General features: G+C 69.7%; 62 protein-coding genes (2 of these 62 cut by a window edge). 35 read left to right on the top strand and 27 right to left on the bottom strand.

All coding sequences use genetic code 11. From position 1 onward, the window contains the following. Together ACIRG5_RS22745 and ACIRG5_RS22740 are read left to right on the top strand one after the other, a co-directional pair. Positions 1-1,920, top strand: the 3' portion of a protein-coding gene (locus tag ACIRG5_RS22745; protein WP_402907582.1) for a putative bifunctional diguanylate cyclase/phosphodiesterase. The gene continues 81 nt to the left of window position 1, outside the view; 1,920 of the gene's 2,001 nt are visible here — the last part of the coding sequence; its start codon lies off the left edge, out of view; its stop codon occupies positions 1,918-1,920. Between the two features lie 51 nt (positions 1,921-1,971). Further along, on the top strand, positions 1,972-2,580 hold the full coding sequence (locus tag ACIRG5_RS22740) for a VOC family protein (protein WP_402907579.1): 609 nt from the start codon (positions 1,972-1,974) through the stop codon (positions 2,578-2,580). Here the strand turns inward: ACIRG5_RS22740 and ACIRG5_RS22735 are convergent. Continuing rightward, positions 2,573-2,962, bottom strand: coding sequence for a hypothetical protein (locus tag ACIRG5_RS22735; RefSeq protein WP_402907576.1), 390 nt, complete (start codon positions 2,960-2,962; stop codon positions 2,573-2,575). The genes ACIRG5_RS22740 and ACIRG5_RS22735 overlap by 8 nt on opposite strands. A gap of 19 nt (positions 2,963-2,981) precedes the next feature. Continuing rightward, entirely contained in the window at positions 2,982-3,446 is a 465-nt protein-coding gene (locus tag ACIRG5_RS22730) for a PPOX class F420-dependent oxidoreductase (RefSeq protein ID WP_402908172.1), read from the bottom strand. A 10-nt stretch (positions 3,447-3,456) separates the two neighbouring features. Between ACIRG5_RS22730 and ACIRG5_RS22725 the strand changes: the two genes are divergently transcribed. Next, positions 3,457-4,299: an alpha/beta fold hydrolase gene (locus ACIRG5_RS22725; RefSeq protein ID WP_402907573.1), complete on the top strand. Its 843-nt coding sequence runs from the start codon at positions 3,457-3,459 to the stop codon at positions 4,297-4,299. 153 nt (positions 4,300-4,452) lie between these two features. Here ACIRG5_RS22725 and ACIRG5_RS22720 read toward each other — a convergent pair whose 3' ends face one another. Next, positions 4,453-5,658, bottom strand: a complete 1,206-nt coding sequence (locus ACIRG5_RS22720; RefSeq protein WP_402907570.1) for a diguanylate cyclase — start codon at positions 5,656-5,658, stop codon at positions 4,453-4,455. 202 nt (positions 5,659-5,860) lie between these two features. Here ACIRG5_RS22720 and ACIRG5_RS22715 point away from each other — a divergent pair, with 202 nt between their 5' ends. Beyond that, entirely contained in the window at positions 5,861-6,016 is a 156-nt protein-coding gene (locus tag ACIRG5_RS22715; protein WP_330275642.1) for a hypothetical protein, read from the top strand. 53 nt (positions 6,017-6,069) lie between these two features. Here ACIRG5_RS22715 and ACIRG5_RS22710 read toward each other — a convergent pair whose 3' ends face one another. Together ACIRG5_RS22710 and ACIRG5_RS22705 are read right to left on the bottom strand one after the other, a co-directional pair. Continuing rightward, entirely contained in the window at positions 6,070-7,278 is a 1,209-nt protein-coding gene (locus tag ACIRG5_RS22710; RefSeq protein WP_402907566.1) for an MFS transporter, read from the bottom strand. 3 nt (positions 7,279-7,281) lie between these two features. Then, a complete protein-coding gene (locus ACIRG5_RS22705) occupies positions 7,282-8,778 on the bottom strand; it encodes a carboxylesterase/lipase family protein (protein WP_402907563.1) in 1,497 nt (498 codons plus the stop codon). A gap of 138 nt (positions 8,779-8,916) precedes the next feature. On the opposite strand from ACIRG5_RS22705, the gene ACIRG5_RS22700 reads away from it, so the two are divergent. Genes ACIRG5_RS22700 through ACIRG5_RS22685 form a run of 4 tightly spaced genes read left to right on the top strand, consistent with a single transcriptional unit; the run spans position 8,917 to position 12,311 of the window. Then, positions 8,917-9,573, top strand: a complete 657-nt coding sequence (locus ACIRG5_RS22700) for an HAD family hydrolase (RefSeq protein WP_402907560.1) — start codon at positions 8,917-8,919, stop codon at positions 9,571-9,573. Next, positions 9,570-10,574 carry a phosphotransferase family protein gene (locus ACIRG5_RS22695; protein WP_402907557.1) on the top strand — a complete coding sequence of 335 codons (1,005 nt, stop codon included), beginning with the start codon at positions 9,570-9,572 and terminating at the stop codon, positions 10,572-10,574. The genes ACIRG5_RS22700 and ACIRG5_RS22695 overlap by 4 nt, the downstream gene beginning before the upstream one ends. Next, positions 10,574-11,800, top strand: a complete 1,227-nt coding sequence (locus ACIRG5_RS22690; RefSeq protein WP_402907554.1) for an acyl-CoA dehydrogenase family protein — start codon at positions 10,574-10,576, stop codon at positions 11,798-11,800. Before ACIRG5_RS22695 ends, ACIRG5_RS22690 begins: the two co-directional genes overlap by 1 nt. A 4-nt stretch (positions 11,801-11,804) precedes the next feature. After that, on the top strand, positions 11,805-12,311 hold the full coding sequence (locus tag ACIRG5_RS22685; protein ID WP_402907551.1) for a GNAT family N-acetyltransferase: 507 nt from the start codon (positions 11,805-11,807) through the stop codon (positions 12,309-12,311). Here the strand turns inward: ACIRG5_RS22685 and ACIRG5_RS22680 are convergent. Genes ACIRG5_RS22680 through ACIRG5_RS22665 form a run of 4 tightly spaced genes read right to left on the bottom strand, consistent with a single transcriptional unit; the run spans position 12,308 to position 16,176 of the window. After that, positions 12,308-12,661, bottom strand: coding sequence for a VOC family protein (locus ACIRG5_RS22680; protein ID WP_402907549.1), 354 nt, complete (start codon positions 12,659-12,661; stop codon positions 12,308-12,310). The genes ACIRG5_RS22685 and ACIRG5_RS22680 overlap by 4 nt on opposite strands. A 9-nt stretch (positions 12,662-12,670) precedes the next feature. Further along, positions 12,671-13,384 carry a poly-gamma-glutamate hydrolase family protein gene (locus ACIRG5_RS22675; protein WP_402907547.1) on the bottom strand — a complete coding sequence of 238 codons (714 nt, stop codon included), beginning with the start codon at positions 13,382-13,384 and terminating at the stop codon, positions 12,671-12,673. Positions 13,385-13,444: 60 nt separating this feature from the next. Then, entirely contained in the window at positions 13,445-14,293 is an 849-nt protein-coding gene (locus ACIRG5_RS22670) for an LD-carboxypeptidase (protein ID WP_402907544.1), read from the bottom strand. Beyond that, complete coding sequence (locus ACIRG5_RS22665) at positions 14,290-16,176, bottom strand: prolyl oligopeptidase family serine peptidase (protein WP_402907541.1); 1,887 nt, start codon at positions 16,174-16,176, stop codon at positions 14,290-14,292. The genes ACIRG5_RS22670 and ACIRG5_RS22665 overlap by 4 nt, the downstream gene beginning before the upstream one ends. Before the next feature lie 78 nt (positions 16,177-16,254). Between ACIRG5_RS22665 and ACIRG5_RS22660 the strand changes: the two genes are divergently transcribed. Further along, complete coding sequence (locus ACIRG5_RS22660; protein WP_319980627.1) at positions 16,255-16,821, top strand: DUF3090 domain-containing protein; 567 nt, start codon at positions 16,255-16,257, stop codon at positions 16,819-16,821. A gap of 1 nt (position 16,822) precedes the next feature. After that, positions 16,823-17,608 carry an SCO1664 family protein gene (locus ACIRG5_RS22655; protein WP_402907538.1) on the top strand — a complete coding sequence of 262 codons (786 nt, stop codon included), beginning with the start codon at positions 16,823-16,825 and terminating at the stop codon, positions 17,606-17,608. A gap of 9 nt (positions 17,609-17,617) precedes the next feature. Here ACIRG5_RS22655 and ACIRG5_RS22650 read toward each other — a convergent pair whose 3' ends face one another. After that, the gene (locus tag ACIRG5_RS22650; protein WP_402907535.1) at positions 17,618-17,809 is read right to left on the bottom strand and encodes a hypothetical protein; all 192 of its coding nucleotides are present in this window, start codon (positions 17,807-17,809) and stop codon (positions 17,618-17,620) included. A 402-nt stretch (positions 17,810-18,211) separates the two neighbouring features. On the opposite strand from ACIRG5_RS22650, the gene ACIRG5_RS22645 reads away from it, so the two are divergent. The 3 genes from ACIRG5_RS22645 to ACIRG5_RS22635 are packed head-to-tail and all read left to right on the top strand — an operon-like array spanning position 18,212 to position 20,163. Continuing rightward, positions 18,212-18,640: a hypothetical protein gene (locus tag ACIRG5_RS22645; protein ID WP_402907532.1), complete on the top strand. Its 429-nt coding sequence runs from the start codon at positions 18,212-18,214 to the stop codon at positions 18,638-18,640. 5 nt (positions 18,641-18,645) lie between these two features. After that, complete coding sequence (locus tag ACIRG5_RS22640) at positions 18,646-19,347, top strand: fructosamine kinase family protein (protein ID WP_402907529.1); 702 nt, start codon at positions 18,646-18,648, stop codon at positions 19,345-19,347. A gap of 9 nt (positions 19,348-19,356) precedes the next feature. Further along, the gene (locus ACIRG5_RS22635; RefSeq protein ID WP_402907526.1) at positions 19,357-20,163 is read left to right on the top strand and encodes a DUF3097 domain-containing protein; all 807 of its coding nucleotides are present in this window, start codon (positions 19,357-19,359) and stop codon (positions 20,161-20,163) included. On the opposite strand, the gene ACIRG5_RS22630 is transcribed toward ACIRG5_RS22635, so the two are convergent. Then, on the bottom strand, positions 20,164-20,580 hold the full coding sequence (locus ACIRG5_RS22630; protein ID WP_402907523.1) for a DUF3592 domain-containing protein: 417 nt from the start codon (positions 20,578-20,580) through the stop codon (positions 20,164-20,166). A gap of 110 nt (positions 20,581-20,690) precedes the next feature. Between ACIRG5_RS22630 and ACIRG5_RS22625 the strand changes: the two genes are divergently transcribed. The 5 genes from ACIRG5_RS22625 to ACIRG5_RS22605 all read left to right on the top strand — a co-directional run bounded on the left by ACIRG5_RS22625 (position 20,691) and on the right by ACIRG5_RS22605 (position 25,437). Continuing rightward, positions 20,691-21,116 carry an NfeD family protein gene (locus ACIRG5_RS22625; protein WP_402907521.1) on the top strand — a complete coding sequence of 142 codons (426 nt, stop codon included), beginning with the start codon at positions 20,691-20,693 and terminating at the stop codon, positions 21,114-21,116. A 35-nt stretch (positions 21,117-21,151) separates the two neighbouring features. Next, the gene (locus ACIRG5_RS22620) at positions 21,152-22,366 is read left to right on the top strand and encodes an SPFH domain-containing protein (protein ID WP_402908170.1); all 1,215 of its coding nucleotides are present in this window, start codon (positions 21,152-21,154) and stop codon (positions 22,364-22,366) included. A gap of 185 nt (positions 22,367-22,551) precedes the next feature. Beyond that, positions 22,552-22,974: a YciI family protein gene (locus tag ACIRG5_RS22615; protein WP_402907519.1), complete on the top strand. Its 423-nt coding sequence runs from the start codon at positions 22,552-22,554 to the stop codon at positions 22,972-22,974. 28 nt (positions 22,975-23,002) lie between these two features. Continuing rightward, positions 23,003-24,277, top strand: coding sequence for an RNA polymerase sigma factor (locus ACIRG5_RS22610; RefSeq protein ID WP_402907516.1), 1,275 nt, complete (start codon positions 23,003-23,005; stop codon positions 24,275-24,277). 68 nt (positions 24,278-24,345) lie between these two features. Continuing rightward, positions 24,346-25,437: a hypothetical protein gene (locus tag ACIRG5_RS22605; protein WP_402907513.1), complete on the top strand. Its 1,092-nt coding sequence runs from the start codon at positions 24,346-24,348 to the stop codon at positions 25,435-25,437. 36 nt (positions 25,438-25,473) lie between these two features. Here the strand turns inward: ACIRG5_RS22605 and ACIRG5_RS22600 are convergent, their stop codons facing one another. Then, positions 25,474-26,898 carry an amidase gene (locus ACIRG5_RS22600; protein WP_402907511.1) on the bottom strand — a complete coding sequence of 475 codons (1,425 nt, stop codon included), beginning with the start codon at positions 26,896-26,898 and terminating at the stop codon, positions 25,474-25,476. A gap of 50 nt (positions 26,899-26,948) precedes the next feature. Here ACIRG5_RS22600 and ACIRG5_RS22595 point away from each other — a divergent pair, with 50 nt between their 5' ends. Together ACIRG5_RS22595 and ACIRG5_RS22590 are read left to right on the top strand one after the other, a co-directional pair. Further along, positions 26,949-27,446, top strand: a complete 498-nt coding sequence (locus tag ACIRG5_RS22595; protein ID WP_402907508.1) for a hypothetical protein — start codon at positions 26,949-26,951, stop codon at positions 27,444-27,446. Positions 27,447-27,543: 97 nt separating this feature from the next. Further along, positions 27,544-28,407 (top strand): pentapeptide repeat-containing protein, encoded by an 864-nt coding sequence (locus ACIRG5_RS22590; RefSeq protein ID WP_402907505.1) that lies wholly within the window; start codon positions 27,544-27,546, stop codon positions 28,405-28,407. Here the strand turns inward: ACIRG5_RS22590 and ACIRG5_RS22585 are convergent. Beyond that, entirely contained in the window at positions 28,395-28,895 is a 501-nt protein-coding gene (locus ACIRG5_RS22585) for a CGNR zinc finger domain-containing protein (protein WP_319980613.1), read from the bottom strand. The genes ACIRG5_RS22590 and ACIRG5_RS22585 overlap by 13 nt on opposite strands. Positions 28,896-28,920: 25 nt before the next feature. Here ACIRG5_RS22585 and ACIRG5_RS22580 point away from each other — a divergent pair, with 25 nt between their 5' ends. Continuing rightward, the gene (locus ACIRG5_RS22580; protein WP_402907501.1) at positions 28,921-29,127 is read left to right on the top strand and encodes a hypothetical protein; all 207 of its coding nucleotides are present in this window, start codon (positions 28,921-28,923) and stop codon (positions 29,125-29,127) included. Beyond that, a complete protein-coding gene (locus tag ACIRG5_RS22575; RefSeq protein WP_402907498.1) occupies positions 29,114-29,728 on the top strand; it encodes a TetR/AcrR family transcriptional regulator in 615 nt (204 codons plus the stop codon). The genes ACIRG5_RS22580 and ACIRG5_RS22575 overlap by 14 nt, the downstream gene beginning before the upstream one ends. Here ACIRG5_RS22575 and ACIRG5_RS22570 read toward each other — a convergent pair. The 3 genes from ACIRG5_RS22570 to ACIRG5_RS22560 are packed head-to-tail and all read right to left on the bottom strand — an operon-like array spanning position 29,682 to position 31,765. After that, complete coding sequence (locus ACIRG5_RS22570; RefSeq protein ID WP_402907495.1) at positions 29,682-30,359, bottom strand: hypothetical protein; 678 nt, start codon at positions 30,357-30,359, stop codon at positions 29,682-29,684. The two genes, ACIRG5_RS22575 and ACIRG5_RS22570, sit on opposite strands and share 47 nt — an antisense overlap. 4 nt (positions 30,360-30,363) lie before the next feature. Then, entirely contained in the window at positions 30,364-30,891 is a 528-nt protein-coding gene (locus tag ACIRG5_RS22565) for an AAA family ATPase (RefSeq protein ID WP_402907492.1), read from the bottom strand. Positions 30,892-30,901: 10 nt separating this feature from the next. Then, complete coding sequence (locus ACIRG5_RS22560; protein ID WP_402907489.1) at positions 30,902-31,765, bottom strand: sucrase ferredoxin; 864 nt, start codon at positions 31,763-31,765, stop codon at positions 30,902-30,904. Between the two features lie 110 nt (positions 31,766-31,875). Between ACIRG5_RS22560 and ACIRG5_RS22555 the strand changes: the two genes are divergently transcribed. Next, positions 31,876-32,247, top strand: a complete 372-nt coding sequence (locus tag ACIRG5_RS22555) for a DoxX family protein (RefSeq protein WP_402907487.1) — start codon at positions 31,876-31,878, stop codon at positions 32,245-32,247. 12 nt (positions 32,248-32,259) lie between these two features. On the opposite strand, the gene ACIRG5_RS22550 is transcribed toward ACIRG5_RS22555, so the two are convergent. Together ACIRG5_RS22550 and ACIRG5_RS22545 are read right to left on the bottom strand one after the other, a co-directional pair. Beyond that, positions 32,260-32,583 (bottom strand): hypothetical protein, encoded by a 324-nt coding sequence (locus ACIRG5_RS22550; RefSeq protein ID WP_402907484.1) that lies wholly within the window; start codon positions 32,581-32,583, stop codon positions 32,260-32,262. After that, positions 32,580-33,167 (bottom strand): PadR family transcriptional regulator, encoded by a 588-nt coding sequence (locus tag ACIRG5_RS22545; RefSeq protein WP_402907481.1) that lies wholly within the window; start codon positions 33,165-33,167, stop codon positions 32,580-32,582. The genes ACIRG5_RS22550 and ACIRG5_RS22545 overlap by 4 nt, the downstream gene beginning before the upstream one ends. Before the next feature lie 49 nt (positions 33,168-33,216). On the opposite strand from ACIRG5_RS22545, the gene ACIRG5_RS22540 reads away from it, so the two are divergent. Together ACIRG5_RS22540 and ACIRG5_RS22535 are read left to right on the top strand one after the other, a co-directional pair. Beyond that, the gene (locus ACIRG5_RS22540; protein ID WP_402907478.1) at positions 33,217-33,915 is read left to right on the top strand and encodes an SDR family oxidoreductase; all 699 of its coding nucleotides are present in this window, start codon (positions 33,217-33,219) and stop codon (positions 33,913-33,915) included. Between the two features lie 64 nt (positions 33,916-33,979). After that, a complete protein-coding gene (locus ACIRG5_RS22535) occupies positions 33,980-34,609 on the top strand; it encodes a class I SAM-dependent methyltransferase (RefSeq protein WP_402907476.1) in 630 nt (209 codons plus the stop codon). 7 nt (positions 34,610-34,616) lie between these two features. Here ACIRG5_RS22535 and ACIRG5_RS22530 read toward each other — a convergent pair whose 3' ends face one another. Further along, entirely contained in the window at positions 34,617-35,366 is a 750-nt protein-coding gene (locus tag ACIRG5_RS22530; RefSeq protein WP_402907473.1) for a ZIP family metal transporter, read from the bottom strand. Positions 35,367-35,368: 2 nt separating this feature from the next. Next, positions 35,369-36,454, bottom strand: coding sequence for an epoxide hydrolase family protein (locus ACIRG5_RS22525; protein WP_402907470.1), 1,086 nt, complete (start codon positions 36,452-36,454; stop codon positions 35,369-35,371). Between the two features lie 52 nt (positions 36,455-36,506). Here ACIRG5_RS22525 and ACIRG5_RS22520 point away from each other — a divergent pair, with 52 nt between their 5' ends. Together ACIRG5_RS22520 and ACIRG5_RS22515 are read left to right on the top strand one after the other, a co-directional pair. Continuing rightward, complete coding sequence (locus ACIRG5_RS22520) at positions 36,507-37,451, top strand: helix-turn-helix transcriptional regulator (RefSeq protein ID WP_402907467.1); 945 nt, start codon at positions 36,507-36,509, stop codon at positions 37,449-37,451. A gap of 2 nt (positions 37,452-37,453) precedes the next feature. Next, positions 37,454-37,720 carry a hypothetical protein gene (locus ACIRG5_RS22515; RefSeq protein WP_402907464.1) on the top strand — a complete coding sequence of 89 codons (267 nt, stop codon included), beginning with the start codon at positions 37,454-37,456 and terminating at the stop codon, positions 37,718-37,720. Here the strand turns inward: ACIRG5_RS22515 and ACIRG5_RS22510 are convergent. Both ACIRG5_RS22510 and ACIRG5_RS22505 read right to left on the bottom strand, forming a co-directional pair. After that, the gene (locus ACIRG5_RS22510; RefSeq protein ID WP_402907461.1) at positions 37,668-40,568 is read right to left on the bottom strand and encodes an NACHT domain-containing protein; all 2,901 of its coding nucleotides are present in this window, start codon (positions 40,566-40,568) and stop codon (positions 37,668-37,670) included. The genes ACIRG5_RS22515 and ACIRG5_RS22510 overlap by 53 nt on opposite strands. A gap of 29 nt (positions 40,569-40,597) precedes the next feature. Beyond that, entirely contained in the window at positions 40,598-41,149 is a 552-nt protein-coding gene (locus tag ACIRG5_RS22505) for a cadmium resistance transporter (protein ID WP_402907459.1), read from the bottom strand. 94 nt (positions 41,150-41,243) lie between these two features. Between ACIRG5_RS22505 and ACIRG5_RS22500 the strand changes: the two genes are divergently transcribed. Next, positions 41,244-42,110 carry an SDR family NAD(P)-dependent oxidoreductase gene (locus ACIRG5_RS22500; RefSeq protein ID WP_402907457.1) on the top strand — a complete coding sequence of 289 codons (867 nt, stop codon included), beginning with the start codon at positions 41,244-41,246 and terminating at the stop codon, positions 42,108-42,110. Positions 42,111-42,119: 9 nt separating this feature from the next. Continuing rightward, a complete protein-coding gene (locus ACIRG5_RS22495) occupies positions 42,120-42,680 on the top strand; it encodes a TetR/AcrR family transcriptional regulator (RefSeq protein ID WP_402907455.1) in 561 nt (186 codons plus the stop codon). Here the strand turns inward: ACIRG5_RS22495 and ACIRG5_RS22490 are convergent. The 3 genes from ACIRG5_RS22490 to ACIRG5_RS22480 are packed head-to-tail and all read right to left on the bottom strand — an operon-like array spanning position 42,669 to position 44,814. Further along, entirely contained in the window at positions 42,669-43,466 is a 798-nt protein-coding gene (locus tag ACIRG5_RS22490) for an LLM class flavin-dependent oxidoreductase (RefSeq protein WP_402907452.1), read from the bottom strand. The two genes, ACIRG5_RS22495 and ACIRG5_RS22490, sit on opposite strands and share 12 nt — an antisense overlap. Positions 43,467-43,503: 37 nt before the next feature. Beyond that, positions 43,504-44,304 carry an LLM class flavin-dependent oxidoreductase gene (locus ACIRG5_RS22485; RefSeq protein WP_402907450.1) on the bottom strand — a complete coding sequence of 267 codons (801 nt, stop codon included), beginning with the start codon at positions 44,302-44,304 and terminating at the stop codon, positions 43,504-43,506. 15 nt (positions 44,305-44,319) lie between these two features. Next, complete coding sequence (locus ACIRG5_RS22480; RefSeq protein ID WP_402907447.1) at positions 44,320-44,814, bottom strand: DinB family protein; 495 nt, start codon at positions 44,812-44,814, stop codon at positions 44,320-44,322. Positions 44,815-45,524: 710 nt separating this feature from the next. On the opposite strand from ACIRG5_RS22480, the gene ACIRG5_RS22475 reads away from it, so the two are divergent. The 5 genes from ACIRG5_RS22475 to ACIRG5_RS22455 all read left to right on the top strand — a co-directional run bounded on the left by ACIRG5_RS22475 (position 45,525) and on the right by ACIRG5_RS22455 (position 50,832). Beyond that, the gene (locus ACIRG5_RS22475) at positions 45,525-46,502 is read left to right on the top strand and encodes a tyrosine-type recombinase/integrase (protein ID WP_402907444.1); all 978 of its coding nucleotides are present in this window, start codon (positions 45,525-45,527) and stop codon (positions 46,500-46,502) included. 123 nt (positions 46,503-46,625) lie between these two features. Continuing rightward, the gene (locus ACIRG5_RS22470; protein WP_330275689.1) at positions 46,626-47,453 is read left to right on the top strand and encodes a Ku protein; all 828 of its coding nucleotides are present in this window, start codon (positions 46,626-46,628) and stop codon (positions 47,451-47,453) included. Next, the gene (gene ligD / locus ACIRG5_RS22465) at positions 47,454-48,899 is read left to right on the top strand and encodes a non-homologous end-joining DNA ligase (RefSeq protein ID WP_402907441.1); all 1,446 of its coding nucleotides are present in this window, start codon (positions 47,454-47,456) and stop codon (positions 48,897-48,899) included. It abuts the gene before it with no gap. Continuing rightward, on the top strand, positions 48,886-49,761 hold the full coding sequence (gene ligD, locus ACIRG5_RS22460) for a non-homologous end-joining DNA ligase (protein WP_402907438.1): 876 nt from the start codon (positions 48,886-48,888) through the stop codon (positions 49,759-49,761). Before ligD (ACIRG5_RS22465) ends, ligD (ACIRG5_RS22460) begins: the two co-directional genes overlap by 14 nt. 33 nt (positions 49,762-49,794) lie before the next feature. Further along, on the top strand, positions 49,795-50,832 hold the full coding sequence (locus ACIRG5_RS22455; RefSeq protein ID WP_402907435.1) for a GrpB family protein: 1,038 nt from the start codon (positions 49,795-49,797) through the stop codon (positions 50,830-50,832). On the opposite strand, the gene ACIRG5_RS22450 is transcribed toward ACIRG5_RS22455, so the two are convergent. Further along, complete coding sequence (locus ACIRG5_RS22450) at positions 50,810-51,781, bottom strand: GlxA family transcriptional regulator (RefSeq protein ID WP_402907432.1); 972 nt, start codon at positions 51,779-51,781, stop codon at positions 50,810-50,812. The genes ACIRG5_RS22455 and ACIRG5_RS22450 overlap by 23 nt on opposite strands. A gap of 53 nt (positions 51,782-51,834) precedes the next feature. Between ACIRG5_RS22450 and ACIRG5_RS22445 the strand changes: the two genes are divergently transcribed. Next, complete coding sequence (locus ACIRG5_RS22445; protein WP_402907429.1) at positions 51,835-52,224, top strand: cupin domain-containing protein; 390 nt, start codon at positions 51,835-51,837, stop codon at positions 52,222-52,224. 27 nt (positions 52,225-52,251) lie between these two features. On the opposite strand, the gene ACIRG5_RS22440 is transcribed toward ACIRG5_RS22445, so the two are convergent. Further along, positions 52,252-54,370, bottom strand: partial view of a choice-of-anchor P family protein gene (locus tag ACIRG5_RS22440; RefSeq protein WP_402907426.1) — the 3' portion only. The gene runs 5 nt beyond the window's last position; only the last 2,119 of its 2,124 coding nucleotides appear in the window; its start codon lies off the right edge, out of view; it ends in the stop codon at positions 52,252-52,254.

Here is a 54,370-nt window from a genome sequence, read left to right as displayed (position 1 = left end):
TGCAACCGCGCGTTGGGTGCTGTGCTGGGGGTTCCGGTCGAGCAGGCGTACGGCCGGTCGTTGCCCGCGTTGCTTCCCGGGGTGCCCGAGGTGCCGGCGCCTGTTCGTGAGGTGCTGGTGCCGGGTCCGAAGTGGCTCGAGGTGCGGTGCTCGCGGCTGGGTGACGACCTGATGTACGAGGTCGTGGACGTGTCGGCGTGGCGTGATCGTGAGTTGACGGTGACGCAGGAGGCGGACGCGTTGCGCCGGGCTCAGGCTCTGGGGCGCATGGGGACGTGGGAGTGGTCGATCCGCGAGGATCGGGTGACGTGGTCGGACACTCTGCTGGAGATGTTCGGGTTCGCGGCGGGGACGGCGTTCGACTTCGAGCTGTATTCGCAGCTGGTGCATCCGGACGATCTGCCGATGATCGAGGAGACGCTGGACGCGGCGTTGAAGACGGGTTCGGTGTTCACGTACACGCATCGGATGTTGCGGCCGGACGGCAAGGAGCGGGTGTTCGAGTGCTTCGGTGAGGTCGTCGTCGGTGATGACGGGACTCCGTTGCGGGCGTTGGGTACGGCGCACGACGTGACGCAGTCGTCGCGGGTGCATGACGAGCTCGTGAGGATGGCCGAGCAGGATCCGTTGACGGGTCTGCCGAACCGCAGGGCGCTCACGCGTGCTTTGGAGCAGGAGCTGGCGAACAACGGTTCGGGTGCGCTTCTGGTGCTGGATCTGGACAACTTCAAGGACGTCAACGATCTGCGCGGGCACGCGGTGGGTGACCGGGTGATGCGGATGCTGGCGTCGGCGTTGCAGTCCCGTTTGGGTGACAGGTTGATCGCTCGTCTGGGTGGTGACGAGTTCGCGGTGGTGTTGCCGGGTGCGTCGCCGAAGGACGCGTCCGAGGTGGCGGATGGGTTGCGGGACGCGGTGGCGGGTTTTCCGCTGGCGGGGATCGGGACGCCGGCGCGGATCACGGTGAGCACGGGGCTGGCGGAGTTCGGTCCGGGGGATTCGTGGGAGCTGGTGCTGGCGAACGCTGATCTGGCGTTGTACGCGTCGAAGGCGGCGGGCCGGGACCGGGTGACGGTGTACGAGCCGAACCACTACGCGGACACGGTGAAGCGGGTCAGTGTGCTGGACCGGTTGCGGGCGGCGCTGGCGGGTGACGGTCTGGCGCTATACGGCATGCCGATGGTGGAGCTGGCGACGGGTCAGGTGCTCGGTCACGAGTTGTTGCTGCGGCTGGAGGATCAGCAGGAGCCGTATCTGGGTCCGGCGGACTTCCTGCCGGTGGCGGAGCGGTCGAACCTGATCCTCGAGGTGGACCGGTGGGTGCTGACGACGGCGATCGACGCGCTGGTGGCGCAGCCGGATCCGCGGTTGCGGTTCAACGTCAACGTCTCCGGCCGGACTCTCGAGGATCCTGACTTCGGGAACTTCGTGCTGGACAAGCTGGGTTCGGCCGGTGTCGCACCGGGACGGCTGGGTCTGGAGATCACGGAGACGGCGGCGGTGACGAATCTGGACGCCGCGGTGACGCTGGCGACGCAGCTGCGCAGTTTCGGGTGCCGGATCACGCTGGACGACTTCGGTTCGGGGTTCGGGTCGTTCGTGCATCTGAAGCACCTGCCGATCACGGGCATCAAGATCGACGGTGAGTTCGTGAAGGGCATCGAGACCAACGAGGCCGACGCGGTGCTGGTGTCGGGGATCGTGCAGATCGCCAACGGGCTGGGGCTGTCGGCGGTCGCGGAGTGGGTGGAGCGTCCGTCGCAGGTGGACGCTCTGAAGCGGCTGGGCGTGCGGGTGGGGCAGGGTTTCCACCTCGGCAGGCCGATCCCGTTGCGTGACGTGGTGAGTGCGGAGCGCATGCCGCCGAATGGCGCATTGTCGTCTCAGGTGGTCGGAGCAGAGGATGGGGCGCGCTCCTGATCCGCGCCCGATGGGATTTCCGTGTCGTCTTGTGGTCTTCGTCGTCTTGAGTTGAGCGTTGCCGAGCCCGAGTTGTCGGTGGATTTCTTCGCCGGTGTTCTCGGGTGGACGGTGATCGCGGAGCCTGGTGGGTCGTTCTCGGGGTGGGTGGGGGACAGACTCGCCGCTCAGGTCGTTGCGGGAGAACAGGGTTGGCGCGTGGTCTTCGGTGGTGACGAGACACGTGAGCTGGTCGGGAACTCCTCTGCGGACACCGGCCGGGTGCTGCACGGTCCGTGGGCGCCGCCGCCTCGGCAGGGTGAGCCGTGCTGGGTCGAGTTGATGGTCGAAGCGCCGGACGACGAGTTCTGGACGGGGGCGCTGGGTTGGGAGACCAGGCCGGTGACGGAGGACTTCGTGCTGTTCACGTCCTCGCGTCATGGTGATCCGCGTGCGGTGGCGGGCCGGCTCACGACCACGCGTGCGCAGGGGTGGCAGACGTACTTCGCCGTGGACGATCTCGCGGCGGCCTGCGCGAAGGTGTCCGAGTTGGACGGTCGTGTGCTGCTGGAGCCCACGACCGTGCCGACCGGGGTGATCGCGTCGATCGAGGGCCCGCACGGCGGCTCGTGTGTGTTGCTGGAGAAGCCGGCGGGCTGGGGCGGGACGTGGTCTAGCTAGCCGGTTCGCGGTCGAACCAGGCCACCGCGAGCAGGATGAGGCCGGTGGCGATGCTGACGCCGGAGTTGATCAGCAGGTCGGAGGTGGCCATGCCGATCTCGCGGCCCCAGTAGGCGAGTTGTGAGCCCGCGTCCCAGATCAGGTACATGAGCGCGTTGACGACGATGATCTTGCGTCGGTCGGCCGCGCGCCGCAGGCCCATGGCGATGAGGGTGACGGCGATGATGAGGACGTGGTAGCCGGCGACGGCGTACCACTGGAAGTGGCGGGTGGGGGTCATCTCGCCGCCGAGGTAGGCGCGGTCGGTGAGTTCGGGTTTGAGGGTGAGTACGACGGCCTGGAGCAGGTTGAAGGCGATGTAGACCCACAGGACGATCTTCATCCAGAGCTTCACGGCGTGCTCAGCCGTCGAGTTCGGGTGGGAAGCCGCCGGTGGCGATGGGTCCCCAGCGGTCGATGGTGATGCGGATGAGGGACTTGCCCTGGCGGAGCATGGCGGCGCGGTACTCGTCCCAGTCGGGGTGCTCGCCCGCGATGCAGCGGTAGTACTCGACGAAGTCCTCCAGTGCTTCGGGCAGGTCGAGGACCTCGGCGGTGCCGTCGATCTGGACGTAGGCGCCGTCCCAGTCGTCGGAGAGCACGCAGATGGTGACGTCGGGGTTGCGGCGGGCGTTGCGGACCTTGGCGCGTTGCGGGTAGGTCGCGACGACGATGCGGCCCTGCGTGTCGACGCCGCAGGAGACGGGCGAGACCTGCAGTCCGCCGGTGCTGGTGCGGTGGGTGATGAGGACGCCGTGGTGGCGGGTGGAGAGGAACTCGAGCAGCTGCGGCCGGTCGACGAGGTCGGCCGTGGCGATCTTCGGCATGATGTGCAGCATGGCACGCTTCACCTCGTTCGACGGCACGGAACTCGCCTATCGAGAAGCAGGGGACGGCGTCCCGCTGGTGGTGCTGGCGGGTGGTCCCGGGCGGGCGTCGGAGTATCTGGAGACGCTCGGAGGGCTGGACGCGTCGCGGCGGCTGGTCGTGCTGGACAACCGGGGCACGGGGGCGTCGGACGAGCCGGCGGATCCGTTCACCTACCGGCGGGACATGCTGGTGCGGGACGTGGAGATGCTGCGCCGTCACCTGGGGCTGGACGTGGTGGACGTGCTGGGTCACTCGGCGGGTGCCGGGATCGCGATGGGGTATGCGGCGGACTACCCGGACCGCGTCGGGAAGCTGGTGCTGCTCACCCCCGCGTTGCGCAGCGTCGGGTTGTCGCCGGAGCAGAGCGACTGGGACACGTTCCTGGCCACCCGCGCCGATGAGCCGTGGTTCGAGACGGCGACGGCGGCCCTGGAACGCAACGCCGCCGGTGACGACTCGGTGCAGAACCGGGTGGCGGCGTCGCCGTTGCTGTACGCGCGGTGGGACGAGCGGACCCGGGCTCACGCGGACGCGGAGCTGGGCCAGTGGAAGTACGAGGTGGCGCTGGGCTACAACGCCGAGGGCGCGTTCGTGCCGGGTGTGCTGCGGCGGGCCATCGCGGACTTCGAGCATCCGGTGCTGGTGTACGCGTGCGAGGTGGATCCGATCTCGCCGGTGCGGCGCTGCGTGGAGCTGGCAGGGCTGTTCCCGGACGCGACGTTGTTCGTGCACGAGGGTGTGGGGCACTACCCGTGGGTGGAGGACCCGGAGACGGTGTCGTCGCGCATCGAGGAGTTCCTGGCGGGCTAGCAGGTCTCTGGAGCCGTGCTCAGGCTTGCGCGAAGGACTCGCGTGGGTCGCCGAGCGGCGCCTGCGTGGACCGGGTTGTCGCGTGACCGGCCATGCCCCGCTGGTGAAGGTCGGGCCGGCGTGGTCGCGTGGTACGCGCTGACCGGATGCGACCTAGCGGGCGGCGGCGGTGGCGACGCGGTCGCGGCCGTTGTTCTTGGCCTGGTAGAGGGCCTCGTCGGCGGCCAGTAGCAGCGGGCTGAGGTCGGTGGCGGTGTCGGGGAACACCGAGGCGCCCACGGAGCCGGTGAGGCCGGTGATGACGCGGGTGTTGCCGAGGCGGTCGATGACCTCGACCTCGAGGCGGGCGATGTCGAAGCGGATGCGTTCGGCGGTGGCGCGGACCTCGGTGGTGCCGACGCCGGGCAGCAGGACCGCGAACTCCTCGCCGCCGAAGCGGCCGACGAGGTCGTAGGAGCGCACGGCGTGTCTGAGGGCGTCGGCGACGGCGCGCAGCACCCGGTCTCCTGCGAGGTGGCCGTAGGTGTCGTTGATCTGTTTGAAGTGGTCCAGGTCCAGTATCAGGATGCCGACGGTGGAGACGAGGCGGCGGGCTCGGGCGATCTCGCGTTCGGCGACGTCGTGCCAGAAGGTGGCGTCGACCAGGCCGGTCTTGCTGTCGGTGCGGGCGGCGACGCGGAACTGCGGCAGCAGCAGGCCCATGTGCAGGGCCAGGACGGTGAGCAGCAGGATCGGCGAGAGCCACGGGCGGGCGGTGGCGATGATCGCGATGCCGGAGCCGAGGCCGACCGACGCGGTGACGATGAGGACGTCGGAGGCGTGGCCGAGCGCGGTCTTGAGCGGGTTCTCGGGGTTGGTCATGATGATCGCGCCCACGACCAGGGCGTAGTTGACGAACCAGTAGAGGAATCCCGCGATCACGAGTGCTATGAGGCCGCGTGGTCCGTCCAGGTCGGACGGGGTTGAGGCGGAGAACATGGCCAGGACCCATTGCGCTGCGGCACAGCCAAGTACGACAGTGGCCGCGGAGAACAGTTTCCGGTAGAGAACGGCCCGGCGCTCGTACACCCGCAGCCACGCGTGCAGGTAGATGGTCACGACCATCAGGACGACCAGTGGCATCGGGAGAACGAGCACGCCCGCGAATTGCCACACCGATTGCATCTGCGCGTGAGGGACGCCCTCAGAGGAGATTTCGCGGATGCGTTCGATTCCGCGCGCCGCTTCCAGGTGAATGAGCGCTGCCGCGGTGAGGGCCGCGAACCAGGCCCAGTGGCGCACCTCGACAGGGGTAAGCCGTGCGGTCGCGAGCGTGACGAGTGCCGCGAGCACGGCAATCGTCACGACGTAGGTCAGCACGACAGGAGGAAGGGACCATAACTTCCACCGGCGCGGGTCGAGCCTAGGCACGCTGCCACCCCCACCGAAAACCATCAGGAACAAACCACTGTAGCTACCGGGTCACGCGAAGTCGTGGCTCCATGTGGGGGACCTCACCCCCGAGCAGCCCTCGTGTTTTCACCCCTCATTGCACACCCCGCATTCCCACAAGGAGACGGTCATGATGAACCGCGCGCTGTCCACCGACTGGACTTTCACCTCCACTGACTGGACCTTCGCGAAGTCGACGGACTGGACCTTCAGTTCCGGTTCGACCGACTGGACGTTCGCGGCGTCGACGGACTGGACGTTCGCGTCGACCGACTGGACCGTCTGAGCCCTTGTGAGATCGTGGTGGCGCAGGAGGGTGCTCGCCGGCGCCCTCCACCGTCACGGTGACGTTTGTGGTTGTCCGGCCTGGGCGTGGGCCTGTTTCCACTCCCACGCCGCGCCCGCCGCCGCGAGCACCCCGAACCCCGCGATGACCGCGACGACGTGCGGTACCGGCCACCAGTGCGCCGCCGCCCCGGCCGCCGCGATCCCGAGTCCCTGCGACACCCGCAACGCCGTGACGGCCAGGCCGAACGCCTGGCCGCGCGTCGCGTCGGGCACCGACCGCACGAACGTCGCGTTGGCGAGCAGCTGATACCCGCTCGCCGCGCCTGACAGCCCGAGCAGCACCAACGTCCACGCCAGCCCTGGAGACAACGCCATCGGCAGTAGCACCGCGCACGACACGACCGACAGCACCGGCATCCACCGAAGCCCACGCCCGGACGGCACGCGCGCGAGCACCACCATGCCCAGCGCGGTCCCGGCCGACACCACGCCGAAGATCGCCCCCACGGCCGCGGGACCCGCGCCGAGCTGGGACGCCAGCGGCGCGGCGAGGGCCTCGGCAGGGATGTAGAAGCCGGACACGCAGGCGAGCGCGACCAGCGCCCGCAGCCGCCGATCACCCCACACCAGCCGCGCCCCGCCGAGCAGGTCGGCCGGCCACGCCCGCACGTGCGGATGGCCCGGCGCGGGCCGATCGAGCAGGAACACCCCCACCAGCAGCGCCGACACCGCGAACGTCACGCCGTCCGCGAGCAGCACCGGCCCCGGCCCCAGCGACGCCACGAGCACGCCGCCGCCGAGGAACCCGGCCACCTGCGCGGCCTGTGTGACGGTGTTCAGCACGGCCTGGGCCAGCGGATACCGCTCGTCAGGCAGGATGTTGGGCAGCAACGCCGCCCGCGCCGCCCCGTGTGGCGCGCCCGCGAGCTGCACCGTCACCAGCAGTGCCGCCAGCACCCACAGCGGCAGCCCCGGCACCGCCATCGACACCAGCAAGACGGCGCGCACGAGATCCGCGGCCACCATGACCTTTTTGCGGGCGAACCGGTCGGCGAGCCCCGAGAGCAGAGGCCCGCCGAGCAGGTCCGGCAGGAACGTCAACGCGTACGTCAGCGCCGTGAGGCCCGCGCTGGCGGTGCGGTCGTAGACGTGCACCGTCAGCGCGACCCTGGCGAACTGGTCCCCGGCCACCGACACCACGTGCGCCACGAACAGGGCACGGAACTCGCGATCGCGGGCGAGTCCGCGGTAACCGGGCATGAGCTACAGAATGGACGACCAGAACCCGCACTGGTGATCCAGGGCGAAATCGGTGCCGCCGATCGCTCCGGGCGCCAGCGACTGCACCTGCGAACGCCAGCCCGGATCACCGGTCCGTGCGAACCGGCCCCACGCCGCGATCATGTAGTCCGACAGCTCCCGCTGCCCCGCCGTCAACGGCACCCCGAAGTCGAACAGGAACGGCAGCTCCGAGGCGTGAAAAGCCCTGTAGCCGCCGGGGAACGGCGGCAGGCCGGGAAAGAACACCGGCAAGTTCTGATCCGCGAACTCATACCCCGACACCCGCGCGTGCCGGTCCAGGGCCGTGCGCGTCACCGCCGACTGGCACGACCACGACTTGTCGGTCAGCAGCCGCGCGATCTCGTCCCGTGCGTCGCCGTTGCCGTTGACCGGGTACCGCGCCGCCACCTTGTCCGCGTCCGTACCGAACAGCGCGCCCAACGTCGCTGCGTACGCCGCTTCAGGTACGGGCTGAGGGAAGGCCTCCGGCACGAACAACGTCATCTCGTCGTGCGTCGATCCCACCAACGTCGGCACACGGTGCATCCGGCCCGTGCGCTGCGCCACGAGCGGATCGATCGGCAACACCGCCGTGTCGTAGGCGGGGGAGGTGAACCTGCCGTGCACCGTCAGCAGCTTCTCGACCGGCTGCGCCCGCAGGCACGCGAGGTCGGCGCAGCCCACCGTGCCCACACCCGACTGCTCCACCTCGGCACGCGGCTTCCACAGGTGCTCGAACTTCCCCGGTTCGGTGCGCGAGGGCGAGTCGACCCCGCACGGCCCGGACTGGATGATCGCCTTCGCGAACAACCCCGCCGCCCGCGGCGACGCCAGCTGCGCGCACACGCTCAACGCGCCCGCCGACTCGCCGAACACCGTGACGTTCCGCGCGTCGCCACCGAACGCACGCGCGTTGCGCTGCACCCACCGCAACGCCGCCTGCTGGTCCGCGATCCCGAACGTTCCGGAGCCGGCGAGTCCGGGGTAGCCGAAGAACCCGAACACCCCCAGCCGGTAGTTCACGGTGACGACCACGGCGTCGTTCTTGGTCGCCAGCCACCGCGCGTCGTACATCGACGCACCGCCGCTGGTGAACGACCCGCCGTGGATCCACACCATCACCGGCCGCGGCCGCGACGCGTTCCTCGCCGGAGTGGTGACGTTCAGATAGAGACAGTCCTCCGTCTGCGAGGGCGGCTGCCCCAGCCCCGCGCCCTGCGCGCACATCGGCGCGGGCGTCGTCGCGTCCCGCACCCCCTGCCAGCGCGCGGCAGGCTGCGGATCCCGCCACCGGTTCTCACCGACTGGGGGAGCAGCGAACGGGATGGTGCCGAACGTGCGATACGTGCTGGTCACCGTCCCGGCGACCGCACCCTTGTCGGTCCTGACGATCTGTCCGCCGTCCGCCTGGGCGGCGGGTACCTGGGTGAGAGCGAGCGTCAACGCGGCGGCCAAAGCCACCGTCACAGTCCTGGCCATGTGGACCCCCTTCGGGCTCGAACGTATCGGGGTCCGAGAGGCCCGGAAACCGCTTGAAGAGAACTTGTCCCCTCCTCCGAAAGTCGATGCCGCGATCACCGGTTGCCGACATACCGACCGGTCGGTACCCTCCGAGGCGTGGGTGACACAACGCTTCCGCAACAGCCACTGGTCGACGCGCTGATCTTCGACTGGGGCGGCGTCCTGACGGTCTCCGTGCCCGAGTTCGTCGGCGCCTGGCTGCACGCCGAGGCCATCGACCGCGACGTCTACGGCCGCATCATGCGCGAGTGGCTCAGCCGGGAGGCGCTCCCGGACAACCCCGTGTTCCGCCTGGAGACCGGTGAGCTGACGGTGCCCGAGTTCGAACGGCTGCTGGCCGCCGAGCTGATCACCACCACCGGTGCCAGGATCGACGAGACCGGGCTGCTCAAGCGCATGTTCGGCGGCGCGACGCCCGACCCGGCGATGGTCGAGCTCGTCCGCAAGGCCCGCGCCGCCGGCCTGCACACCGCGCTGCTGTCCAACAGCTGGGGCGAGGGCTACCCGAAGGACCTGCTCGTCGAGCTGTTCGACACCGTCGTCATCAGCGGCCGCGTCGGCCTGCGCAAACCCGACGAGCGCATCTACCGTCACACCCTCGACCAGGTCGGTGTCCCCGCCGGGCGTGCGGTGTTCTTCGACGACGCGCCGATCAACGTCGAGGCCGCCCAGTCCGTCGGCATGCACGCGTTGCGCCACACGAGCGCTGAGAGCACCCGCGCCCACCTCGCCACCCTCGGAGTGAACCTGTGACCGACCTTCCCGGCCTCGACCTGCAGGCACTGGCCGCACACCTGGGCACGGGCCCGCTGACCGGCGAGCTGTTCCGCGGCGGCCGCTCCAACCTCACCTACCGCGTCAGCGACGGCACGCGGACCTGGGTGCTGCGCCGACCGCCGCTGGGGCACGTGCTCGCCACCGCCCACGACATGGCCCGTGAGTTCCGCGTCATCTCCGCGCTCGCGCACACGAACGTGCCCGTGCCCGGCGCGCACGAGCTCGTCGAGGACACCTCCGTCATCGGCGCGCCGTTCTACCTCATGGAAGAGATGCCCGGCGCCGCCCTGCGCGAACGCTCCCAGTGCCCGTGGATCACCCCGGACATGGCGCGCACGCTCTCGGAACGTCTCGTGGACGTGCTCGCCGACCTGCACTCCGTCGACCCCGCCTCGGTGGGCCTGGAGGACTTCGGCCGCCCGGAGGGATTCCTCACACGGCAGGTCAAGCGGTGGGGCAAGCAGCTCGACGCCTCCCGCAGCCGCGACCTGCCCGGCATCGAGGAACTGCGCGACAAACTCGCCGACACCGTCCCCGACTCGCCGCGCGCCGCGATCATCCACGGCGACTACCGCCTCGACAACGCACTGGTCACCCAAGATCCCCTCGAAATCAGCGCCGTCCTGGACTGGGAGATGGCCACCCTCGGCGACCCCCTCGCCGACCTCGGCCTGCTCTACGTCTACTGGGCCGGCCTCGGCGCGGACAACGACCCCATCACCGGCGGCGTCACGTCCCTTTCCGGGTTCCTCAGCGCCGACGAACTCGTCGCCCGCTACACCGCCCGCACCGGCACCGACACCTCCGGCCTGGGCTGGTACATCGCCTTCGGCTACTTCAAGCTCGCCGTCATCGTCGAAGGCATCCACTTCCGCAACACCCTCGGCAAGACCGTCGGCGCCGGCTTCGAAAAGCTCGGCGCCTTCACCGTTCCCCTCGTGCGGCAGGGACTCGCCGCCGCCCACAAGGAGCTCTAATGGACTTCGCCTACGACGCCAAGACCAAGGAACTGCGCACCAAGCTCCTCACGTTCATGGACGAGCACGTCTACCCGGCCGAAGCGGTCCTCGAACAGCAACTGCACGACGCCGCCGACCCGTGGGAACGCCAGCCGATCCTCGAAGAGCTCAAGGCGGAAGCCCGCCGCCAGGGCCTGTGGAACCTCTTCCTGCCATCGTCAAATGATTCTGGCCACGAGCACGGCGCGGGCCTGACGAACCTGCAGTACGCGCCACTCGCCGAGATCACCGGCCGCAGCCCCCACCTCGCGCCCGAAGCGCTGAACTGCGCCGCCCCCGACACCGGCAACATGGAAGTGCTCTCCATGTTCGGCACCGACGAGCAGAAGAAGCAGTGGCTGCAGCCCCTGCTCGACGGCGAGATCCGCTCCGCGTTCTGCATGACCGAACCCGAGGTCGCCTCCTCCGACGCCACCAACATCGCCACCCGCATCGAACGCGACGGCGACGACTACGTCATCAACGGCCGCAAGTGGTGGTCCTCCGGCGCGATGAACCCGAACTGCGCGATCTTCATCGTCATGGGCAAGACCGACCCCGACGCCGAACGCCACCGCCAGCAGGCCATGATCCTCGTCCCGCGCGACGCCGCCGGCGTCACCGTCAAACGCGCCATGCACGTCTTCGGCTACGGCGACCACGCCCACGGCGGCCACGCCGAGATCGAGTTCGTCGACGTCCGCGTCCCCGCCTCGAACCTCATCTCCGGCGAGGGTGAGGGCTTCGCCATCGCGCAGGCCCGCCTCGGTCCCGGCCGCATCCACCACTGCATGCGCCTGATCGGCATGGCCGAACGCGCCCTCGAACTGATGTGCCGCCGCGCCTCGTCCCGCGTCGCGTTCGGCAAGCCCATCGCCGCCCAGGGCGTCGTGCACGAGTGGATCGCCGAGTCCCGCGTCCGCATCGAACAGGCCCGGCTCCTGGTCCTCAAGACCGCGTGGCTGATGGACACCGTCGGCAACAAGGGCGCCCACACCGAGATCCAGGCCATCAAGATCGGCACCCCGTCGATGACCGAATGGGTCCTCGACAAGGCCATCCAGGCCCACGGCGGCGCCGGCGTCAGCCAGGACTTCCCGCTGGCCGAACTCTGGGCCGCCACCCGCACCCTGCGCCTCGCCGACGGCCCCGACGAGGTCCACCGCATGTCGCTGGCCAAGCGGGAGCTCAAGAAGTACCTGTAGACGCATGGACGTCACGCGAGGCGGGCCGGCCGACGCGCCGGTGATCTTGACAATGCTGGATGACGCGCAGGACTGGCTCGCCTCGCAGGGCCGCAGCGGACAGTGGGGGACCGACCACTGGTCCGCTGCGCCGGCCGCCGTCGAACGGATCACGCGGCTCGCCACCACCGGCACCGTGTGGCTGGGCGTGATCGACGACGTGCCCGCGGGCGCGATCATCACCTCCACCGAGCCCCACGACTACGTGCCACCCGCCGACGAACCCGAGCATTACGTGACGCTGCTGGTCACCGCACGCGCGTATGCCGGCAACGGTGTCGGCGCCGCACTGCTGGCCCACGCCCGCGCCGAAGCCCGCGCCGCCGGAATCGGCCTGATCCGCGTCGACTGCTATGACAGCGACGACCACCGACTCGTCGGCTACTACGAGCGGCAGGGCTTCACCTCGGTCTCGGCCTTCACCGCCCGTGACGGCACCTGGCCCGGCCGCGTGCTCGCCCTGCGCGTCTAGAGGAACAGGCAGAACGGGTGCCCGTCAGGGTCGATGAGCACCCGCACGTCCTCCTGCGGCTGCACGTCCGCGAGCACCGCCCCGCACCCGAGCGCGTGCTCGACCGCCGAGTCCAGGTCGCCGACCTCGATGTCCAGGTGCTGCGACGCCGTCTGCTCGCCCTCCACGGCGGGCCACACCGGCCTGCGGAAACGCTCCTCGCGTTCGAAGTTCAGCGTCAGCCCACCGGGCACCCGCAGTTGGGCCCAGTCATGCTCCACCGTCCCCACGGACGCGCCGAGCAGCCGGGCGTAAAACGCGGCGAGTTCCCTGGGCTGTGACGTACCGACCGTGACCGCTGCGAAACGCACGTCTCGACGCTAGTTGTTGAGGGCCTCACGCGCCGCCACGGCCGCACGGCAGGCGTGCACGAAGTCCCAGAACACCTCGGTCGTCGTGTGCCGCCGGCCGGGCCGCGAGTTCTCCTCGAACATCGCCGTGCGCAACGGAGTCGTCAGCTCCAACTGGGCGCCCTGCCGCGACCGGGTCCGGTTCGCGATGTTCGCCCGATCGAAGCCGCCCAGGATCGGGTGGTCCACCGCGTCGACCGTGTGGAACCCCGCCCTGCGCAGCCGCGTCAGCAGCTCCAGGCGCAGCAACGCGTCCCGCCCGCCGACCAGCACCGCCCGGTCGTGGTCCTCCAGACCCGCCGCGGCCGCCGTGCAGCCGTGCAGGCCCAACGCGTGCGAGGCGCCCGACACCAGGGTGCGGGCCACGCGGTCGTCGCAGTTGGACGACGTCACGTGCAGCTCGTCGTTCGAGGCCGTGCGCAGGCCCTCGAACATCCAGTAGTCGTGAGTCTGACCGATCGGCACACGGGTACCGGGGTGGAAACCCGCGACCGCGAGGCACAACTCGGACGTTCCGACCTCGATACCGCCGCCGTGCGGGGCGAGGACGACCGACTGCGTACGGGGCCGGTGCCGCTTGAAGCGACGCCGGTAGTCCACCCGTTCCACCAGTCGGGGATCGGCGTAGAGGTCGGAGTTGGACGCGTAGACGTCTAACGCCGCCCACTGAGGCTGGGGTCTCATGGCGGCCGGAAGCGTACCCGGCGTCACCCGGACGGCCGCCGCCCACCGGGTGACCCCCGCTCAGACCAGCGTCAACGTCCCCGCGGCCGCGTCGAGATCCGCCCGCACACCCAGCGGCAACGACCACGACCCCGCGCAGTGCCCGAACCCGGCCTCACCCAGGATCGGCACCCCCAGCCCCGACAGGCGGTCGGCCAGCACCGCCGAGACGTCACCGCAGTCCGTCCACGACCCCAGCACGATCCCCGACACCGGTTCGAACCAGCCCGCCCGCAGCAACTGCGTCAGGATCCGGTCCAGCCGGTAGGGCTCCTCGCCGATGTCCTCCAGCAACGCGATCGCCCCCGCGGCAGGCGGCTCCCAGCGGGGCCCGCCCACCGACGCCGCCAGCAGCGCCGCGTTCCCGCCCGTGAGCACCCCACGCGCCGTACCCGGCACCACGGTCGTGCCCGCCGTCCACGACCGTGTGCCCTCGAACAGCAGCTCACGCAGCCGTGACTGGGCCAGTGGATCGCCGACGAAATCAGCGGTACCCGGCATCGGCCCGAACACCGTCGGCTGACCGACCGCGTTCAACTCGGCGTGCAGCACCGTCACGTCCGACGAACCCACGAACACCCGCGGCGGCAAGTCCTTCCACGGCACCAGGTCCGTCATCCGCAGACACCCGTACCCGCCGCGCACGCAGAACACCGCCGCCACGTCCGAACGCCACGCCGCCACGAACTCGGCGGCCCGCGCCTCGTCCGACCCGGCCAGGTACGGCAACGACCACGGCGCCACCACCGGCGCCGTGACCTCCAGGCCCCACGACCGCAGCACGTCCACGCCCGCGTCGATCTTCGCGGCCAGGGCCGGGCCGGCCGGGGACACCAGCGCGACCCGATCCCCGGCGGACAGCAGACTCACTCGGACAGTTCCAGCACCGGCACACCCGGCGGGGTGAATCCGAACGCCTGCCCGTAGAACGACAGCTCCGCCTCCAGGGCCGTCTTGATGTTCTCGGCCATCCGGAAGCCGTGCTGCTCACCCTCGAAGGTGATGTACGCGTGCGGGATCCCCGACCCGGCCAGATCCGCGGCGAACCGGTCCGCCTGCTCCGGCGGGCAGATCTCGTCCTCCAATCCCTGCAACAACAACACCGGCCCCGACACCGACCGCGCCTTGTTCGACGGCGAACGGTCCCGATAGCGGTCCGCGGCCTGCGGCAGCGTGCCGACCAGGCCCTCGACGTACCGCGACTCGAAGTCGTGCGTCTCGCCGCCCTCCGACGTCCACCCCGCCAGGTCCAGGATCGGGAACGCCACCATGCCGCAGCGGTACACGTCGGTCGAGGTCAGCGACGCCGCCGACGTCCAGCCACCCGCCGAACCACCCCGGATCCCCAGGCGCTGCGGATCCGCCGTGCCCTCCTTCGCGAGCTCCTGGGCCACGAACGCGCAGTCCTCCACGTCCACGACACCCCACTGCTCGCGCAGCCGCTCCCGGAACGCCCGCCCGTAGCCCGTCGAACCGCCGTAGTTCACCGCCACCACACCGATGCCACGGCTGGTGAAGTACGCGATGTCCGTGTCGAGCTTGGGCAACGCACGCCCCGTGGGCCCGCCATGCACGTGCACCACGTACGGCGGCAGTTCCCCCTCGGGCCCGGCGAAGTCCGGGTTCGACGGCGCGTACACGTACGCGGGGATCTCGCCGAACATCCGCTCCACCGGCACCGGCAGATACGCCGATTCCGGCGACTCCTCGCCACCGGTCAGATAGGTGAGCTCGCCGTTGGACAAATCCAGGCGCACCACGGCGTAATCCGACGTCGGCCCCGCCGCACCGCAGATCACCACGCCGTCGCGCACCGACAGCTCAGCGGCCCACGTCGGCAGATCGGTCTGCACGTCGGTCACCGTCGCCGAACGCTCGTCGAGCACCGCCAGCCGCCCTGAGCGCACCACCAGGTACCGGCCCGGCGACAGCGTCGCGAACCAGCGGTTGCCCAGCCTCCACATCGGACCGCCCAGCTCCTCCTCGCACGGCGCCAGGTTCTTGCGCGTGCCGTCGGGGGAGACGCGGAACAGGTTCCACCAGCCGTCCGGGTCGGTCAGCGCCAGCAGGGAGTCGCCCTCCCACTCGAACTGGCACACCGCCTCGGACCGCGACCCGGCCACGACCTGGTGTTCGGAGGATCCGACCTCGGCGACGCACAGTTCGGTGCCGTCCCACGGCATCTGCGGGTGGTCCCAGCCGATCCACGCGAACCTCGTGCCGTCCGGGCTGATCTTCGGGCCGGTCATGAAGTGGTGCGAGGCACCGAGAACCCGGATCTCACCTGAGCGGGTGATCGCCACCAGGTCCCGGCGCACATCGGTGCGCGCCTCACCCGTGACGGACTCCCGCACGCACCACACCTCGCCGTCCGGGCCCGCCGACAGATCCGAGTAGCGCACGCCGTGGTGCCGTTCCGGCTCGGGCGTCAGCGGCGCGGGCTCGGGAGCGTCGGGGTTGAACACGTACACGCGCTGGTCGTTCCAGTGCGTGAACGCCACCCTGTCGTCCTCCAGCACCACGAACGGCCGGCCGCCGTACTCGTGCACCCGGTTGCGGGCGTTCCACGGCGCGGGCAGCACCTCGACGCCGTCGCGCACCAGCGCCACCCTGCCGCCCTGAGCCGCCCGGCTCTCCGCCCACCACACCTGCTCACCGTGCAGGTCGGCCCACTGGAACCCACCCCCCGATGCGGAGGTGTCGCCGGCACTGATCGGCGAGGTCCAGGTCCCGTACGAAGCGATCTTCACCACAACCCGACCCTATACGCGGAGTGTTTGGTGGGGGAGGACCTGCCGACGATCTCCGCGTGGCCTAGGGTCGTATCTGCCATGGCTCGTGTCATTCACGTATTCCGCGCACCCGACCGTTTCATCGCAGGAACCGTCGGGCAGCCCGGCGACCGCACCTTCTACCTGCAGGCCTCAGAGCAGAGCAGGTTGATCAGCGTCGCCCTGGAAAAGCAGCAGGTCCAGGTCCTCGCCGAACGCATCGGCTCGTTGCTCGAGGAGGTGCACCGCCGCTTCGGCGCCGACGTCCCCGACGACGCTCCGCCAGACGACCTCGACACCCAGCCCCTCGACGTGCCCGTCGAGGAGGAGTTCCGGGTCGGCACCATGGGCCTCGGCTGGGACGCCGAGTCCAAGGCGGTCGTGATCGAACTCCTCGCGATCTCCGAGGAGGAGGTCGACGAGGCCGTCGTGCTCGACGACACCGAGGAAGGCCCCGACGCCGTGCGGGTCTTCCTGTCGCCGTCCGCCGCCCGTGCCTTCGCCGAACGCGCCGACCGCGTCATCAACGCCGGCCGCAAACCCTGCCCCCTGTGCGCCGAACCGCTCGACGCGGACGGCCACATCTGCCCGCGGCAAAACGGGTACCGCCGCACCGAAGAAGACTGACGTGGACACCTCCGCGGCCCTGCAGTTGCTCGAACACGGCCGCATCGAGGTCGAAGGACGCCTGGTCGACGCCTCCAACGCCACCTTGTTCTGCAAGATCTCGCTGGACGGCGTCGACGCCCACTGCGTCTACAAACCCGTGCGAGGCGAACGGCCGCTCTGGGACTTCCCCGACGGCACGCTCGCCGGCCGCGAGGTGGCCACCTACCTCATCTCCGCCGCGTCCTTCGGTGTCGTGCCGCCCACCGTGCTGCGCCCCGGCCCGTTCGGCAGCGGCATGGTCCAGCTCTGGGTCGAGACCCGCGAGGAAGACGAACTCGTCGACATCATCAGCGTCGACGACGTCAAACCCGGCTGGATCCCCGTCTTCCACGCCCACGACCGCTTCGGCGACCCGGCGGTGCTGGTCCACGCCGACCACCCCCGCATCGCCGAGATGTCCGCCTTCGACGTCGTCGTCAACAACGCCGACCGCAAAGGCGGCCACGTCCTGCACGCCCTCGACGGCGGCGTCTACGGCGTCGACCACGGCATCTGCCTGCACACCGAACCCAAACTCCGCACCGTCCTGTGGGGCTGGGCCCGCGAACCCCTCCCCGAGCACGCCGTGGAGTCGTTGCGCCGCCTGAGATCCGAACTCGACGGCGTCCTCGGCGAATCGCTGCACGACCACCTGACCCGCGCCGAGGTCCGGGCCGTGGGGGAGCGCACCGACAAACTCCTGGCCGCCGGTGTCTACCCCGAACCGTCCGGCGACTGGCCCGCCATCCCCTGGCCCGCGTTCTAGGTCACCTGATCAGGCCAACCCCAAGCCGTTCATCGGCCACAGCGACAACACCAACCCGCTGACGTGGCCGACGAACCGCGGCATGGTCGGCTTCCACGGCGGCAGCGTCATGGTCCAGTTCGGCCGGCCCGCCGCGATGCACCCGGCCACCGCCGACTCGCTGCGGGCCACGCTGTTCACGCCGGGGGAGTACCGGCTCACCGAGTCGACCGCCTGCGGCGCGTCCGCGACCGAGGTCTACCGCATCCTGCGCAACATGGGCGAACGCGGCCTCCTCGAACGCTTCCCGGCCGTGCTCGTCGGGCACGCCAAGGCCTGGTTCCTCACCGACCAGGACACCGATGATCGTGTTCGACGTCGACCTCGGCCACACCGACCCGCAGGTCGTCATCCCGGTGGGCGGCACGATCGAGGTCAACGGACCGGACCGCACGATCACCGCCACCTGCTGACGGGTAGCGGCCATCCGCGATCTATTCCTTGCCCATTGATCCATCCCTGTTGAGATACCGCGGGTTTGACGCGCGGATGATCGTGCCCTTATCTTCTGGAGGCATTCTGACCTGCGTGAACATTCGATTGTGAATGCGGGACCCGGTGGACATGACCTATTTCGAACGGATTGTCGTGGTGGGCGCCGCCGAACTCGGCGCGTGGGCGGCCGCGTGCCTCGCACGGCGGTTCGGGCCCGTTCACCTGATCGGACCCGGCGCCGAGACGCTGACCGGCATCGGGGTCCGTCGCTACCCGCACGCCACCGTCCGCGACCTCGACCTGGACACGCCCGCGGTCATCGTCGACAACGACGGCGGCCGCCTGCAACGGCTGGTGTGCGACCGGCTCGTCGTGGCCGGATGGCCCGTGCCGTTGCTGCCGGTCAACCGGTGGGTCGTCGGCGGCAAGGTTGCCATCGCCGGCGACGGCGCCGATCTGCGGCTGCTCTCGACGTGCTTCGACGCCAACGGACTGTGGCGCCCGGCGCTGGCCGACTACCAGTTCCGCCGCCAATCGGGAGCGAACTCGCTAATCTGAGTTGAGTGATCGATGACGCCGCCAGAGCCCGGCTAATCCGACGTTTCGGCACCGGCGTGACCGGGTGGATCGACGCACTGCCCGACCTCGTCGCCACGCTCACCGCCCGCTGGGGCCTCACCCTCGTCGAACACGTGCCCGGCGGCACCGGCGCCACGTTCCTGTGCACCAGCGCGGTCCTCAAGCTCACCCCGGACCATGACATCGCCGTGCACGAGGCCAGAGCACTCGCCGCCTGGTCCGACACGCCCGCGATGGTCGACCTCCTCGACGCCGACCTCGCCCGCGGCGCGCTGCTGCTCGGCAGGATCCAGCCCGGCAGCCCGGCCACCGACCCCGCCAAGGTCGTCCCGCACCTGCACGAGGCCGGCACGAAAGGCTTTCCGCCGCTCAAGGCCCGCGTCGACTTCCTCTTCGAAACCCTGCTCACCCGCCGCACCGGCACCTACTACGCCACCGAACACCACCGCGCCCGCAAACTCGCCGAGGACAACGTCAAACCCGTGCTGCTGCACGGCGACATGCACCCCGGCAACGTCCTGCAAGGCCCCGCCGGACCGGTCGCGATCGACCCGCGCGCCTGCGTCGGCGACCCGGCCGTCGACTGGGTGGACTTCGTGCACGGCGGCTACGACCTGCACGGCGCCGACGTCGACCTCGACCGCGTCCACGAGTGGCTCACCGCCTTCAAACCCTTCTACGGTTAGGGTTCCCAGGTGCGTTCCCACGACTACGGCCGCGACATCCTGTCGACCCCGAAGCGCAAGAAGGTCCCCGAGATCGCGGCCGAACCCGGCCTCGTCGTCGAGGATGCCGCCAGCGGCTTCTGCGGGGCCGTCGTGAAGTTCGAGTACGGCCAGGTCGTCCTGGAAGACCGCCACGGCCGGCACCGGCTGTTCGCGCTCAACCCCGCCGGCTTCCTCGTCGACGGCACACCCGTCACCCTCGTCAAACCCGCGCCGCGACCGCAGAAGCCGAAGATCACCGCGTCCGGCTCGGTGAAGGTCGAGGGGCTGCGCGCGCAGACCGCCAAGGCCAGCCGCATCTGGGTCGAGGGCAAGCACGACGCCGAGCTCGTCGAATGCGTCTGGGGCCACGACCTGCGCGTCGAGGGCATCGTCGTGGAACCCCTGCACGGCGTCGACGAACTGCCGCAGCGCATCCACGACTTCGGCACCGCCCCGCACCGCCGCCTCGGCGTCCTGGTCGACCACCTCGTCGCCGACTCCAAGGAACAGCGCGTCGTCGACCAGATCCGCGACGACAACGTGCTCGTCACCGGCCACCCCTACGTCGACATCTGGCAGGCCGTGAAACCGGCGGCCGTCAGGATCAGGGCATGGCCGCGGATCCCGCGCGGCGTCGACTGGAAGACCGGCGTGTGCGCGCAGCTGGGCTGGGGCGAGACGTGGGAAGGCTGGCAGCGCGTGCTGAGCTCCGTGAGCAGCTACCGCGACATCGAGTCCGACCTGCTCGGCGCCGTTGAACGGCTCATCGACTTCGTCACCGTCCCCCAGGACTGATCACTCGGGTCCGCGTCCGCGAGTCCACGCGAGGAGGTTCATGCCGAGCGAGCCGAGCGCCACGACGCCCAGCATCACGCCCAGCACCCAGAACACCTGGTCGTTGTCGGCCAGCGCGGAGTCGACGACCCGGCCGTCGCGCAGGTCGTAGCGCACGGTCACGCGCGTTCCGGCCTCGTGCGCGGACCCGTTCTCCGACAGGGTCTGCACCTGCTTCGAGCCGTCGGGCAGCGAGTACTCGATCTTCACCGAGGCGCTCTTGCCGGACTTGATCCGCTCCAGCACCGTCGCCTCGGCACTGGCCCAGGACCGCTGCTCGGCCGCGGACTGCAGCACGATCCCCAACCCCACGATCGCACCGGCCAGCACGAGCCCGGACACGAACCGGCCCCTGCGCGACCTCACCGACTTCGCCATCACGCCTCCCTCGCCCGAATCATCTCCCGTTGATCGATTTCGTTACGGTCCGGGGCCCAGCACGGTGAATCGCGGAGCCCGGTGCCCCCCGTTGGTGTATGTATGGGCTCATGGCCGCGCTGATCTGGCTGATCGTCGGGATACTGCTCGTCGTCGCCGAGGTTCTCTCCGGTGACTTCGTGCTGGTCATGCTCGGCGCCGCCGCGCTGGCCGCGGCCGGCGTGTCCGCACTGGGTGCCGCCGACCTGGTGAGCGTGCTCGTCTTCGCGGCCTCGTCGGTGGGCCTGATCGTCGGGGCCCGGCCGCTGCTCAAGAAGCGGCTGCAGCTGGGCTCCGGGATTCGGATGCACCACGAGGCGCTGCTGGGCGGCAGGGCCGTCGCGTTGTCGAAGGTGGACGAGCACGGCGGGCAGGTGAAGATCGGCGGCGACACCTGGAGCGCGCGGACCCTCGACGGGTCCGTGGTCGAACCAGGAGAAGCCGTCACCGTTGTCGAGATCTCGGGCGCCGTCGCCGTGGTGATAGCCGCGGTGTGAGCGTCCGCAGAAGGGTGTGAACCGAGTTGGACCCGATCACCGCTGTGGTCGTGGCCGTAATCGCGATCTTCGTGCTGACCATCGCCGTCAAATCGGTGCTGGTCATCCCGCAGGCGCAGGCCGCCGTCATCGAACGCCTCGGCCGCTACCGCAACACCGCGGCACCCGGCCTGAACATCATCGTGCCGTTCATCGACAAGGTGCGGGCCCGCATCGACCTGCGCGAGCAGGTCGTGTCGTTCCCGCCGCAGCCGGTGATCACCCAGGACAACCTCACGGTGTCCATCGACACCGTCGTGTACTTCCAGGTCACCGAGCCGCGCTCCGCGGTCTACGAGATCTCCAACTACATCGTCGGTGTCGAGCAGCTCACCATCACCACGCTGCGCAACCTCGTCGGTGGCATGAGCCTGGAGGAGACGCTCACCTCGCGTGACCACATCAACGGTCAGCTGCGCGGCGTCCTCGACGAGGCGACCGGCCGGTGGGGCCTGCGCGTGGCCCGCGTCGAGCTCAAGTCCATCGACCCGCCACCCTCCATTCAGGACTCGATGGAGAAGCAGATGCGCGCCGACCGCGAGAAGCGCGCCATGATCCTCACCGCCGAAGGCCAGCGCGAGTCGTCGATCAAGACCGCCGAAGGTCAGAAGCAGTCGCAGATCCTCGCCGCCGAGGGTGGCAAGCAGGCCGCGATCCTGTCCGCGGAAGGTGAGCGGCAGTCGCAGATCCTGCGGGCGCAGGGTGAACGTGCGGCCCGCTACCTGCAGGCGCAGGGCCAGGCCAAGGCCATCGAGAAGGTGTTCGCCGCGATCAAGGCGGGCAAGCCCACGCCGGAGGTGCTGGCGTACCAGTACCTGCAGACGCTGCCGCAGATGGCGCAGGGCGACGCGAACAAGGTCTGGATGATCCCGTCCGACTACGGCAAGGCCCTCGAAGGGTTCGCCCGCATGCTCGGCGCGCCCGGTGACGACGGCGTGTTCCGCTACGAGCCGCCCGCCGCCGAGGAGGGTGAGACCTCGCGTCCGGAGGACGAGGACGAGTCGGTCGCCGCCTGGTTCGACCTCAAGTCCGACCCGAAGGTCGCCGAGGCCGTCGCCGCCGCGGAGGCGGTGGCGCGTCAGGAGGTGCCCGGTCCGCTCAGCGGCATGCCGCGTCCGGTCGGCCGTTCCGCGCCGCTGCCGGAACTGGCCGGGTCCGAGTTCGAGAGCGAGCAGCCCCGGTCACTGCACCAGCCCGACGAGCAGGTCTGACCGAAACCGGCACGCACCGAGCGGCCCACCCCGATCACCGGGGTGGGCCGCTCAGCCGTGTGACCTGCGAAAACAGAAAAGTTCAAGAAAATCCGGGGAGAGTGTCGATCGAACGCCCGGCCCGTTCGACCTTGGCGTGAAAGGGTCCACAACGGACCCGCACGAACCCCCTGGGAGAGCACATCATGAAGTTCATGCTGATCTGGCGAGTCGCCTCCGACGAGGCGTGGGCCAACCTCGGTGAGATCGACTTCGACCAGATGCTCGAGACCGTCGGCAAGTTCAACGAGGAGCTCATCGAGGCCGGCGTGCTGATCGCCGCCGAAGGCCTCGCTCCCGCCGAGGAAGGCGTGGTCGTCGACTTCTCCTCCGAACCGCCCGTGGTCACCGACGGCCCGTACGGGGAGACCAAGGAGCTGTTCAACGGCTTCTACCTGATCAACGTCCCCACCATCGAGGACGCTGTCGAGTGGGCCAAGCGCACCCCGATGACCGCCGCCGGGTTCAAGACCGAGATCCGCCGGGTGCCGACGATCGACGAGTTCCCGCAGGACAACGAGTGGATCAAGAAGGAACGGGCCTGGCGCGAGTCCACCGGTCAGCTCTGATTCGGCGGGTTCTGATCTCATAGGCGCCATGAGCGACCCCACCGGACGCAAGGCCGTGGCCGCGGTGTGGCGCATCGACTCCGCGAGGATCATCGGTGCGCTCACCCGCTACACCGGCGACTTCGCGCTGGCCGAGGACCTCGCGCAGGAGGCACTGGCCGAAGCGCTGGTGACCTGGCCGCGCGAGGGCGTGCCGAACAACCCGGCGGGCTGGCTGCTCACCGTCGGCCGGCGCCGCGCGATCGACGCGTTCCGGCGCCGCAGCGCCCGTGACGAGAAGTACGCCGCCATGGCTCACCACCTGCCCGAGGGCGGCGCATTGACCGGCGCTGAGCCCGGCCCCGCACCGGACGACGTGCTGTGGGACCCGGACCAGATCGACGACGACACCCTCGCCCTGATGTTCACCTCGTGCCACCCGGTGCTCTCGCGCGAGTCCGGGGTGGCGCTGACGTTGCGCGTGATCGGCGGTCTGACCAGCGACGAGATCGCGCGCGCGTTCCTGGTGCCCACGGCGACCGTGCAGGCCCGCATCACGCGCGCCAAGAAGACCCTCGGCGCGGCCGGCGTCCCGTTCGAGGTCCCGCCGGTCGGTGAACGTCCCGCGCGGCTGGCCCAGGTCCTGAGCGTGGTCTACCTGATCTTCACCGAGGGCTCGTCGGCCAGTTCCGGTGACGAGGTCATCCGCTTCGACCTGGCGGGCGAGGCGCAGCGGCTGGCCAGGATCCTGTCGCGGCTGATGCCCGAGGAGCCCGAGGTCCACAGCCTGCTGGCCCTGCTGGAACTGACCGCCGCCCGGTTCCCCGCCCGTCGTGGTCCCGACGGCGAGACCGTGTTGCTGGAGGAACAGGACCGGCGCCGCTGGGACCGCTCCGCGATCGCGCGGGGCCGTGCCGCGCTGGCCAAGGCCGCCGACGCCGGCCGCGGGTACGGCTACTACGGGCTGCAGGCCGCGATCGCCGAGTGCCACGCGCTGGCGTCCTCGGTCGAGGAGACGAACTGGGGTCGCATCGTCGCCCTGTACGAGGGGCTGGGCAGCCTCGCGCCGTCCCCGGTCGTGGACCTCAACCGCGCGGTCGCCGTGTCGATGGCACAGGGACCCGCCGCGGCCCTGCCGATCGTCGACTCCCTCGCGTCGAGCGACGCGTTCAAGGACTCGCACCAGCTACCGGGCGTGCGCGGAGAGTTACTGCGCCGGCTGGGCCGCGTGCAGGAGGCTCGCACCGAGCTGGAGCAGGCCATTCGTCTGTGCGGCAACGCGCGCGAACGTGCCGTGCTGACCCGCAAGCTGGCCGAACTGTAGGCGCCTCGCCACTGAGGGTGAACCTTAAATCGTTAGGGCGACATCGGTGGCACTCGACCGGGTGACGCGTGAATGATGTTGTGATGGACTCGCTGCCCGTCACCGTGGCCTCCGCGCTCGCCGAGGCCGACGGCGAGGCCGCGGACTGGCCGGCGCAGTGGCAGGCTCTCACCGCCGTGTCCGTCGAGCTGCAGTCGTTGCTGGTCACCGAACCCGGGCCCGAGCTGGTCGCGTTGATCGAGCGGATCGTCACGCAGCTGGCCGACGGTGTCGCCGGCAGCAGGCGGCACCGAGTCGAACTCGCCGAACTGGCCCACCGCGTCCTGAGCACCCACGCCCGCGCGTGCGCCGAGACCCGGCCCGACCCGCTGCGGCTGGCCGACTGGCTGCTCGACCTGCAGCTGCAGCACCCCGACGCACCCGACGTCAGCCTCGCCGCCTACGCCGACGCGCTCGACGACGACGGCCTCGCCCGCTACCGGGAACGGGCGGTGGCGCTGTTCGAGCCCCTGCCGGTGATCGGGTTCGGTGAGACCGGCCGCTACGACCGCGCCCGCTGGGCGTTGCTGCGCGTCATGGAGGAGCTCGCCGAGTACACCGAGGACGTCGACCTGCAGCTGCTCGTGCTGTCCAAGGACCTGTCCTCGGGCTGGCACTACCTGCAGGTCGCGACCGTGCTGCGCGACAACGGCCGCTCCGAGGAGGCCCTGGAGTGGGTCGAACGCGGGCTGCGCGCGGTCGGCGGCCGGGGCGCGGCGCTGCGGCTGATCGACCTCGCCGTGGAGGAACATCTGCGCCGCGGCGCACCGCAGCGGGCCGTGCGGGTGTGCCGGGAGGCGTTCTTCGCCCGCCCGAACCTCGACGTGTACCTCAAGATCCGCGCGCTGGTCGTGCACACCGACGAGTGGCCGCCGTTGCGCGCGGAACTGATCAACCACCTCGTGCAGGACGGCAGCCGCCTCGCGGTCGAGGTCTACCGGCGCATCGTCGAGGTGGAGCTGGCCCGGCGCGGCATCGAGGAGCAGGACCTGGTGGTCGAGCTGCTCGAACAACTACGCGGCCTGCAGCCCGACGCGTTCGCCGACTACCTGGACCACATCAAGTCCCGGCACGTGGCGGACCGCGAACTGCTCGACGAGTTGTCCAAGCGCGGATTCTGACCAATACCGATTCGGATAGTCCGTACTCGTACTATCCTATTTCGCATGATCGAGGCCGGAGGGGATCCGGTCCGCCCACGGCCGGGCACGTTCCAGCTGGGCGGACACCGACAGCAGCGTGCACTCGTCGTGCTGGCGGCCCACGAGCTGCACCGCGAGCGGCAGGCCCGCCGACGTGCGGCCGGCGGGCACGCAGGCGGCCGGGTTGCCGACGATGTTCCACAGCGGCAGGAACGTCGTGTAGTGCGACGCCGCGAGCAGCGCCGCGACGACGGTGCGGCCGTCCCACTCGCCCACGCGGATCGGCGGCCGGGTCAGTGCCGGGGTGAGCAGCACGTCCACCGAGGTGAACACCCGGTTCGCATACGCCGTGAGCGTCGCGTCGTCCTTGCCCGCCCAGCGCACGGCGCCGCGCGGGATGCGACGGCCGAGCTCACCGACCGCGCGGGTGCGGGCCTCGACGAGGTCGGGGAACTCCATGCCGGTGCGCGCGAGGTAGGCGTTGTGGAGGTAGCGGGCGGCGAACTGGGTGGAGGCGGTGACGTCGCGCATCGGCGGGTCCAGGCGCACCACGTCGTGGCCGAGGTCGGTGAGCAGCGCGGCGGTGTCCTGCACGACGTCGCGGACCTCGTCGGCGATTCCGATGCCCGGACCCCACGGCCGCAGCGACACCCCGATCCGCAGCCGGCCCGGATCGGTGCGCGCGGCCTGCGTGAAGCTCGTGCGCGGCGGATGCGCGACGTGCGCGTCGCCGGGCATGGCGCCGTGGATCTGGTCGGCGACCAACGCCCAGTCCGCCACTGTGCGGGTGATCGGGCCCGCCACGACGAGACCGCCCCACATCTGCGGTTCCGGGGACAGCGACACGCGGCCGCGCTGGGGCTTGAGCCCGAACAGCCCCGTCACCGCGGAGGGGATGCGGATCGAGCCGGCGCCGTCGGTGCCGATCGCGGCCGCCGCCAGCCCCGCCGCCACCGCCGCGGCCGAGCCGCCACTGGAACCGCCGGGCGAGTGCGTCAGCGACCACGGGTTGCGCGTCGGCCCGGCCCAGGAGCTCTCGGTGTAGGGCCACAGGCCCAGTTCCGGCATGCGGGTGCGGCCGATGATCACCGCCCCGGCCTCGCGCAGCCGCGTGACGATCGCGGAGTCGGCCGGTTGCGGGGTGCGGGCGGCGTTCGTGCCCTTGGTCGTGGGCAGGCCCCGCAGCGCGATGTCCTCCTTGACGGCGATCGGCACGCCCAGCAGCGGCAGGTCCTCGCCCGCGGCCCTGCGTTCGTCCGCGCGGGTCGCCTCCGCCAGGGCCTGCTCGGCGAAGACCAGCCGGAACGCGTTGAGCCGCGGATCGATCCGCTCGATGCGCGCCAGGTGCTCGGCGACCAGGTCGCGCGCGCTCACCTCGCCGGACCGCACGGCGTGCGCCTGCCTGGCCGCCCCGGCGAAACACAGCTCCGTCAGCTCCATGAACCGACCCTAAGCGCCCACAGGTGATCTACGGAATGGGAGTGCATCGCATGAGAGTCCTCGCGATGGCCGCGGCCGTCCTCGTCGCACTGAGCACGCTGGTGGCACCGGCCTATGCGGCGTCCGTGTCCCGCCAGGAGATGATCAATCGTGCGAAGACGTGGCTGACCGCCAGCAACGGCGGGCCGGTCCCGTACAACCAGAACCTGTACTGGGGTGCCGAGGGCTACCGGCAGGACTGCTCCGGCTACGTCTCGATGGCCGCCAGGATCGGTGCGCCCGGCCAGCGCACCGTCGAGCTCGCGAAGGCGCCGTTCTCCACCGGCATCGCGACGAACGACCTCAGGTGGGGCGACATCGTCGTGGATCCCGTGGGCGACGGGAACACCCGTCACGTGGTCATCTTCGACAAGTGGGCGGATCCCTACAAGACCGCCTACTACGCCTACGAGCAGCGCGACATCCACGGCACGACCTACCGGGTACTGCGCTACGGCCTGGGCGGCGACCAGTACGTGGCTCGCCGGCTGACCAATGTGACCGGCTGAGTGCCTACCGGCTGTCACCGTCGGTGGGCACAGCGTTGAACGGTGGACTGAACTCCGCCACTGTCCGGGGCGATGACCCAGGTCACATCATCGAGTCATGTCCCTTCTCTCGCGCTGGCTCACAGCGACCTCCGGTGTTCTGACCGTGGCGGCGGTGACGTGGGGCCGGCGTCGCCGGACACCCGGCCCGGTGCCGGTGAGCCTGTCGCCGCTGCAGGACATCCGCGCCCGGCTGCTCGCCGCCGAGTCCGACGTGCGCCTGGGCGGGCTGCGCGACTGGGTCGAGCACGGCGAGAGTCGTGTGGAGAACCGGCAGCCCGCGCTGGACGTGCTGTGCGAGGCGCTGCGGGAGCTGCCGTGGCCGGGCACCGAGGTCGACCAGCGGTGGCGCAGCGTGCTGCAGGTCTCGCTGGCCGCGCGCCTGCGGCCCGGTCCCGGGTTCTGGCTGGGCAGCGACGTGGACCTGCGCCACACCACGCTGGTCGACTTCGACCTGTCGGACTGCCGGCTGCGCGACGCCCGGTTCGACGGCACCCGGTTCCTCGGTGACGCGCGGTTCGACCAGTCGACGTTCCTCGGGGCGTTCCAGGCGCGCGGCGCGTTCTTCGGCCGGCACGTGCTGCTCACGCGGTCGGTGTTCGCCCGCGGCCTCGGGCTGCACGGCTCGACGGTGTGCGGCAACGGCGAGCTGTCGCACGTCCACGTCGCCGGAGCGGCCGTGCTGCGCGGGGTGCGGTTCTCCGGCCGTGCGGACTTCACCTGCTCGCGGTTCGGCTCGGAGCTGGACTGCTCACGGGTGCGGTTCGGTGGGCGGGCGGTGTTCCGCCGTGCCTGGTTCGCGGGTGCCTCGTCGTTCGCGGGTGCGTGGTTCCGTGGCCGGGAGGACTTCGTGGACGCCGTGTTCGGGGGCGAGTCGTCGTTCGAGAACACCCGGTTCGGGCACCGCGTTCACGCCGACTGACGACTCCTGTGGTTCGCCACGGCGACGCGGTTCGCGCACTTGGTCGAGCAGAACCGCCTCTTGCCGTTGCGGCTGGTGTCGACGAACACCGTGTCGCAGCCCTCGCGGCCGCACCAGCCGATGCGCCCGGCGTCCTCGCAGAACAACGCCGCCATGCCCGCCGCCGTGTAGGCCTTGAGACGCACGTCGGTCGGCGCGTCCTCACGGGCGTAGTGCAGGTGCGGGGCGCGTCCGTCGTGCGTGGAGATGTAGTGCGTGGTCGAGGACCGGGCCAGCAGCTCGTTGAGCAGCTCCACCGCCGGCTCCCGGAACACCTGCCGCAGCCGTTCGATCCAGTCTCGTACGTCACGTTCCTGCCGGGCGTCGAGCGAGCCCAGCGGCTTGTAGTCGGAGGATTTCAGCACGTCGAGCAGGGGATCCGCCGGATCGGCGTTGACCAGCTTCGCGGCGAGCTCGGCGGCCGCCCCGCCGTAAGGGTTGAAATGCACTAGACCATGACATCAGGCTTGGCTCATGATCGCCACCTGCCCCGCCTGCCACTGGTCCTGCGCCTCCACCCTGTCCTCACACGGCCCGGTCGCCTACGTGCGCTGCGTCTGCGGCCTGTTCCTCGTCGTCGAGCGCGGCGTGGTCACCGCGACTGCCGGGACCAGCACGTTCGCCCCGATTCACCACAGCCGTGGTGATCTTGCTAGTGTCCCGGACCGTGAGCCGTCGTGATCTGCTGTGCGACACCGCGATCCAGATCCTCGCGGTGGAAGGCGGCAGGGGCCTGACCCACCGCGCGATCGACCGCGAGTCCGGCGTCCCCATCGGCACCACCAAGAACTACTTCCCGACCCGCGAGTCCATCCTCACCGCGTGCGCCGCCCGCATGACGTCACTGCACCGCGCCGCCGTGCAACGCCTGAGCGAGACCACCCCGGCCGACATCACCGCCACCGACGTCGCCGAGCTCTACCCGGCGCTGCTGCGCCGCGCGGTCGCCGACGACCCGACGCAGATGCTCGCGATGGTCGAGCTCTACCTGGAGGCCGTCCGCCGCCCCGGCGTGCGCGAGGCGCTCTCGGGCATGGTCCTCGCCAACGCCGAGGCCGGCGCCGCCCTGCAACAGGCGGCGGGCCTGCCGTCCACGGTCCGCGACACGGGCCTGCTCGACGCCTACTTCCTGGGCGTGGCGATCTCCCTGCTCGCCCTGCCCAGCGAGACCCTCGAGACCGTCGGCCTCGACGACCCGTACGCGCTGGGCATCGGCGTGTTCTCCGCGACCGTGCCTAACGGCGGCCGGTCACCAGAACGGAGATCAGCAGAATCAGGCTGATCACCGCCGGCACCGCGCACGCCACGGCCAGCATCGCCAGCCCGAACTGATCGCCGCCTTCGGCCGTCTGCGGGACGGTGAGCACCGCCCAGGTCGCGACACCGCCACCCACCAGCGTGATCGAGCCCAGGATCGCGGCCGCCCGGCCCTTGTACTTCTTGCGCACCGGCTCGTTGGTCGCGTCCTTGCAGTGCGTGCCGAGGGCGGCGATGATCGCGCGGCTGTTCTCGGTGAGGCCGCTGAAGTGCAGCAGGTTGCCGTCGGCGAACCGGACCGTGCAGTCGACGTCGGAGCCGGTGTAGGAGTACTCACCCCGTTCGGCGACGTCGATCGCCTTCACCTCGTCCCACGCCCAGGATCGCCGCACGCCGCCGAAGACGTGCGCGATGCCGTCCTCGTACAGCTCGATCACCTCGGGTTTGCCCGCCTTGCGCAGCAGCACCACCGAGGCCGGGGCGGCGATGACGAAGGGGAAGGCGGCGAAGATCAGCCCGTACTGGGCTCCACCGAGGTCGATCATGAACATCAGGGCCAGCAATGCGGCGCTCACGAGCGCGATGATCAGCGTGACGCGGCCCAGGACGCGTCTTCGGCTCGTGTCGACGGGGTGCGTGCTCTGCAGGGTGCCCATTCGATCAATTTAGTTGTTCGGCCAGCGCTTCGATCAGCTTCGCGCAGGTGTCGCCGAGGTCGCCCGAGGCGTCGATGACCCTCGTGGCGGGGGTGAGGTATGCGGTGATGCGGTCGTGGCTCTGCTCGACGACTGCCGCGCCGCCGAGCGCTTCCACGACGTGGTCGATGTGGTGCTCGCGGTGCCGGTAGCGGAGGATCGCGGTCTCGGGCGGGGTGAGCAGCACGAACTCCAGGTAGTCCGCGCCCGCGGAGGTGGCCGCCGCGGCGAACCTGTCGCGTTCGCCGTGGCGCATGATCAGCTGCGGCATCACGACGTCGTGGCCGGAGGCCAGGTGGGTGGCGGCCATGGTGAGCGCGAGCGGCCGGACGAGCTCGACCGCGCCGTGGAAGTCCTCGCGCCAGCCGCCGACGAGCCGGACGATCTCGTCGGCGTCGAGGTTGAGGGTCTTCGGGTGGGCGGCGGCGTAGCGGGCGGCGAGCGTGGACTTGCCCACGCCGGTGGGGCCGTTGAGGTGGATCAGCCGAGGCACTCGGCCAACGCTAGCGGCAGACCTTCACCAGCTGGTCGATCGCGGTGGCCACCAGCGCGATCGCGATGTCCGGCGACTTCCCGCAACTGGCAGGCCGCGGCGGCACGGGCTGCTCGGTCAGCGCCACCCGCCACTCCCGGCCGTCGTCGTGCCGCACGGTCGCGGAATCGGCCGTCTCGGCGACGACGGTGAGCACGTCGCGGGCCTCGCCGATCTGCTCGCGGACGGCGACCTCGGCCACCTGACCCCGCGGGGTGAAGCAGGAGCGGCCCCGGCAGCGGTCGGCGACGATGCCCTCGGTGACGACGCGGTGGGCCAACCGGTGGTCGATTCGTCCGTACAGGTGACCGGTGGGCAGCAGCACTCCGGTGGGGGCGAAGCGGTGGCCGCCGGTGTGGGTGCACTCCCAGAGGTTCAGCGCGGTGGCGATCGGGCGGCCGTACAGGGCGCAGCAGACGTCGCGTTTGCTGTTGGTGCAGATCAGCAGCAACGGGTCGGCCACCGGGGCGCCGAAAGCGGTGGAGCGGCCAGCGCCCAGGGCCTCGAAGTCGAGTTCGAGGGCCTCCTCGGGGGCGGTCAGGTCGGCCTGTTCCAGCCAGGAGGCGCCGGGCTTCGACGAGGCCAGGTACAGGCGCCGCGTCGAGGGGGTGTGGGTGTCGGCGTGCTTGCCGGGGCGGCGGATCAGCAGGATGCGCACACCGGTGCCGGCGGCACGGCGCTGCAGTTCGGCGCCGAGTTCGGGGTCGAGGTGGCTCTCCAGCAGGGCGTCGCGGCCCCAGGGGCCCGGCTGTTCCAGGCACAGCCACGCCGTCGCGGTCGCGGCCGTGCCGGCCAGCGGTTCGCCCGCGAAGTCGGAGAGAATCGAGCACCTCATCTGCACACTCTATACAGCCGTTCGGGTGATGACTAAGGACACCCTTACTCAATCTGTGTGACCTCGAACATCAGTGGTCGTCGCACTGAGCGGGGTCTAGGTTTTCGTTCATGGACCTCGCGGTGTGGATCGTCTCGGGAGTGCTGGCGGCCCTCTATCTCATGGCGGGCTTCACCAAGCTGGTCAAGACCAAACAGGACCTGGTGGCCGAGCCGCGCATGTCGTGGGCGGGGGATTTCACCGAGGGGCAGGTCAAGGGCATCGGCGCGGTCGAGGTCGCGGGCGCGATCGGGCTGGTGCTGCCGTGGCTGACCGGCATCGCGCCGATCCTCACCCCGATCGCGGCCATCGGACTCGCGCTGGTGCAGGTGGGCGCCGCGATCACGCACCTCCGGCGCGGCGAGGGCGCCACGGTGCCGGTCAACCTCGCGCTGTGCGCGCTCGCGGTGTTCGTCGCGGTCGTGCGCTTCGGCCAACTCTGATTCTGGCCGGCTTCACCCCTCAAGCAGCCGCACGCGGTCGCGCATCGACGCCTCGAGCTTGGCGCGATAGCCGAGGAACAGCCTGCTGGCCAGGTAGGGCGCCCAGTTTCCCTGCCTGGCGATGTTGTAGACGCGATGCCGCACCAGCGCGCCCTCGGGATGGGGGTGCAGCGAGTCCTCGCCGCGGTACCACCAGTCGCCCCAGTAGGCGATCACGCCCTGATCGCGGTCCACGAGCCGATGCGGCCCGGACTCGCCGGCGTCGGCGAACATCCGTGCGCGCACGTCCTCCAACGGCGCGTGCACCACGCCGGTCACTTCGAAGAGCAGTCTCATCGGTGTCTGTCCTCCCAGGTGTCGTACCCGCCGACGGTGCCCTCGCGGGTGGCGGTGGCGAACCAGGACAGCCAGGCGCGTTCGGCGCGCAGCATGGCCATCCGGTAGTCGAGTTCGATCCACGCGAGCTGCGGCAGCCCCATGCCCGCGAGCCTCTCCAGCAGCACGGCCAGCGCGGTGAGCTGCTCGGTCACGGCGGCCTCGCGCCGACTTACGACCTGCAGCGCGTCGGCCGGGGGCAGCAGGCCGACCATCGAGATCCCGGCCTCGAACCGCGGGTACTCCTTGGCGGGCTCGGCGATCAGTGAGCGCAGCCAGTCGTGCAGTTCGGCCGTGCCCGCGTCGGTGACGGCGTAGACGGTGCGCTCGGGCCGGTTGCCCGCCTTCTGCACGGCCGCGGCGGTGATCAGCTCGTGGCGGGTCAGCGACTCCACCACGGTGTAGAGCGAGCCGTAGTTGAGCTTGATGACCTCCTCCTGGTGGCGTTCCCGCATGGTCTGCGCCATCTCGTAGGGGTGCATGGGCCGCTCCGACAGCAGCGCCAGCACCGCGAGGGCCAGGGGGTTCGTTCGCTTGAACGTCATATCCGCTCCCGTATATCCGGCACCGAGTATACGGGTTAGGGTGGGCGGCATGACAACGGTGATCACCGGGGGAAGCCGGGGTATCGGTGCCGCGACCGCGCGCAGGCTCGTGCGCGACGGGCACCGAGTCGTGATCAGCTACCGCCAGGCGGCCGACGAGGCGCGTGCGCTGGAGAAGGAACTCGGCGTGCTCGCCGTGCAAGCAGACACCGCCGACGAGAACGACGTGGCGCGCCTGTTCGACGCGGCCGGTGACGACATCACCGGCGTGGTCAACAACGCGGGCATCACCTCCCCGTCCGGCCCGCTGGCCGAGCTGCGCACCGAGGACCTGCGCCGCGTGGTCGACGTCAACGTCATCGGCGCGTTCTTCGTCGCACGGGAGGCGGCGCGGCGGATGACGCGCGGCTCGATCGTGAACGTGTCCTCCGGCGCGGCGACGCTGGGCAGTCCGGGGGAGTACGTGCACTACGCCGCCACCAAGGCCGCCGTCGACGCGCTCACGATCGGCCTGGGCAAGGAGCTCGCGCCGCGCGGGATCCGGGTCAACTGCGTGCAGCCCGGCACGATCCGCACCGGCATCCACCGGCTCTCCGGCCAGCCCGACCGCCCCGACCGCGTCGCCTCCCGCATCCCGCTGGGCCGCCCCGGTGAGGCCGACGAGATCGCGAACGCCATCGCGTGGCTGCTCTCGGAGGAGGCCTCGTACACGACGGGCACGATCCTGCGGGTCGCCGGCGGCATGTGATCTCCCCAGGTGTGGCCTTTCGCCTCTGCGGGCGGTGTTCGCGCTGCCCCTAAGCTTCTCCGTCATGTCCGCGCCCACGCTCACCGACTTCGTGCTCGCCAACACGACGCTGGCTCCGGTGCCGCTGGTGCCCGAGGTGCTGCTGCACAGCGCGGCCGAGGCGATGGACCTGTGGGAACTGACGCACCACGACCAGCCGCCGTTCTGGGCGTTCCCGTGGGCGGGCGGCCAGGCCCTGGCGCGGCACCTGCTCGACAACTCCGGCCTGGTGCGCGACAAGAAGGTGTTCGACCTGGCCTCGGGCTCCGGCCTGGTCGCGATCGCCGCGGCCCTGGCCGGAGCGGACTCGGTGACCGCGAACGACATCGACCCCCTGGCGCTCGCGGCGGTGGAACTCAACGCCGTGGCCAACGTCGTCACGGTCAGCACCCTGGGCGGTGACCAGCTCGACAGCGACGGCCACGGCGCCGACGTGGTACTGGCCGGCGACGTCTTCTACGACGCGGAGATCACCGCGCTGGTGCTGCCGTTCCTGACCAGGGCCGCCGCACGGGGCGCGCTCGTGCTGCTCGGCGACCCGGACCGCGCGCACCTGCCACGCGACCTGTTCACCGCGCAGGCCCGCTACGAGGTGCCGGTGCCGTTGACGCTGGAGAGCACCGAGACCCGCAGCGCCACGGTCTGGCGCGCCTAGTTCCCGCCTAGCCCAGGCGTTCCACCACGAACGCCGTGAGGAACCCGGCGGTGGTGCACAGCCCGGTGTAGAGGCGGGCGCGTTCGTAGGCCTCGGGGATCATGGTGTCCGCGATCATCGCCAGGATCGCTCCCGCCGCGACGGCCGTGATCACGGCGATGAGCTGCGGTGACGCGCCGTCCAGCAGCACGTTGCCCAGCGCCGCGGACAGTCCGCTGGCGACCGCGATCGCACCCCACACCCCGAACACGTAACCGGGTCCGCGCCCGGCCTGCTTCATGCCGGCGACGCTGGAGAGCCCTTCGGGGACGTTCGAGATGACCACGGCCGCCAGCATCGCCACCCCGACCCCGCCGCCGCTGAGCAGGGACAGGCCCAGCACGACCGACTCGGGGACACCGTCGAGCAGCGCGCCCACGGCGATCGCGGTGCCGCTGCCGGCCTGGTCGGTCTCGGTCGGCTGGTTGCTGCTGCGCTTGCGGTGCCGCGCCCCGCGCCGGGCGAGCAACAGGTTCGCCAGCACGTAGCCGACCGCGCCGCCGAGGAACCCGGCGGAGGTGGCGAGCAGGCCGCCGGTCTTCTCCGCCTCGTCCATCAGCTCGAACGCCGCCGCGGCGGTCAGCACGCCCGCGCCGAACGCCATCACCACGGCCACGACGTCGCGGGGCACGCGCAGGAACCAGGCGACGAGCGCGCCCGCCACGAGCGCCCCGCCGCCTGCCAGTCCCCAGATCCCTGCTTCCACCCACTGCGGCATCGCTACATCTTGGCGAAGAACACCTTCAGGTCGCCCGCCAGCAGTTCCGGCGAGTCGTGCCCGGAGTAGTGCCCGCCCCGCTCGAACTCCGACCAGTGCACCAGGTTGTGGTGATCGCGCTCGGCGAAGCGGCGGATGGTCTGGAAGTCGTCGGGGAAGATCGCGACGCCCATCGGCACCGTCGTCGGTTCGGTGGGCTGGTCCTCGCGGTGCGCGTCCTCGAAGTACAACCGCGCACTCGAACCGGCGGTCGCGGTGAACCAGTAGATCGCCACGTTCGCGAGCAGGAAGTCCTTCGTGACGGCCGGTTCGCCCATGAGCTGCATCGTCCAGGCGAGCTGACCGACGGGGGAGTCCGCGAGCGCGAACGCCACGTTCTGCGGCCGCGCCTGCTGCAGCTTCGCGTACCCCGACATGGTCTCCCAGAAGTTCTGCAGCACCCCGAGACGGCGGTGGTCGTCCTCGGTCAGGCCCTCCATCTCGGCCGGGTCACCCGAGGGGAACGAGAAGATCTGCGTCACGTGCACGCCTGCCACGTGTTCCGGGTCGACCTGCCCGACCTGCGGCGCGATGATCGCCCCCGCGTCGTTGCCGTGCACGCCGTAGCGCCGGTAGCCCAGCCGCGCCATCAGCTCCGCGAACGCCTTCGCGATCCGCCCGGAGTGCCAGCCCGTGTCGGTCGTGGGACCGGAGAACCCGAAGCCGGGGATCGAGGGGATGACCAGGTGGTGGTCCTCGCGCAGGTGCTCGACGACGTCCACGAACTCCATGACCGAGCCGGGCCAGCCGTGGATCAGCATGATCGGCAACGCGTCCGGGTTCGGGCTCGTGACGTGCAGGAAGTGAACGTTCGTGCCGTCGATCTCGGTGACGAACTGCGGGAAGGAGTTGAGCCGGGCCTCCACCGCCCGCCAGTCGAACTCCCCGGCCCAGTACCGCGCCATCTCCTTCACGTCCGCGACGTCGTCCCCGTAGAGCGAACCGGCCCCCGGCACCTGGTCGGTCCACCGCGTCCGCGTCAGACGAAGCCGCAACTCGTCGATGTCGGCGTCGTCGACCGCGATGTGGAATTCCCTGATCTCCGTCATAACCCGAGGCTAACGACGCTTGCGGCCAGCCTCTGTCCTAAAGTGTCCGTCCATGTTGGAAACATCGGCGCGCCTGCTGCGCCTGCTCGCCCTGCTGCAGTCACGCCGCGACTGGCAGGGCAGCGAACTGGCCGACGAACTGCGGATCAGCCCCCGCACCGTCCGCCGCGACGTCGACCGCCTGCGCGAACTCGGCTACCCGGTCAACGCCACCACAGGTTCGTTCGGCGGCTACCGCCTCGGTGCCGGCGCCGAGCTCCCACCACTGCTGCTCGACGACAACGAGGCCGTCGCCGTGGCGGCCGCCCTGCGCACCAACGCCGTCACAGGCCTTGAAGAGGTGTCCCTGCGCGCGTTGCTGAAGCTGGAACAGGTCCTCCCGTCCCGCCTGCGCCACCGAGTCTCCGCCCTGGAACAGGTCGAATCCGTCCCACGCGACTCCCCGGCCCCCGCCCTGGACCCGGAACTGCTGACGGTCCTCGCCGCAGCCTGCCGCGACAGCGACACCCTCCGCTTCGACTACAACGCCCACGACGGCACCCCCACCCGCCGCCGAGTGGAACCCCACCGCCTCGTCAACTGGGGCCGCCGCTGGTATCTCGTCGCCTGGGACGCCGACAAACAGGACTGGCGCAGCTTCCGCGTCGACCGCATCACCCCACCCCGACCCCCGTACGGCCCGCGCTTCACCCCACGAGACTTCGACGCCACCACCTACGTCGCCTCTCGCGTCACCCAGGCCGCCTGGCGCTTCCAGGCCCGCGTCCTCGTCCACGCCCCGGCCGACGCCGTCGCCGCCCGCATCAACGCCGCCATCGGCACCGTCGAAGCCGTGGATGACGCGTCCTGCGTGCTCGTGACCGGCTCCGACTCCGTCGACACGCTCGCCGTGTGGATCGGCATGCTCGGCTTCGACTTCGAAGTCACTTCACCGCCAGAGCTGGTGGCACACGTTCGCACTCTTGCGGCCCGCTACGCCCGCGCCGTACAAGACTGACCATGGCCATCACCGGACGGGACATCGAGCACCTGCTCTACACCGACACGCCCGACCCGATCCTGGTCATGCAGGACGGAGCGGCGGAGATCGTGGCCGCCGCAGATCTGGGGCAGCGGCCTGGGGCGATCGTCGTGTGCTCGCGTCGTGAGTTGCTGCGGCGGGTGGGGGAGCGCGACATCAGCGAGCAGGAGCTGACGGCACTGGCCGCCGAACTCACCAGGTCAACGCGACCCCCAGCTCCTCCGCCGCCTGCCTGGCCCGCTTGACCAGATCAGGCCGCAGTCTCTGGACCCGCTGGTGGTTGAGGCGTTCCAGCAGCTCCACGAGGCTGAGGGGACCGCTCGCCTGCACGCCTAGGTCATACAGCCTCAGGAGGCCTTCCAGGCCGTCCATGACTGCGAAGGTGCCCAGTTGCCCGAACGCTTCCAGCAGTTCGACGTCATTGCCACCTATGGCCAGCCTTGCGAAGAACTCCCTGGAGAACACCCAACGGCCACGGCTGTTGTCAGCCTTGTACAGCCGCTGGAGTGCGGGCACGCATCTCTCGATCGGGGTAGCAAACAAGTTGATCAGCGCTGACGCCACGGCGATGCCGTGCTGGGACACCAGCGGCGTCACCGTGTCCCGCAACGTCACGCTGACCTCGTCCAACGTCACGTACGGTTCCGACATCAGCAACCACTCGGCGTGGGCTTCGCGTTCGCGGTTGCTCAGGCTCAGCGCGAAGTGCCGGTCGGCATCGCGCTCGATCCAGAACCACAGCACCACGTTCGCCCACTCGCTCGACGACAGCCGCGACTTCCAGAACAGGGACAGCCGCTGCCAGTCGTCCACGCTCACGCCCAGCTCGTCGGCGAAGAGCCTGTCCCGCAGTGCCAAGGCCAGCACAACCAGGTTGAGCGAGTACTTCGCGTCTCGCACCGAGTCTGGCAACTGCGCCGGCGTGTAGTCGCCACGCGATTTCCTGGTCTCGTCCCGCGCCGCGAGCAAGCGTGAGACCAGGTCGAACAAACCGTCACGGTCGGACTTCGCCGCGAACTCCCGCAGGAAGTCCAGCACCGGTTTGCTCGTCACGAGCGCCATGTAGGACAGCACGGCATAGAGCTCGGTGTCGTCCGCGGAGGACTTGCGCTTCGACCGGGCCCGGTCCTCCTCCCGCAGTTCGGTGAGCCTGTTCCACACGAACCGGGCCACGAGGTACTCGCCGAAGGTGGCGTGCAGGAACTCGTAGGTCCGCAGCGTGGTGGAGTCCGCGCGTACGGCCTCCGTCTTCTGGACGAAGAAGAACCGCCCCAGCACCGTCTCGCCGGCCGACAGCCGGGTGTGGGTTCCGATCAACCGGTCAGGGGAGTCGAGAGCGAGCAGCTGGACGAGGTCCGCCGTCACGTCCTGCTCGGCGATCCACTGCACGCCGCGGTTGAACATCGCGAGCGCCACCACTGACAACCGGTCGAGCTCGAACTCGACGTCCTGGTCCAGATCGGCGGGGGAGCGGGACTCGCCGCTCTTGGCGACCTCGCGCCGGGCGAACAGGTCGAGCAGGCGTGCGTACAGCTGCCCGCGGCTCAGGCTGAGGTGGTCGCGCTGGAACGAGCTGTCCACCGCGTCGTACAACGCCAGCATCAGCAACAACAACGGTTGCGAAGCCAGATCCGGATACCGCAGCACGGTCTCGGCGGGCAGCGGACGGTTGACCGTGTTCCACACCTGCAACCAGGACCGCACCTGGTCGTCGTCGAACGGCATCAACCGCACGACGTGCGTGGCCTGTGGCATCTCCAGGCCTGCGCACACGCTCAACCGGCTCGTCACCACGAACACCGCCGGCCTGCCCATGTCCTCGAGGCGCTGCTGGAACTCGGCGATGATCGTCAGGTACCGGGTCTGGCTCACCCCGGTGGCCTGCAGCAGTTCGTCGAAGCCGTCCAGAACCACCAACGGCAACGCACCACCGGTGTTGCGGGAGAAGTCCGCCCAGCTGACCGGCTCGTGCAGCAGGGTGTGCAGGCCGCACTCGATCTGATGCACCAGATCGGCGTCCGAGGGCGTGCAGCGCAGCTCCACCCGCACCACGGCGAAGTCCGACGCCGGCAACCGCGCCGCGAGCATCTCGGTCAGCACCGACTTGCCCGAACCTGGATCGCCCAGCACCAGCAGGGGAGCAGCCAAGGCGTCCGGCGACGTCAGGTACCCCGCCAGGTAGGCGTAGAGATCGTCACGGACGGGCACGTCGTCCCACCACGCGAGCAGCGACGGCGCCAAGGCCCGGTCCGTGTCGGTCGTGACCTGGAACCGGGGGTCGACGTAGGCGTCGGACAGGCTCGGGATCCGCACGCCCTCCGGTACCTCGGTCGACTTCACCAACGGCCGCCGCAACGCACCCCGGTAGGCGCCCGCCAGCTCGGCCAGCCGCACCTCGGGCGTCAGGTCGGTGGTGGTCTCGCTGAGCACGTCCTCCAGTCGTGCCAACGCCTTGCGCACCGATCGCCCGTCCTCGATCGCGCACCAGAACCTGATCTCGGGAAACTCGGCGGCAAACTGACCCAGCAGCTCCTGATACCGCTCCAGCGCACGTGTCGTGACGTGGTGGACCGCTGTGATCACTCGGTCCTGTTCGGTCTCGTTGAAGCCGTCCCAGCACGCCAGACTCATCACCGCGGCGTGCAGGTCGGTGGCGAGCCGGTCGTAGGCACGTGCCACGACGACCAGGTTCTCCTCGTAGGAACGGCCCACCGACGGAAGCGGCAGCTCCAGCTCCCACGGGCTGAACCTCGCGACGAGTTCGCGGTCCTCCTTGGTGAGCTTCACGTGGACCTGCTGCTCCTCGAACGCCTCGAAGAACGCCGTCATCACCAGGACCGCGTGCGCGGCGTGCAGTTGCTGCGTACGGGTGTAGCGGCTCACGCCCCGGCGCTTCACGGAGGCCTTGGAGATCAGCTCGTTGCTCAGGCGGAGGAAGTCCGGCTTGGCGTCGAAGAGGGACAGCACCTCCCACATGCCCAACGAACCCAGGAGCAGCGCGCCACCAAGAATCTTGTCCATGGCGGCGACGACCGGGTGCTCCCTGCCGCCGAGGATCTTGACGGCCTCGTTGTAGCTGTAGGTCTTTCGCACCCGAAATGTCTACCTGACGATCCGCTCGCTCATCCGGAGAACAACACCAAAAGCCCAATCACGATCAGGACGACCGGCAGAGCGATGTGGCCCCATTTGGCCAGGGCTCGCGCCACCACCTGGCGAGAGGCCAGGAACCGGCCCGCCAGGCACCACACGCCGACCAGCAGCAGGAACACCGCGACGTAGACCCACAGCGAGTCGGCCACGGCGAAGACCGGGACGTAGACGCCGATGTTGTCGCCGCCGTTGGCCAGGGTCACGCCGGCCATCGCGAGGATGCCGGGAGCGGCATCCGGTTCGTCATCGTCGTTGGAGCCTCGCCATAGTGACCAGGCGGCTTTGAGACCGAGGGCCAGGGGGATCAGGCCCAGCCACGGACGGAACTGGTCGGGAAGCAGGGACGCGCCCAGGGCGCCGACCACGGCCAGCGCCAGGATGGCGGTGAAGCCCAGGTACTGGGCCGTCACGACCTGCCAGGCCGACTTCGCCCGCGCGAAGAACAGCGCCAGCAGTACCAGGTCGTCGACGTTCGTCACCGCGAACATGCCTGCCGCCTGGCCGATCACCCCAAGATCCACGGCCGCATTCTCGTGCACCTCGAAACGGATAGCTCATCCGCATGTGTGCTAGCGTTGATCTCAAGCGGATCAGCTATCCGGATTGGGGAGTGTCATGGCGCGCAAGGCAGTGGTCACCGCGGGGACCGGCGGCATCGGGCTGGAGACGGCACTGGGGCTCGCTCAGGCAGGGTTCACCGTCACCGTCGTCGGGCGCAACGCCGAACGTGGGGCGCGAGCCGTCCAGAGGATCAACGCCGGGGGAGCGGAGCCCGCGAGATTCCTGCAGGCCGACCTCGCCTCACTCGACGAGGTGCGCGCGCTCGCCGAGCGGATCGCCGCCGAAGGAGAGTTGGAGGTGCTGGTCAACAACGTCGGCGCCATGTTCGCCGATCGCACCGAGTTCGACGGCGTCGAAGCCTCGTTCGTCGTCAACCACCTCTCGCCCTACCTGCTCACCGAACTCCTGCTCCCGGTGCTGACCGGCCGGGTCGTCAACGTGACGTCCGGTTCCGTGATGGTCGCCAAGAAGGTCTTCGACGAGGTCGAGCCGCCCGGCGGCTACTACGGGTTCCACTGGTACGGACGCGCCAAGCTCGCGAACCTCGCCTACACCCTCGACCTCGCCCAGCGACAGACGAAGGTCGCGGTGCTCGCGGCAGACCCCGGCGGCGCCGACACCACCATGACCGACGGCACCATGCGCACGTCCAAGATCGTGTCGCCTGGGCTGCGCCTGCTGTGGCCGCTGGTCCGCCGCACGTTCGAACGCGCCACCTCCGGGCCCGCGTCCGTGGCGGCACGACCCTCGATCCTGGCGGCGACCGACACGACACTGGCCTCAGGCACCGTCATCGGGCGACGCGCCACACCCGTGTCACCACACCGCATGGCCACAGACCCACGCGTCCAACAAGCCGTGCGCAAGCTCAGCGAGAGGCACGCACCACTCGTCCCCGTTCCGGATGGCGTATCCAATTAAGCTGGAGGCATGACGCCGCAGCGAAAGGACGCCGCCCGCAACTGGGAGCACATCCTCACCGTCGCCAGAGAACTCGTCGACGAAGGCACCCCGCTGCAACTCAACGACGTCGCCCGCCGCGCAGGACTGGGCGTCGGCACGGTCTACCGGCACTTCCCGACCACCGAAGCGCTGCTCGAGACCGTCGCCACGCCCTGCCTCGAAGCACTCGCCGGCCACGGCGAACAAGCCCTCAACCACGACGACCCGTGGAAAGCCTTCGCCGACTTCCTCACCAGGCTCGTCGAAGGCCAGGTCACCGACGCCGCACTCGTCAAGGTCGCCGCCACGCCCCAGGACGTGCTGCCACGCACCACCGAACTCAAAGCACAGATCCTCGCCACCGGCGCCAAACTGCTCGCCCGCGCCCGCGACGCCGGAACCGTCCGCCCCGACGTGCACGACGACGACCTCGTCCCGCTCATGTGCGGCATCTCCTACGCCACCTACGTCCACAGCGCGAGCCCGGCCGACCGGCTCTCCACCGCCCGCCGCTACCTCGCAACCCTGCTCCGCGGCCTACACGCCTGACCGCGGCGGACCGGCCGCCACGAACGCCCGCAGTTCATCCCACTCCTGCGCGCCACAGTCGGTCAGCATCCACGTCACCCCCGCGGCCTCGTACTCCTTCACCTCCTCCGGCAACACGCCGCCACCCCACATCACGACATCACCGTCGTCAGGCCCGCCCGACGCCACGAAGTCCGCCTTCACACGAGCCGCGTCCTCCGGGGAGAGCACCACCAGACCGTCAGGGCCGAACGTCGCCGGCACCACGCCCGCCGCGTGCTCCGCCGCACGGAACGGCGACGACCGCGGCCAGTTCCCGCCGACCCAGATCGGCACCTCCACCGGCGCGAACCGCACCCCCGACACCTCGAACAACGCACCCCGATGCTCGACCTCGGCACCCGACAACAACGCCCGCAGCAACTCGACACCCTCCGACATCGCCCCAGCGCGCGACGCACGCTCGCCGAAGGGGGAGTAGTCCTGCGGCACACCCGCACCCACCCCGAGCACCAACCGCCCACCCGACAACCGCTGCAAGGTCGACGCCTCCAACGCCACCTTCCACGGCCGCCGACGCCCCAGCGACGTCACCAACGGCCCCAGCCGAAGCCTCGACGTCCGCGCCGCCACCGCACCCAACGTCACCCAGACATCAGCGACAACAGGCTCCTCCGGCACCACCACGTGATCCCACAGGAAGAACCCGCCCCACCCCGCCTCCTCCGCCGCCACCGCCAGCGACACCAGCACCGACGGATCACCCAGCGACGAACCGAACGAAGGAACATAGATCGCGTAATCCATGCCCCTCAGTGTGGCGACCACCCCCGACAAGATCGTTCTAACGCGGCGGACCAGCGGAAATGTACGAACGCAACTCCGGAAGCGACGCCTTCCACCCGTCCAGCAACAACCACGTCGCACCAGCGTCCGCGAACTCCGACACCTGCGCCGCCGACGGCCGCGCCCCACCACCCCAGATCGCCAAATCCCCGTCCACGGGCCCACCCGCAGCCACGAACTCCGCCTTCATCGACGCCGCCTGCGCAGGAGACGCCACCGCGAACCCACCCGACCCGTCCTGAATGATCGGAAACAACCCCGACGCCCGCGCCGCAGCCAGGAACGGCACCTTCCGCGGCCAGATCCCCGACGTCCACACCGGCACGTCCACCGGCGCGAACCGCACCCCGGACGCCTCGAACACCGCACCCCGATGCTCCACCGGCTCACCCGAGAGCAACTCCTGCGCCAACTCCACACCCTCGGTCAACCGCGCCGCACGCGACCGCGCGTCCGACACCTCACCGAACGACGTGTAATCCCGAGGCACACCCATCCCGACCCCGAGCACCAACCGCCCACCCGACAACCGCTGCAAGGTCGACGCCTCCACAGCCAGCTTCCACGGACGACGCCGGGGGACAGGCGTGATCATCGGCCCCAACGTGATCCGCGACGTCCGCGCCGCCACCGCACCCAACGTCACCCACGGATCAGCCACCAACGGCTCCGCCACCAGGTGATCCCACATGAAGAACCCGTCCCAGCCAGCCGCCTCGGCCTCAACGGCCAACGAACACAACACCGCCGGATCGCCATAGGTCTCGCCATAACAAGGCACGTAGATCGCAAAACGCATGCGGGGGAGTCTGCCTCAACGCCCCTCACCGATCGCGCCGTCGATCTGCTCCCGCAAAATGTCAGCGTGCCCCGCATGCCGCGCGGTCTCCGTCAGCACATGCACCAACACGTTGAACAACATCACGTCCGGACGCGGCCACCACGGCACATGACCAGGGGAGTCCACCGCAAGCGCGGAGATCGTCGCATCCGAATGCGCACACGCACGCCGATAACGCTCGACGATGTCCTCACGCGACTCCGACTCGTCCGCCCGCATGTCGGACCCCCGCGCCGCCAAGTCGTCCCACCGAGGCATCGCCTCAGGAAACGGCCGCCCGAACACCTCACCGAAGTACCGCGACTCCGTCAACGTCAGATGCTTCACCAAACCCAGCAGATTCGTCCCCGACGCCACCAGCGGCCGCCGCACATCCGCCTCGGCCAACCCGTCGAGCTTCCACACCAACACCTCGCGCAACTCACGCAGATCGTCGTGCAGGTACTTCTTCGCGAACTCATCGATCATGAACGCGCAGCCTGCCAGCCACGCGCGGCCGACTCCACCGAAGGCCAAACATCCGGCAACGGCGTCACGCCGCCGTCAGGTTCCCGTTGACCTCTATCGCCACGGTGACGAAAGGCGGCAACTCCTCGCCTGGAAGGGGCGGCCGGAGGACGGCCCGCCACGGACACCGGCGTGACAGTCGCGGACGCCAGCAGAGCCGACAGCTCCCGGAAACCCGAGCAGCGACCCGCGAGCCCAAGAGGAAGCCGGTGCCGACGACGACAGCGGAGTCCGGCTCCACGAACCACGGCACGCACTCCAGGAACCGATCCCAGTCGGACACGCCGCCGAGCACGGCAGGAGAGCCCCACGACCAGGGCCGAATCCGCGTTATTTGACATAATGTAGATTATCGGCAAAACGGCGACCTGCGAAGATCGTCTCAGAAGGGGCTGAAACGCCCGTGTTGGCGCGTCTGCAAGTCACAGCCAACGGGCAGGCCGGCTGCGCTTGCAGACGCCACAACATCAGATCCACGGCGATGTCGGAGCGCGGTCGACACCGACGTGTCGTCAGTGAGACGTACGTGGCGGGGTGCCATTACGTTCGCGATCCCCGACAAGTGACGCCACCTGGTCCAGCGGCTTCCTCCGCCACGCCGAATCCTGGCGAAACGGACATTTCATGCATAATCGCCATTATCCAGCACAGCGCGCGGAATTGTCGGTGGTGTGCGGTACAAGATCCATATGCACGTGCTCGCCGCCCAGGACGCCTTCTTCCTCGCCCGCCGGACTCGCAAGGACTCGCCGCACACGACGGCGGCCTACCAGCGCGATCTCTCCGGCGTGAACACACTCCTGGCCGAGGCCCTCCTCTCCCCCGTCGAGGAACTCACCATGGGCCAGCTCACCGGGGCGAACCTCCGTCAGGCTTTCGGGTTGTTCGCGGACACCCACGCCAAGAGCTCAGTGCTGCGGGCCTGGTCTACGTGGAACCAGTTCCTGACGTTCTGCGTGGCCGAGGACCTCATCGCCGGCAACCCGATGGGCGCCATCGCCCGTCCCAAGACGCCTCCGCTCGTGCCCAAGCCCCTGCGTGGTGAGGACACCCCCGAGCAGTTGCTCACGGCCGCGGCGGAGGGTGCGCGCAAGGGGCGTGACCCGTGGCCTGAGCGGGACGTGCTGGTCATCGCGCTGGGGCTGGTCGCCGGGCTGCGGAGCGCGGAGATGCGCACGTTGACGTTGGCGAGTGTGGTCGGGCGGGAGGGTGATCAGCGGTTGCACGTGAAGGGCAAGGGCAACCGTGACAGGTCTGTTCCCATCGAGCCTCCCATGGAACGCATCGTGGAGGCGTACCTGAAGAGTTGTAAGCAGCGTTTTCCGCAGGGGCGTTTTGATCGTGAGTCGGCGTTGCTCAGGGACCGGCATGGTGAGCCGATCGGGCGGGGTGGGCTGGAGTATCTGGTGAAGTCGTGTTTTCGGTGGGCGGGGTTGAACGACCGGGTGCCGACGGGGGCGAGTTTGCACGCTTTGAGGCACACGTTCGCGACGCGGTTGGCCGAGGACGGGGCGAACGCGAGCGAGATCATGGCGTTGCTGGGGCATGCGAGTTTGGCGACGAGTCAGAACTACATCGAGGCGACGGCGCGTGAGCGGCGGGCTGCGGTGGCGAGCAACAGGACGTATCGGGCGCTCAAGGACATCTAGCGGTGTTCCAGTGGGGTGCGGGACTCTCGGTTGTGCCGCGTGGGCCGGGGGTCGCTCAGTTGCCGGATCGTTAGGCCAAGTGGGTGATCTGATAGTGCGAAAACCGCATTTCAGGGGTACCCAATGAGAATGAGATCCGTGTGGCGTGGGGCCATCTCCTTCGGGTTGGTGACGATCGCCGTGCGCCTCTACACGGCTGTCGAGGAGCACGACTTCCGTTTCAACCAGGTGCACCGGGAGGACGGCGGGCGCATCAAGTACAAGCGCGTCTGTTCGGTGTGCGGTGAAGAGGTCGAGTACTCGGAGATCACCAAGGGCTATGAGTTGGACGACGGCCGGATGGTGATCATGGAGAACGAGGACTTCGACAAGTTGCCGGTGAAGACCGACAAGTCGATCGACGTGCTGGAGTTCGTGCCGGCGGAGGAGATCGATCCGATCTACTTCCAGAAGACGTACTACCTGGAGCCGGACAAGGCTGCGGCACGTCCGTACGTGCTGCTCAGGGATGCTCTCGTGAAAACCGGTCAGCTGGCGGTCGTGAAGATCACGATCCGGCAGAAGGAGACGCTGGCGACGATCCGGGCGCGTGATGACGTGCTGGTGATGCACACGATGTTGTGGCCGGACGAGATCCGCAAGGCGGAGTTCGACTTCCTGGATCAGGACGTGGAGGTGCGTCCGCAGGAGTTGAAGATGGCGACGTCGCTGGTGGAGTCGATGGCGGGTGACTTCGATCCGGACACGTTCACCGACGACTACCGGGATGCGCTGGAGAAGGTGATCGCGGCGAAGGCGGAGGGTGCGGAGTTGCCCGAGCAGCCGGAGGCCGAGGAGAAGGGCGATGTCATTGATCTGATGACGGCGCTGGAGCGCAGTGTGGAGAAGGCGAAGGCCGGGCGGAAGAGCGAGAAGAAGGCGCCGCCGAAGAAGAAGGCCTCGTCGGCGTAGATGGCCGGGCTCGACGAGTACCGGCGCAAGAGGGATCCGGCGAGGACGCCGGAGCCCGTTCCGAGCGCGGATGAGTTGCCGAGGGGCGACAACGACACGTTCGTGATTCAGGAGCATCACGCGAGCAGCCTGCATTGGGATGTGCGGTTGGAGCGTGATGGTGTTTTGGTGTCGTGGGCGGTGCCGAAGGGTTTGCCGTCCACGACTGATGTGGTGCGTCTGGCTGTGCACACCGAGGACCACCCGTTGGAGTACGCGCAGTTCTCCGGGGAGATTCCGAAGGGTGAGTACGGCGGCGGCGAGATGGTCATCTGGGATCGCGGTCGCTATGAGACGGTGAAGTGGTCGGACCGTGAGGTGGACGTTGTTCTGCACGGTCATCGGGTGCGGGGTCAGTTCGTGTTCTTCCGGTCTGGCAAGGACGAGAAGAACTGGATGATGAAGCGCCGGCACGCTGCGGCGCGTCCGGACTGGATGACGTTGCCGGAGCAGTTGAAGCCGATGCTCGCTGTTCCGGGTCCTCTCCCCCAGGATGATGATGATCTTTGGGCTTTTGAGTTCAAGTGGGATGGCGTCCGGGCGATCCTGAGGGTCGAGGGCGGGCGCGTGCAGGCGTGGTCGCGGCTGGGCAACGACATCACGGTCGCCTATCCGGAGCTGCAGGGTGTGGGTGAGCAGCTGGGGTCGACGGAGGCGTTGCTCGACGGGGAGATCGTCGCGTTGCAGAACGGCAGGCCGAGTTTCAGCGCGTTGCAGAACCGGATGCACGTGACGAAGTCGGAGGCGGCGCGGCGGGCCGCGAGGCAGTATCCGGCCACGTTGCTGCTGTTCGATCTGCTGCACCTGGACGGCAGTTCCACGATGCAGCTTCCGTTCCGGCAGCGGCGTGAGCTGCTCAGGGGCTTGGAGCTGAGGGGCCCGAACTGGCTGACTCCCCCGTCCTACGACGAGGACGGTGGCTCGGTGCTGGCGGCGAGCCGTGAGCAGGGTCTGGAGGGCGTGGTGGCGAAGCGGCTGGATTCGGTCTATCAGCCGGGGATGCGCAGTCCGGTGTGGCGCAAGATCACGGACCTGTTGGCGCAGGAGGTGGTGATCGGCGGCTGGCGGATGGGTGAGGGCAAGCGTTCGGGTGTGGTGGGGGCGCTGTTGCTGGGTATCCCCCGGGACGGCGGGCTGGCGTTCGCGGGTTCGGTGGGGACGGGGTTCAACGATGCCGAGCTGGCGGTGTTGACGCCGCGGTTGAAGGCGTTGGCGCGCAGGGGTTCGCCGTTCGTGACGGAGATGCCGCGGGAACGGGCGAAGGGTGCGTTGTGGGTGGAGCCGGAGCTGGTGGCGGAGGTGGTGTTCCGGCAGTGGACGCCGGACGGGCGGATGCGGTTTCCGGCGTGGCGCGGGTTGCGGCCGGACAAGACGCCGGAGGAGGTGCGTCGGGTTGACGAGCAGTGACGCGACTGTGCGGGTCGAGGGCCGGGTGTTGAAGCTGACGAACCTGGACAAGTTGTTGTATCCGGAGTTCGGGTTCACCAAGGGTGAGGTGATCGATTACTACACCCGGATCGCGCCGGTGCTGCTCCCCCATCTCAAGGATCGTCCGGTGACGTTGAAGCGCTATCCGAACGGGGTGGACGGGAAGTGGTTCTTCGAGAAGAACGCGCCGGAGCACCGTCCGGAGTGGGTGCGGACGATGCGGCTGGAGTCGCCGGGCAGTTCGAAGGGCAACGAGACCGTCAACTACGTGATGGTGGACGAGCTGGCGACGCTGGTGTGGCTGGCGAATCTGGCGGCGCTGGAGTTGCACGTGCCGCAGTGGACGGTGGGGCCGCGTGGGGGCAAGCGGGATCCTGATCTGCTGGTGTTCGATCTGGATCCGGGTGCGCCGGCGACGATCGTGGAGTGTTGCCGGGTCGCGGAGCAGGTGCGGGTGGTGCTGGACGACGACGGCGTGGATTCGTGGGCGAAGACGTCGGGCAACAAGGGCATGCAGGTGTACGCGTACGCGCCGGCGAAGGACACGTCGGAGTATGCGAAGGCGGTGGCGCAGCGGTTGGCGCAGGAGCATCCGAAGCTGATCGTGTCGACGATGGCGAAGGCGCAGCGGCCGGGGAAGGTGTTCATCGACTGGTCGCAGAACAACCCGGCGAAGACGACGATCGTGCCGTACTCGTTGCGGGCTCGGGAGCGGCCGGCGGTGTCGACGCCGATCACGTGGGACGAGGTCGAGGACTGCGAGGTCGTGGAGGACCTGGTGTTCACGGCGGACGAGGTGTTGCGGCGGGTCGAGTCGGCGGGTGATCTGTTCGGGAGTTGATATTCTGGCCGACTGCCTATGTGGGGGTTTGCTGTGAACATCGAGCTTGCCGAGTACGACGTCGCCTGGCCTGGTCTTTATGAGCGGGAACGCGCGCGGGTGCTGGCCGCGTTGCCTGGTGCCGAGTTGGAGCACGTCGGGTCGACGTCGGTGCCGGGGTTGTGTGCCAAGCCGGTGATCGATCTGATGCTGGTGGTGGACGATCCGCTGGACGAGGCGTCGTACGTGCCGGCGTTGGAGGCCGCGGGGTATTGGGTGACGGTGCGGGAGGACGACTGGCACGATCACCGGATCCTCAAGGGCCCGGACACGAACATCAATCTGCACGTGTTCCCGCGTGGGTGTGCTCAGGTGCGGCGGCATCTGCTGTTCCGCGACTGGTTGCGCGACATCGCCGAGGACCGTGAGTTGTACGCGTCGGCGAAGCGGGCGCTGGCGGGGCGGGAGTGGGAGCGGGTGCAGGACTACGCGGCCGCGAAGACCGAGGTGGTGCTGGACATCCTCGAACGCGCTTATCTGGCGCGGCCGGTGGAGCCGGGCGAGGTGGAGTTCGTGACGGAGACGCCGCCGCACAACGCGCCGGTGGTGCTGGAGGACTACGACCCGGCCTGGCCGCAGTGGTTCGCCGCCGAGGAGGCGAAGATCCGGGCGGCGCTGGGCGAGCGGATCGTCAGGCTGGAGCACGTGGGGTCGACGTCGGTGCCGGGGCTGGCGGCGAAGCCGTTGATCGACGTCCTGCTGATCGTGCCGGACTCCGCCGATGAGGACGCCTACGTGCCTGCGTTGGTGGCGGCGGGCTACCACCTGCGGTTGCGGGAACGGGCCTGGCACGAGCACCGGTTGCTCAAGGGCACGGAGCCGAACGTGAACCTGCACGTCTACTCCCCCAGGTGCGAGGAGCTCGATCGGATGCTGGCCTTCCGCGACCGGCTGCGCGCCCACCCGCAGGATCGGCAGGAGTACGAGCGCACGAAGCGGGAGTTGGCGGGCCGGACCTGGAAGCGGGTGCAGGACTACGCCGACGCGAAGGCGCGGGTGGTGGAGCGGATCATTCTGCGGGCGCTGAGCTGAAGCGGCGCCGGTAGTCCGACGGCGTGAGGCCGGTCTCGCGGCGCATCAGGGCGCGCAGGTTGGCCGCGGTGCCCAGGCCGGTGCGGCGGGCGACGACGTCGAAGCGCTGCTCCCCCAGTTCGATCAGCCGGCGCGCGAGGGTGACGCGTTCCCCGGTGAGCCAGGCCAGCGGTGTCGTGCCGAGCTGGGCCTGGAAGCGGCGGTGCAACGTGGCCGGGCTGATGGCGGCGCGGGCGGCCAGCGAGGTCACGGTGAGCGGGGTGTCGAGGTGGTGCTGGGCCCACGCGAGGACGGGGGCGAGTGACTCGTCGGGCAGGTCGGGTACCGGGCGTTCGACGAACTGGCGCTGGCCGCCGTCGCGGTGGGCGGCGAAGACGAGGCGGCGGCTGACGGAGTTGGCGATCTCGGCGCCGTGGTCGCGGCGCACGAGGTGCAGGCCGAGGTCGAGGGCGGCGGCGCTGCCGGCGGAGGTGAGGATGTCGCCGTCGTCGACGAACAGGACGTCGGGTTCAAGGTGCACGGCCGGGAAGCGGGTGCGGAAGTCGTCTGCCCACTGCCAGTGGGCCGTGGCGCGGCGGCCGTCGAGGACTCCTGCTTCGGCGAGGGTGAAGGCGCCGCTGCAGAAGCCGACCAGGCGGGCGCCGCGGGCGTGGGCCCGGCGGATGGCGTCGAGGACCTCCGGCCGTCTGGGTGTCTCGATGTCGGGGCGGTTGGGGACGATGAGGGTGTCGGCGTGCTCGGTGGCGTGCAGGCCGGTGACGCCGGTGAGGGTGAAGAAGCCCTCGCGCATCGCCGTGTGCGGTTGCGGTGCGCAGAGGCGGAAGTCGTAGAGGTGGCCGCCGATCTCGGGGCGGTGCAGGCCGAAGACCTCGGTGGCGCAGCCGAGTTCGAACGGGTTGGAGTTCTCGTCCACGATGACGACGACGCGGTGCGAGGATTCTTGCGGCATGTGCGATTCCTAGCACTCACGCCGTGGTCGGGACAGGGGCGAGGCTCAACGGCATGAACGAACCCATCGCCCTGGACAAGGCTCTGGCCTCCTTCGACGCCCTGTGGAGTCCTCGCATCGTCACCCGCGTCAACGACTACGACGTGCGCGTCACGAAGGTGCGCGGCGAGCACGTCTGGCACGTTCACGACGACACCGACGAGTTCTTCCTCGTCCTGGACGGTGAGCTGCTCATCGGGCTGCGTGAGGCCGGGGGCGAGCGCACGGTCGTGCTGCCCCGGGGTTCGGTGTTCACCGTGCCGCGGGGGACGTTCCACAAGCCGTCGTCTCCCGATGGCGCGCGGATCCTGCTGTTCGAGCCCACCGGAACGCTGACCGTGGGCGACCGGCATGACGAGGTGCCGGCCCACGTCGACGCCACCACGGGGCACGAACTGGGCTGACGCCGCGGGAGCGTCAGCCCAGCGAGGTCAGCCCAGGCGGCAGGCCGACAGGATGATCTCCTGGCCGAGCAGCGTGCGGACTCGGACGGCGTTCTGGATCAGCTGGCCGTTCGGTCCGGTCGCGGTCTCGTTGAGGTGCACGGTCGCGACACCGGGGATGCCGATGGTGGCGGGGCCGGTGCCGATGGGCTGGCCGTTGAGGGTGCCGACCTTCGACGAGCCGGCGACGCCGCTGGCGTCACTCACGCACTTGGCCTCGATGGCGTTGAGCGTGATCGCCCCACCGAGCAGTGAGGCTCCCTCCACCCGTGCCGACGCGACGGTGCGGCCGGTGTTCGCGTCGAGGGTGCAGTCGGCGTGCAGGGCGTTCACCGACGCCAGGCCCAGGACGTTGACCGAGGCGACGGTCTTGTCCTCGTTGGGCGGGCACTGGGCGTGCGGCGTCTTGGCGACGGTGATCAGGCCGGTCGCGTTGAGTGCCCACGCCTCGCCGCGCAGGTAGACGACGACCTTCACGACGGCGGTGGCCGAGGCGCCGTCGTCGTCGGTCACCGTCACCAGGACGTTGTGCGCGCCCAGCGCGGTGAACGTGCGCGAGGCGGTGCAGGTGCCGCTACCGGCTGCTTGGGCGACGGTGCCGTTGACGACCGGGCTGCCGTCGTCGAAGTCCAGGGTGCAGGTGTGCTTGTCGTTGGTGGCGATGTCGGTGAACGGCGCGGAGAAGTTCACGGTGGTGCCACGGGTGACGAGCGTCTTGTCGGCGTTCAGGGTGACCTGCGGGGCGACGTTGGACAGCGTCAGGGTCGTGGACGCGGCGACGGGCGGGTTGAGGCCGTCGTTGCCGGTCAGCGTCAGCTGCCACACGCCGTCATCGGTGCACTTGACCGTCGTGGTCTGGGAGGCGGCGTTGCCGAACGAGCAGGTCGCGCCCGCGTCCACGCCGGACTGCGGGGCCGCGGTCCACGCCGTGGTCAGCGACGGGCCGTCCGGGTCGGTCACCAGGCCCGCGAGGCCGACGTCGGTGCCTTCCTGGCCGGCGTACGGGCCGCCGGGCTTGACCACGGGCGGGGCGTTGACCTTGACGGTGACGCACTCGGTCACGCCACCGGCTCCGCCGCCATCAGTGCCGCGGGCGGTGACGCACAACTCGTGCGTGCCCGCGGTCAGCGCCGGGGTGTCGACCGAGTAGTCGACCGTCGCGGGCCCGTCCTGCGGCAGGCCCGGCGTGATCGAGGTGATCGGGAGGTCGCCGCCGCCGTCGACCTTCAGCGTCAGCTGGGTGAGCTTGGAGGCGATGACGCCGGGCACGACGTCGGGCAGCTGCGAGACGTCCGGGACCTCGGTGCAGGTGCCGCCGGTGGTCTCGGCGATCTTGCGCAACGAGTTCGGGGCGTTCGCCGCGCCGCAGGCGACACCGTTGGACACGGCGAAGGTGAAGATCTTGATGCCGGCGTCGTTGGCCTGCTGCAGCAGGGCGTCGACGGCACCGGAGCCGGCACCGTCGGACAGGAAGATCATCAGCTTGCGCTGCTGCGGCGCGGCGGTGGCCGAGGCGAGGCCCGCGGTCAGGCCCGCGGTGTAGTTGGTGCCGGAGGGGAAGCTGTGCGGGGTGAAGAGCTGCACGTTGCCGATGTGGGCGCTGCCCAGGGCTTCGGAGATGTCGGGGGTGCCGTTGCCGTTGGCGTCGGCGTTGGGCGCGGCGACCTTCTGGTCCCCTGCCGCCGGGCTGACGTCGACGGTCGCGCTGTCCGAGCCGAACACGGCGGCGCCGACACTGCCGACGACGGTGTTGGGGACCGCGGCCTTGGCGTTGAGGGAGCGGGCGGCGGCGATCTCGCAGTCCAGGATCGTCGCGGGGTTGCCGTCGCCGTTCTGGTCGCCGCCGCAGCCCGCGGTCACGGTGCCGCCGGTGGAACCGGACACGTCGAGCACGTAGGTCAGGGCGGTGTCGACGACCGCGGCGCCGGTGCCGATCGACGCCTTGCCGGTCACGGCGACCGGGCCGGGCACGAGGACGGCGTTGTTCGCCGGGCCGGTGATGGTCACGCCGATGCTCGTGCCGCCGGGCAGGTTGCCGGTGGCCGCGTGCGCAGGCAGGGCGAGTGCCACGGTGGCCGCGAGTGCGGCGCCGACCGTGATGCTGGGT

Source organism: Lentzea sp. NPDC102401 (genome assembly GCF_044765805.1).
Taxonomy (GTDB): domain Bacteria; phylum Actinomycetota; class Actinomycetes; order Mycobacteriales; family Pseudonocardiaceae; genus Lentzea; species Lentzea sokolovensis.
This window is presented reverse-complemented; position numbering and strand designations above follow the sequence as displayed.

Coding starts and splice junctions, on each gene's coding strand:
- ACIRG5_RS22735 (WP_402907576.1), bottom strand. CDS start 2,962: ATGAAGATCGTCCTGTGGGTCTACATCGCCTTCAACCTGCTCCAGGCC.
- ACIRG5_RS22730 (WP_402908172.1), bottom strand. CDS start 3,446: ATGCCGAAGATCGCCACGGCCGACCTCGTCGACCGGCCGCAGCTGCTC.
- ACIRG5_RS22725 (WP_402907573.1), top strand. CDS start 3,457: ATGGCACGCTTCACCTCGTTCGACGGCACGGAACTCGCCTATCGAGAA.
- ACIRG5_RS22715 (WP_330275642.1), top strand. CDS start 5,861: ATGATGAACCGCGCGCTGTCCACCGACTGGACTTTCACCTCCACTGAC.
- ACIRG5_RS22710 (WP_402907566.1), bottom strand. CDS start 7,278: ATGCCCGGTTACCGCGGACTCGCCCGCGATCGCGAGTTCCGTGCCCTG.
- ACIRG5_RS22705 (WP_402907563.1), bottom strand. CDS start 8,778: ATGGCCAGGACTGTGACGGTGGCTTTGGCCGCCGCGTTGACGCTCGCT.
- ACIRG5_RS22690 (WP_402907554.1), top strand. CDS start 10,574: ATGGACTTCGCCTACGACGCCAAGACCAAGGAACTGCGCACCAAGCTC.
- ACIRG5_RS22685 (WP_402907551.1), top strand. CDS start 11,805: ATGGACGTCACGCGAGGCGGGCCGGCCGACGCGCCGGTGATCTTGACA.
- ACIRG5_RS22675 (WP_402907547.1), bottom strand. CDS start 13,384: ATGAGACCCCAGCCTCAGTGGGCGGCGTTAGACGTCTACGCGTCCAAC.
- ACIRG5_RS22660 (WP_319980627.1), top strand. CDS start 16,255: ATGGCTCGTGTCATTCACGTATTCCGCGCACCCGACCGTTTCATCGCA.
- ACIRG5_RS22645 (WP_402907532.1), top strand. CDS start 18,212: ATGACCTATTTCGAACGGATTGTCGTGGTGGGCGCCGCCGAACTCGGC.
- ACIRG5_RS22630 (WP_402907523.1), bottom strand. CDS start 20,580: ATGGCGAAGTCGGTGAGGTCGCGCAGGGGCCGGTTCGTGTCCGGGCTC.
- ACIRG5_RS22625 (WP_402907521.1), top strand. CDS start 20,691: ATGGCCGCGCTGATCTGGCTGATCGTCGGGATACTGCTCGTCGTCGCC.
- ACIRG5_RS22615 (WP_402907519.1), top strand. CDS start 22,552: ATGAAGTTCATGCTGATCTGGCGAGTCGCCTCCGACGAGGCGTGGGCC.
- ACIRG5_RS22610 (WP_402907516.1), top strand. CDS start 23,003: ATGAGCGACCCCACCGGACGCAAGGCCGTGGCCGCGGTGTGGCGCATC.
- ACIRG5_RS22600 (WP_402907511.1), bottom strand. CDS start 26,898: ATGGAGCTGACGGAGCTGTGTTTCGCCGGGGCGGCCAGGCAGGCGCAC.
- ACIRG5_RS22595 (WP_402907508.1), top strand. CDS start 26,949: ATGAGAGTCCTCGCGATGGCCGCGGCCGTCCTCGTCGCACTGAGCACG.
- ACIRG5_RS22590 (WP_402907505.1), top strand. CDS start 27,544: ATGTCCCTTCTCTCGCGCTGGCTCACAGCGACCTCCGGTGTTCTGACC.
- ACIRG5_RS22580 (WP_402907501.1), top strand. CDS start 28,921: ATGATCGCCACCTGCCCCGCCTGCCACTGGTCCTGCGCCTCCACCCTG.
- ACIRG5_RS22570 (WP_402907495.1), bottom strand. CDS start 30,359: ATGGGCACCCTGCAGAGCACGCACCCCGTCGACACGAGCCGAAGACGC.
- ACIRG5_RS22560 (WP_402907489.1), bottom strand. CDS start 31,765: ATGAGGTGCTCGATTCTCTCCGACTTCGCGGGCGAACCGCTGGCCGGC.
- ACIRG5_RS22555 (WP_402907487.1), top strand. CDS start 31,876: ATGGACCTCGCGGTGTGGATCGTCTCGGGAGTGCTGGCGGCCCTCTAT.
- ACIRG5_RS22550 (WP_402907484.1), bottom strand. CDS start 32,583: ATGAGACTGCTCTTCGAAGTGACCGGCGTGGTGCACGCGCCGTTGGAG.
- ACIRG5_RS22545 (WP_402907481.1), bottom strand. CDS start 33,167: ATGACGTTCAAGCGAACGAACCCCCTGGCCCTCGCGGTGCTGGCGCTG.
- ACIRG5_RS22540 (WP_402907478.1), top strand. CDS start 33,217: ATGACAACGGTGATCACCGGGGGAAGCCGGGGTATCGGTGCCGCGACC.
- ACIRG5_RS22535 (WP_402907476.1), top strand. CDS start 33,980: ATGTCCGCGCCCACGCTCACCGACTTCGTGCTCGCCAACACGACGCTG.
- ACIRG5_RS22530 (WP_402907473.1), bottom strand. CDS start 35,366: ATGCCGCAGTGGGTGGAAGCAGGGATCTGGGGACTGGCAGGCGGCGGG.
- ACIRG5_RS22525 (WP_402907470.1), bottom strand. CDS start 36,454: ATGACGGAGATCAGGGAATTCCACATCGCGGTCGACGACGCCGACATC.
- ACIRG5_RS22520 (WP_402907467.1), top strand. CDS start 36,507: ATGTTGGAAACATCGGCGCGCCTGCTGCGCCTGCTCGCCCTGCTGCAG.
- ACIRG5_RS22515 (WP_402907464.1), top strand. CDS start 37,454: ATGGCCATCACCGGACGGGACATCGAGCACCTGCTCTACACCGACACG.
- ACIRG5_RS22500 (WP_402907457.1), top strand. CDS start 41,244: ATGGCGCGCAAGGCAGTGGTCACCGCGGGGACCGGCGGCATCGGGCTG.
- ACIRG5_RS22495 (WP_402907455.1), top strand. CDS start 42,120: ATGACGCCGCAGCGAAAGGACGCCGCCCGCAACTGGGAGCACATCCTC.
- ACIRG5_RS22490 (WP_402907452.1), bottom strand. CDS start 43,466: ATGGATTACGCGATCTATGTTCCTTCGTTCGGTTCGTCGCTGGGTGAT.
- ACIRG5_RS22485 (WP_402907450.1), bottom strand. CDS start 44,304: ATGCGTTTTGCGATCTACGTGCCTTGTTATGGCGAGACCTATGGCGAT.
- ACIRG5_RS22480 (WP_402907447.1), bottom strand. CDS start 44,814: ATGATCGATGAGTTCGCGAAGAAGTACCTGCACGACGATCTGCGTGAG.
- ACIRG5_RS22470 (WP_330275689.1), top strand. CDS start 46,626: ATGAGAATGAGATCCGTGTGGCGTGGGGCCATCTCCTTCGGGTTGGTG.
- ligD (WP_402907441.1), top strand. CDS start 47,454: ATGGCCGGGCTCGACGAGTACCGGCGCAAGAGGGATCCGGCGAGGACG.
- ACIRG5_RS22450 (WP_402907432.1), bottom strand. CDS start 51,781: ATGCCGCAAGAATCCTCGCACCGCGTCGTCGTCATCGTGGACGAGAAC.
- ACIRG5_RS22445 (WP_402907429.1), top strand. CDS start 51,835: ATGAACGAACCCATCGCCCTGGACAAGGCTCTGGCCTCCTTCGACGCC.